50 protein-coding genes, 1 tRNA gene and 2 pseudogenes (1 of these 53 running past the window's edge) are annotated in these 57,671 nt (G+C 63.5%); 18 read left to right on the plus strand and 35 right to left on the minus strand.

The features are described from left to right. Positions 1-176 precede the first annotated feature (176 nt). Positions 177-839: a hypothetical protein gene (locus tag CCR95_RS25570; protein WP_242523383.1), complete on the plus strand. Its 663-nt coding sequence runs from the start codon at positions 177-179 to the stop codon at positions 837-839. 65 nt (positions 840-904) lie between these two features. Here the strand turns inward: CCR95_RS25570 and CCR95_RS20310 are convergent, their stop codons facing one another. Then, the gene (locus CCR95_RS20310; RefSeq protein ID WP_201097880.1) at positions 905-1,954 is read right to left on the minus strand and encodes a GGDEF domain-containing protein; all 1,050 of its coding nucleotides are present in this window, start codon (positions 1,952-1,954) and stop codon (positions 905-907) included. 21 nt (positions 1,955-1,975) lie between these two features. Continuing rightward, positions 1,976-2,536, minus strand: coding sequence for a carboxymuconolactone decarboxylase family protein (locus CCR95_RS20315; protein ID WP_201097885.1), 561 nt, complete (start codon positions 2,534-2,536; stop codon positions 1,976-1,978). Between the two features lie 228 nt (positions 2,537-2,764). Between CCR95_RS20315 and CCR95_RS20320 the strand changes: the two genes are divergently transcribed. The 5 genes from CCR95_RS20320 (at position 2,765) to CCR95_RS20340 (ending at position 4,759) form a co-directional block, all read left to right on the plus strand. Next, positions 2,765-3,091 (plus strand): type II toxin-antitoxin system RelE/ParE family toxin, encoded by a 327-nt coding sequence (locus CCR95_RS20320; protein WP_242523384.1) that lies wholly within the window; start codon positions 2,765-2,767, stop codon positions 3,089-3,091. Beyond that, on the plus strand, positions 3,078-3,473 hold the full coding sequence (locus CCR95_RS20325) for a helix-turn-helix domain-containing protein (protein WP_201097887.1): 396 nt from the start codon (positions 3,078-3,080) through the stop codon (positions 3,471-3,473). The genes CCR95_RS20320 and CCR95_RS20325 overlap by 14 nt, the downstream gene beginning before the upstream one ends. A 164-nt stretch (positions 3,474-3,637) precedes the next feature. Next, positions 3,638-4,111: a hypothetical protein gene (locus CCR95_RS20330; protein ID WP_201097889.1), complete on the plus strand. Its 474-nt coding sequence runs from the start codon at positions 3,638-3,640 to the stop codon at positions 4,109-4,111. A gap of 55 nt (positions 4,112-4,166) precedes the next feature. After that, entirely contained in the window at positions 4,167-4,394 is a 228-nt protein-coding gene (locus CCR95_RS20335) for a DUF433 domain-containing protein (RefSeq protein WP_201097891.1), read from the plus strand. Continuing rightward, a complete protein-coding gene (locus CCR95_RS20340) occupies positions 4,394-4,759 on the plus strand; it encodes a DUF5615 family PIN-like protein (protein WP_201097893.1) in 366 nt (121 codons plus the stop codon). Before CCR95_RS20335 ends, CCR95_RS20340 begins: the two co-directional genes overlap by 1 nt. 51 nt (positions 4,760-4,810) lie before the next feature. On the opposite strand, the gene CCR95_RS20345 is transcribed toward CCR95_RS20340, so the two are convergent. Next, the gene (locus CCR95_RS20345) at positions 4,811-8,206 is read right to left on the minus strand and encodes a transglutaminase family protein (protein WP_201097896.1); all 3,396 of its coding nucleotides are present in this window, start codon (positions 8,204-8,206) and stop codon (positions 4,811-4,813) included. Between the two features lie 165 nt (positions 8,207-8,371). On the opposite strand from CCR95_RS20345, the pseudogene CCR95_RS25575 reads away from it, so the two are divergent. Next, positions 8,372-8,488 (plus strand): annotated as a pseudogene (locus CCR95_RS25575) (IS5/IS1182 family transposase); the annotation flags it as partial. A 494-nt stretch (positions 8,489-8,982) separates the two neighbouring features. Here CCR95_RS25575 and uvrA read toward each other — a convergent pair. The 16 genes and pseudogenes from uvrA to CCR95_RS20420 all read right to left on the minus strand — a co-directional run bounded on the left by uvrA (position 8,983) and on the right by CCR95_RS20420 (position 29,836). Then, positions 8,983-14,526, minus strand: a complete 5,544-nt coding sequence (gene uvrA / locus CCR95_RS20350) for an excinuclease ABC subunit UvrA (RefSeq protein ID WP_201097898.1) — start codon at positions 14,524-14,526, stop codon at positions 8,983-8,985. Positions 14,527-14,752: 226 nt separating this feature from the next. Next, complete coding sequence (locus tag CCR95_RS20355; protein ID WP_201097900.1) at positions 14,753-15,316, minus strand: Spy/CpxP family protein refolding chaperone; 564 nt, start codon at positions 15,314-15,316, stop codon at positions 14,753-14,755. A 184-nt stretch (positions 15,317-15,500) separates the two neighbouring features. Further along, a complete protein-coding gene (locus tag CCR95_RS20360; RefSeq protein ID WP_201097902.1) occupies positions 15,501-17,114 on the minus strand; it encodes an RNA-binding domain-containing protein in 1,614 nt (537 codons plus the stop codon). Between the two features lie 84 nt (positions 17,115-17,198). Beyond that, positions 17,199-17,963: a ParA family protein gene (locus tag CCR95_RS20365; protein ID WP_201097904.1), complete on the minus strand. Its 765-nt coding sequence runs from the start codon at positions 17,961-17,963 to the stop codon at positions 17,199-17,201. Between the two features lie 83 nt (positions 17,964-18,046). After that, positions 18,047-19,333: a methyl-accepting chemotaxis protein gene (locus CCR95_RS25965; protein WP_201097906.1), complete on the minus strand. Its 1,287-nt coding sequence runs from the start codon at positions 19,331-19,333 to the stop codon at positions 18,047-18,049. An 11-nt stretch (positions 19,334-19,344) separates the two neighbouring features. After that, a complete protein-coding gene (locus CCR95_RS20375) occupies positions 19,345-19,719 on the minus strand; it encodes a response regulator (protein WP_201097908.1) in 375 nt (124 codons plus the stop codon). 25 nt (positions 19,720-19,744) lie between these two features. Then, complete coding sequence (locus CCR95_RS20380) at positions 19,745-19,984, minus strand: hypothetical protein (RefSeq protein WP_201097910.1); 240 nt, start codon at positions 19,982-19,984, stop codon at positions 19,745-19,747. Continuing rightward, positions 19,984-22,806 (minus strand): chemotaxis protein CheA, encoded by a 2,823-nt coding sequence (locus tag CCR95_RS20385; protein WP_201097912.1) that lies wholly within the window; start codon positions 22,804-22,806, stop codon positions 19,984-19,986. The genes CCR95_RS20380 and CCR95_RS20385 overlap by 1 nt, the downstream gene beginning before the upstream one ends. Then, entirely contained in the window at positions 22,803-23,174 is a 372-nt protein-coding gene (locus tag CCR95_RS20390; protein WP_201097914.1) for a response regulator, read from the minus strand. Before CCR95_RS20390 ends, CCR95_RS20385 begins: the two co-directional genes overlap by 4 nt. After that, complete coding sequence (locus tag CCR95_RS20395) at positions 23,171-24,028, minus strand: CheR family methyltransferase (RefSeq protein WP_201097916.1); 858 nt, start codon at positions 24,026-24,028, stop codon at positions 23,171-23,173. The genes CCR95_RS20390 and CCR95_RS20395 overlap by 4 nt, the downstream gene beginning before the upstream one ends. Next, the gene (locus CCR95_RS20400) at positions 24,021-24,644 is read right to left on the minus strand and encodes a HEAT repeat domain-containing protein (RefSeq protein ID WP_201097918.1); all 624 of its coding nucleotides are present in this window, start codon (positions 24,642-24,644) and stop codon (positions 24,021-24,023) included. The genes CCR95_RS20395 and CCR95_RS20400 overlap by 8 nt, the downstream gene beginning before the upstream one ends. Before the next feature lie 14 nt (positions 24,645-24,658). Next, positions 24,659-24,907, minus strand: coding sequence for a four helix bundle protein (locus CCR95_RS26480; RefSeq protein WP_420825680.1), 249 nt, complete (start codon positions 24,905-24,907; stop codon positions 24,659-24,661). Next, positions 24,864-25,013: pseudogene (locus tag CCR95_RS26485) on the minus strand (four helix bundle protein); the annotation flags it as partial. The gene CCR95_RS26480 and the pseudogene CCR95_RS26485, both read right to left, overlap by 44 nt. A gap of 214 nt (positions 25,014-25,227) precedes the next feature. Then, entirely contained in the window at positions 25,228-26,292 is a 1,065-nt protein-coding gene (gene cheB, locus CCR95_RS20410) for a chemotaxis-specific protein-glutamate methyltransferase CheB (RefSeq protein WP_201097920.1), read from the minus strand. 46 nt (positions 26,293-26,338) lie between these two features. Further along, on the minus strand, positions 26,339-27,904 hold the full coding sequence (locus CCR95_RS20415) for a chemotaxis protein CheW (protein ID WP_201097922.1): 1,566 nt from the start codon (positions 27,902-27,904) through the stop codon (positions 26,339-26,341). 15 nt (positions 27,905-27,919) lie between these two features. Then, positions 27,920-29,836, minus strand: a complete 1,917-nt coding sequence (locus tag CCR95_RS20420; RefSeq protein WP_201097924.1) for a methyl-accepting chemotaxis protein — start codon at positions 29,834-29,836, stop codon at positions 27,920-27,922. A gap of 380 nt (positions 29,837-30,216) precedes the next feature. Here CCR95_RS20420 and CCR95_RS20425 point away from each other — a divergent pair, with 380 nt between their 5' ends. Both CCR95_RS20425 and CCR95_RS20430 read left to right on the plus strand, forming a co-directional pair. Beyond that, entirely contained in the window at positions 30,217-30,708 is a 492-nt protein-coding gene (locus CCR95_RS20425; protein ID WP_201097926.1) for a PH domain-containing protein, read from the plus strand. Between the two features lie 2 nt (positions 30,709-30,710). Beyond that, a complete protein-coding gene (locus CCR95_RS20430; protein ID WP_201097928.1) occupies positions 30,711-31,010 on the plus strand; it encodes a hypothetical protein in 300 nt (99 codons plus the stop codon). A 29-nt stretch (positions 31,011-31,039) separates the two neighbouring features. On the opposite strand, the gene rlmB is transcribed toward CCR95_RS20430, so the two are convergent. Together rlmB and rnr are read right to left on the minus strand one after the other, a co-directional pair. Beyond that, positions 31,040-31,780: a 23S rRNA (guanosine(2251)-2'-O)-methyltransferase RlmB gene (gene rlmB / locus CCR95_RS20435; RefSeq protein ID WP_201097930.1), complete on the minus strand. Its 741-nt coding sequence runs from the start codon at positions 31,778-31,780 to the stop codon at positions 31,040-31,042. A 2-nt stretch (positions 31,781-31,782) separates the two neighbouring features. Beyond that, positions 31,783-34,230, minus strand: a complete 2,448-nt coding sequence (gene rnr / locus CCR95_RS20440) for a ribonuclease R (RefSeq protein WP_201097932.1) — start codon at positions 34,228-34,230, stop codon at positions 31,783-31,785. A 119-nt stretch (positions 34,231-34,349) separates the two neighbouring features. Here rnr and CCR95_RS20445 point away from each other — a divergent pair. Continuing rightward, positions 34,350-34,436 (plus strand) — tRNA-Leu (locus CCR95_RS20445). Between the two features lie 297 nt (positions 34,437-34,733). Beyond that, complete coding sequence (locus tag CCR95_RS20450; protein WP_201097934.1) at positions 34,734-36,095, plus strand: DegQ family serine endoprotease; 1,362 nt, start codon at positions 34,734-34,736, stop codon at positions 36,093-36,095. Positions 36,096-36,152: 57 nt separating this feature from the next. Here the strand turns inward: CCR95_RS20450 and CCR95_RS20455 are convergent, their stop codons facing one another. The 10 genes from CCR95_RS20455 to CCR95_RS20500 all read right to left on the minus strand — a co-directional run bounded on the left by CCR95_RS20455 (position 36,153) and on the right by CCR95_RS20500 (position 47,066). Beyond that, positions 36,153-37,466, minus strand: a complete 1,314-nt coding sequence (locus CCR95_RS20455; RefSeq protein WP_201097936.1) for a nucleotide sugar dehydrogenase — start codon at positions 37,464-37,466, stop codon at positions 36,153-36,155. Positions 37,467-37,561: 95 nt separating this feature from the next. Beyond that, positions 37,562-39,565: a heparinase II/III family protein gene (locus CCR95_RS20460; RefSeq protein ID WP_201097938.1), complete on the minus strand. Its 2,004-nt coding sequence runs from the start codon at positions 39,563-39,565 to the stop codon at positions 37,562-37,564. A gap of 12 nt (positions 39,566-39,577) precedes the next feature. Further along, entirely contained in the window at positions 39,578-40,627 is a 1,050-nt protein-coding gene (locus tag CCR95_RS20465; protein WP_207188699.1) for a glycosyltransferase, read from the minus strand. A gap of 83 nt (positions 40,628-40,710) precedes the next feature. Then, complete coding sequence (locus CCR95_RS20470) at positions 40,711-41,037, minus strand: hypothetical protein (RefSeq protein WP_201097942.1); 327 nt, start codon at positions 41,035-41,037, stop codon at positions 40,711-40,713. Beyond that, complete coding sequence (locus CCR95_RS20475; RefSeq protein ID WP_201097944.1) at positions 41,037-42,779, minus strand: Hsp70 family protein; 1,743 nt, start codon at positions 42,777-42,779, stop codon at positions 41,037-41,039. The genes CCR95_RS20470 and CCR95_RS20475 overlap by 1 nt, the downstream gene beginning before the upstream one ends. Before the next feature lie 76 nt (positions 42,780-42,855). Continuing rightward, positions 42,856-43,572, minus strand: a complete 717-nt coding sequence (gene grpE, locus CCR95_RS20480; RefSeq protein WP_201097946.1) for a nucleotide exchange factor GrpE — start codon at positions 43,570-43,572, stop codon at positions 42,856-42,858. Further along, positions 43,572-43,886: a J domain-containing protein gene (locus CCR95_RS20485; protein ID WP_201097948.1), complete on the minus strand. Its 315-nt coding sequence runs from the start codon at positions 43,884-43,886 to the stop codon at positions 43,572-43,574. The genes grpE and CCR95_RS20485 overlap by 1 nt, the downstream gene beginning before the upstream one ends. Next, positions 43,883-46,387 carry a hypothetical protein gene (locus CCR95_RS20490; protein WP_201097950.1) on the minus strand — a complete coding sequence of 835 codons (2,505 nt, stop codon included), beginning with the start codon at positions 46,385-46,387 and terminating at the stop codon, positions 43,883-43,885. The genes CCR95_RS20485 and CCR95_RS20490 overlap by 4 nt, the downstream gene beginning before the upstream one ends. Before the next feature lie 176 nt (positions 46,388-46,563). Further along, a complete protein-coding gene (locus tag CCR95_RS26490) occupies positions 46,564-46,773 on the minus strand; it encodes a cysteine-rich CWC family protein (RefSeq protein WP_201097952.1) in 210 nt (69 codons plus the stop codon). A gap of 104 nt (positions 46,774-46,877) precedes the next feature. Continuing rightward, positions 46,878-47,066, minus strand: coding sequence for a c-type cytochrome (locus CCR95_RS20500; protein ID WP_242523385.1), 189 nt, complete (start codon positions 47,064-47,066; stop codon positions 46,878-46,880). Positions 47,067-47,279: 213 nt separating this feature from the next. Here CCR95_RS20500 and cbiB point away from each other — a divergent pair, with 213 nt between their 5' ends. From cbiB to CCR95_RS20515, 3 genes are all read left to right on the plus strand, one after another. Further along, positions 47,280-48,236: an adenosylcobinamide-phosphate synthase CbiB gene (cbiB, locus tag CCR95_RS20505; RefSeq protein WP_201097954.1), complete on the plus strand. Its 957-nt coding sequence runs from the start codon at positions 47,280-47,282 to the stop codon at positions 48,234-48,236. A gap of 195 nt (positions 48,237-48,431) precedes the next feature. Then, a complete protein-coding gene (locus CCR95_RS20510; RefSeq protein WP_242523386.1) occupies positions 48,432-49,205 on the plus strand; it encodes a P-loop NTPase family protein in 774 nt (257 codons plus the stop codon). Between the two features lie 85 nt (positions 49,206-49,290). Then, positions 49,291-50,322: a hypothetical protein gene (locus tag CCR95_RS20515; RefSeq protein ID WP_201097955.1), complete on the plus strand. Its 1,032-nt coding sequence runs from the start codon at positions 49,291-49,293 to the stop codon at positions 50,320-50,322. Between the two features lie 102 nt (positions 50,323-50,424). Here CCR95_RS20515 and CCR95_RS20520 read toward each other — a convergent pair whose 3' ends face one another. The 3 genes from CCR95_RS20520 to CCR95_RS20530 form a co-directional block, all read right to left on the minus strand. After that, a complete protein-coding gene (locus CCR95_RS20520; RefSeq protein ID WP_201097957.1) occupies positions 50,425-52,074 on the minus strand; it encodes a ParA family protein in 1,650 nt (549 codons plus the stop codon). Beyond that, positions 52,055-52,591 carry a hypothetical protein gene (locus CCR95_RS20525; protein ID WP_201097959.1) on the minus strand — a complete coding sequence of 179 codons (537 nt, stop codon included), beginning with the start codon at positions 52,589-52,591 and terminating at the stop codon, positions 52,055-52,057. The genes CCR95_RS20520 and CCR95_RS20525 overlap by 20 nt, the downstream gene beginning before the upstream one ends. 157 nt (positions 52,592-52,748) lie before the next feature. Then, a complete protein-coding gene (locus CCR95_RS20530) occupies positions 52,749-53,714 on the minus strand; it encodes a metallophosphoesterase family protein (RefSeq protein ID WP_201097961.1) in 966 nt (321 codons plus the stop codon). A gap of 131 nt (positions 53,715-53,845) precedes the next feature. Here CCR95_RS20530 and CCR95_RS20535 point away from each other — a divergent pair, with 131 nt between their 5' ends. After that, positions 53,846-54,835 (plus strand): serine/threonine protein kinase, encoded by a 990-nt coding sequence (locus CCR95_RS20535; protein WP_201097963.1) that lies wholly within the window; start codon positions 53,846-53,848, stop codon positions 54,833-54,835. A gap of 226 nt (positions 54,836-55,061) precedes the next feature. Continuing rightward, entirely contained in the window at positions 55,062-55,403 is a 342-nt protein-coding gene (locus CCR95_RS20540; RefSeq protein WP_201097965.1) for a TusE/DsrC/DsvC family sulfur relay protein, read from the plus strand. A 104-nt stretch (positions 55,404-55,507) separates the two neighbouring features. Here CCR95_RS20540 and CCR95_RS20545 read toward each other — a convergent pair whose 3' ends face one another. Continuing rightward, positions 55,508-55,963 (minus strand): hypothetical protein, encoded by a 456-nt coding sequence (locus CCR95_RS20545; protein ID WP_201097967.1) that lies wholly within the window; start codon positions 55,961-55,963, stop codon positions 55,508-55,510. Positions 55,964-56,238: 275 nt separating this feature from the next. Here CCR95_RS20545 and CCR95_RS20550 point away from each other — a divergent pair, with 275 nt between their 5' ends. Then, positions 56,239-56,679 carry a hydrogenase expression/formation C-terminal domain-containing protein gene (locus CCR95_RS20550; protein WP_201097969.1) on the plus strand — a complete coding sequence of 147 codons (441 nt, stop codon included), beginning with the start codon at positions 56,239-56,241 and terminating at the stop codon, positions 56,677-56,679. 16 nt (positions 56,680-56,695) lie between these two features. After that, positions 56,696-57,671, plus strand: the 5' portion of a protein-coding gene (locus CCR95_RS20555; RefSeq protein WP_201097971.1) for a hydrogenase small subunit. Its footprint extends 134 nt past the window's final position; only the first 976 of its 1,110 coding nucleotides appear in the window; the start codon lies at positions 56,696-56,698; its stop codon lies off the right edge, out of view.

Raw genomic sequence — 57,671 nt, forward strand, 5'->3', positions numbered from 1 at the left:
GGAAGGGTTGGGCTAATCGGAGCATGGCGGTCCGTTGTGACGGGTGGACGCGTCGTTTTGCTTGCCGCCAAGTCTAGATTGGCCTAATTTGACCGCATTAGACCACCATACAAACAACAAGACCTAGCCCCCAACTCCCTGCCAAGAGCCCAGGCCGCAACCGGCCGCGAACCGGAATGACCATCGGTACGAACGCAATCGAATTTCAGGCCGTTGCCCACGACGGCGCTCTCGATATTCCGGCGGAACATCGCTGCCGACTGGACGGCAAGACGGTGCGCGTCGTCCTGGTAGATGCCGAATCCCAGGACGCCGGCGGCAACGAGACCCTGTTTGCGCGCCTGCGCCGGGTGCGTATCCAGGGGCCGACGGATCTCTCTACCAACCACGACGCCTACATCGTCGGCGAGCGGGATCTCCGCGACGCTTCGGAAGCGACCGTGGTGAGCCTGACGCCCGAGTTGTTCGAGTCGGCGTTCGACCTCTATCGGCGCCATGCCGATAAGCAGTGGGGACTGGTCGATTGCGTCTCCTTTGTCGTCATGCGCCGCGCCACGAAAAACGCCCCCGGTTTGGCGGGAGCGTTTTCATCAGACGTTGGAGCCGTGAACGATGGGTTTCACGGCCAATCGGCGTCCATGCCAGTCATCCGCTTAATCCCTTGGCCGCTCTCCCCATCGATCTCGCTGACCCCGGCTTTCCACAGCGGCTACCCATTCGTTGTCGTGATCGTGTTCGATTTCGACAACGGGGATAGCTCCGTCGCATCGCGTACCGTTTCGCCGAGGCACAAAAAAACCGCCGCGTGCCATGGGAGACCTGAACCCGACTTTTTTTGAAAGCGATGCGCCGTTCGGCGCGGACTCAGCCGATCGTATTGCGCCGATCATCGAAGGTTGCCCGCTCATCCAAGCGTGACCCGGTTACGTCCGGCCCCTTTTGACCGGTAGAGTGCGTCGTCGGCGCGCTTGATCAACACCTCAAGCCTGGGATGCTCATACCCCGTCGTGCTGGCCGTTCCCAGACTGACGGTCACGCTGAGCGCGTGGTGCGCATCCGGGCCAATCGGGATCGGGGTTTCGGCGACGGTTCGACGAAAGCGCTCAGCCGCCTTCTCAACGTCTTCCGTGCCGCACGGAGATAGCACGAACAGAAACTCCTCTCCGCCGTAGCGTCCCAGGCTGTCCCCGGAGAAGGCCTGCGCGCGCAGCCGGCGCGAGACCTCGCGCAGCACCTGATCACCGGCGAGGTGACCATGATTGTCGTTGATGGTCTTGAAGAAATCGATGTCGGCAATAATGATGCTCAGCGGTTCCCCGCAAGCGATCGTATGAGCGAGCTGCTGTTCGAGTTGCTCGATGATGGCGCCTCGATTCAGCAACCCGGTCAGAGCGTCGCGGGTCGCCTTGTCGACAAGGGCGTTCATGATTTGTCGGCGCAGTTCGATGCCAGACAGACGATCAGTCAAATGGTTGCCGAAGAGCCGAATGTACTTGATGTCCAAGTCGTTGAACGACGCGTGGCGCGCGGCGACGCTCAGAAGCCCGGTGCAATACCCCGAACGGACAAAGGGCAGTACCTGGATCTCGGTGATGGCCTTGCCCGTCAGATGCTCCGGGGGAACCGGCGGCTCGAACAGCTCCGCCGGCCGGATAAGACGTGGCTTCTGTTGGGAGAAGTGCCAGGCGTCCCAGGCGTCGAGCGTCAAGACGCTTGCAAGGTGCGCCTCCCCGCGATAGCCGTCGACGACCTCGAAGCCCTCCTCCTTGGGCAGCACGAGGCGCCAGCAGGTGGCATTGGCGAAATACTTCCAATGCCGTGCGACCCGTCGCGCGATCTCCTCGACATTTTCGGTCTGCTGGATATCGTCGAGCAGCTTGAATACGGCTTCGTACCGCACCAGTTGCTGCGCGGTGCGCTCCTGCCAGGATGATGACGTCAAATCCTTGTCCATGATCCGGCTTCGAAATGAACGTCAGAGAACAGCCCGATAGTTTGGATCCAGATCCAACTTCAAAGCGCTGGTGTAAACGTTGAACATGGACGCCAGATCGATGACCGCGATGATTTCGCAGATCTCCTCCCGACTGAAGCCTTCATCCATCAGCATTTCAAAATCTTCGTCCGTCACCTGGTTGGCGTCGGCGACGATTTTTTCCGCAAAGGCGACGACATGCTCATAGTAGGGTGGCAGGATGCGGTCCGCGCCCGCCGTCGCGAATGTATGGAGTTTATCGAAGGTCAACGCATGGTCGAGACCGAGAACATTTTGCGCGTGGCAGGCCGAGCAGTAGCGCGCGCCATGCTTGACCGAGACCACGAAGACGATCATCTCTTTGAGCGGCAAGGGCAGGCTGCCACTGAACAGCGTTCCCTTCGCCCGCTCCCAATAGGCTCGGGCGAGAGGCGCGCTGTGCCCGAGGCTCTGCATCCAAACGGGGACCGAGATCTCACCGGTCGTGCGCATGAAGTCATCATAGACCTGCCGTGTCTCGGGAGAAGCGTCGTTGTAGTCGGTCAGGATGTAGCGTTGCATGGCATGATGGCTCCCTGCGTGATGAAATCGGGAATACCTCGCGATCTTACCGCTCCTCGGTTCCTCTGACGACGGGTAGATAAAGTCTTGCCTTGCCACATATCAGTTTTATGTAGACAATTTGTCTATCGATATTGACAGATGAGATTGACGCCAATTGGGAGCAGTCGCTTCATCTTGCGCGTGAGATGCGCGTTTTGCTTATGTACGCGTGATGCGTATAATTTGATGATGCGCTACCAATTCATCGAATCTCCGCTCTTCTCCGCGCTCCTGCCCGATTACCTGACGGACGAGGAATACACAGGGCTTCAGGAGTATCTGTGCGAGCACCCGGAGGCAGGCGACGTGGTGCGCGGCTCAGGCGGAGTGCGCAAGGTGCGTTGGAGCCGCGCCGAGAGCGGAAAGTCCGGCGGCGTGCGGGTGTGCTACTACAAACGCACCTTCGCCGGGCAAATGCTGATGCTGGTGATCTATGCCAAGAGCGCCCGGGATTCGATTCCTGGTCATGTGCTTAAGGCGCTACGTGAGGAGATGGAAGATGCCCAAGACTGAAAATGAACTGCTTGCCCGCGACGCGGAGCGCGACATTGGTGCTGAACTTCTCCAAGCCGCGCGTGATCTGAGGGCTGGGCGCTGGGCACGTAAGACCGAGTTCGAGGTGCTGAAGAATGGTGCGGTACGGCGCCGTATCGAGCGGGCGGATGGAACGGTGGAAAAGGAGGAAGTTCTCACCGGTCCGCGCTGGGAATTGATGGCGGCTCGTGCCCAATCAGGCTTGTCGCAGATGGAGTTCGCGCGTGCCCTTGGAGTGTCGAAGCGGACGCTGGAAAACTGGGAGCAGGGCCGGGCGCAGCCGACGGGGGCCGCACGGCAGCTTCTGCGGCTTGCGGCCCAGTTTCCAGATACGGTGAGCCGGCTCGCTACAATGCGGTGAGGAAAGCCGGGGTCAGGAAAGCCGGGTAGAGTAGAGAGCAGGTATCCCGCGCCCGTCGATCCGGCCTACCTGTTTCCGCCCCTTTCGTCTGGCGGTGCCTCCTGATTCATTGGACGCTCCGGAAAACGTACTTCGACACTGTCCATCATAGCCCCGACGCGCCCATGGCGGAACACCGCATAAAAAGAGGGGAAAAGGGTCATGTCTCGCGACACTCGTCCGATATCATAACGGGCGGTACGACCTTTCCGGAGTTTGGTGGTCTTGATGCTGAGGACACCCCGGTTCATCTGTCTCGGTCGATGAATGCCGCGCGCCTTGCCGGCGAGATAAACCCGCTCGCCGTCGAACTCGAACCCCTCCTGAACCGCGTCCCAGGCGACCGCCCCGCCGTGATCGTGCATGCGTCGCGCACAGCGAGCAAAGGCCGCCAGGCGAATCTCGTGGTCTCGATCAATCACTGTGTTCCGCTCCCACGCCGCTCACAACCTCAACTCCGCGTGAGAGCCGAGCCGAACGAGTTGCAGAATCTCCCGGTCAATGTCATGCGAGGCAATCGCATTGTTTCGCATCATTCCGTGTCCGATGAAACACTGTTGGCAACGGCCAACCCGATGCGCCTGGATCGCAGTGCTTGAACAGGGCTGGTCGGGCGACTAGCCTTCCGAGCATGAACACCGCCGAGATCCCGTCATGCCTGATTTGAGCCGTATTACTCTCGACCCGGACATTTGCCATGGCAAGCCCTGCATCCGCCATCTGCGCTGGCCGGTGGAGGTAATCCTCGACCTCATTTCCGCCGGCATGGGCTGGGATGAGATTCTGGCCGATCATCCGGAACTGGAGCGTGACGACATCCTGGCCTGTCTGCACTACGCCCGCCTGCTGGTGTCTGGTGAACCTCTGCGTCGCGTGGCCTGATGCGAGTTCTGTGCGATGTTCATCTGCCCTACCGATTGGTGAACCAGCTTCGCGAGCGCGGCATTGACGCCACCCATGTGAACAGGATCCTGGACGGTTCCGCGACGAAGGATGCCGCCGTTGCCGCCTTTGCGGATGCCAACGGGATGATCCTGATCACCAAGGACAGCGACTTCCGGGACAGCCATTTCCTCTCCGGGACACCCGTTCGCCTGATCCGGGTCACCCTGGGCAACCTCTCGAATAACGCCCTGCTCGCGTTCTTCGATGAACATTGGGACACCCTGGTTCAGGTACTCGTCGACAGCCCACGCGATGTCGAGCTGGGCAGTGCGGGGATCACTGTTTTCGAGACCTCTGCTTAACCCCGCTGCACGAATCCGTTATACAGGATCGGCTACCGCCCGCTCATCAACTCAGCACCCCGGCCGATACCTTAGATCCAGCGTATAGGGATGCTCGCCAGCCGGCTCCTCGGGCGGCGGGTCGATCACCCCTGGCGTATGCCCCATCAGCCGGAAGCGGGCGATGCGTCGGCTCTCGGCTTCATAGCTGTTGACCGGGAAGTTACTTTCGCTGCGTCCGCCGGGATGGGCGACATAGTAGGTGCAGCCGCCCAGGCTGCGCCGGTTCCAGAGATCGACGATCTCGAAGACTAGCGGGCTGTGCGCCGGGATCGTTGGGTGCAGACCCGACGGCGGACTCCACGCCTTGAAGCGGATGCCGGCGACGAATTCGGCCTTGCGTCCGGTCGGGCGCAGCGGGACGCGCCGACCGTTGCAGACCAGGACATGGCGGTCGCCGACCATGCCGTTGACCTTGACCTGCATGCGTTCCACCGAGCTGTCGACGAAGCGCGAGGTGCCTTGCGCGGTGACTTCCTCGCCCAGCACATGCCAGGGTTCGATGGCGGCGCGCAGTTCCATGTTGATGCCGTTCTCGGTGACGAGATCGCCGTAGTGCGGAAAGCGGAACTCGAAAAAGGGATCGAACCAGGCGGCGTCGATCGGATAACCGGCGCGGCGCATGTCGCAGATCACGTCCTCGAAATCCTGCCGCGCGAAATGGGGCAGGAGGAAGCGATCATGCAACTCGGTGCCCCAGCGGATGGGCTTGCGGGCGTAGGGTTCCTTCCAGAAACGAGCGACCAGGGTGCGCAGCAGCAGCAACTGCGCCAAGCTCATCTGGTAGTGCGGCGGCATCTCGAAACCACGGAATTCCACCAGACCCTGGCGGCCCGCCGAGGAGTCGGGCGAGTAGAGCTTGTCGATGCAGAACTCGGTGCGGTGGGTGTTGCCGGTGACGTCGGTTAGCAGATTGCGCAGCACCCGATCGACGATCCATGGCTGGGGGATCTCGCCGGTCGGCATCTGCTGGAAGGCGATGTCCAGTTCATAGAGCCGGTCGTCGCGCGCCTCGTCGACCCGTGGGGCCTGACTGGTGGGGCCGATGAACATGCCGGAGAAGAGATAGGACAGGCTCGGGTGATGCTGCCAGTAGGCGATCAGGCTCTGCACCAGATCGGGCTTGCGCAGCAGCGGGCTGTCCGCCGGGGTTGGGCCGCCGAGCGTGACATGGTTGCCGCCGCCGGTGCCGGTGTGACGCCCGTCGAGCATGAACTTCTCGGTGCCGAGCCGGGCGAGCCGCGCCTCCTCGTAGAGGATGGCGGTGTCGCGCACCATGTCGTCCCAGCGTTCGGCCGGATGAATGTTGACCTCGATGACGCCGGGGTCCGGGGTGACCGCGAGCTTCTGCAAGCGGAAATCCTTCGGCGGCTCATAGCCCTCGATGATGATCGGCAGCTTGAGTTCGGCGGCCGTGTCCTCGATGCACATCACCAGATCCAGCCAGTGCTCCAGATGGGTCAGCGGTGGCATGAAGCAGTAGAGCCGGCCCTCGCGCGGCTCGATGCAGAGCGCGGTGCGGATCAGATCGGGATGCAGGTCATCGGGCAGCGCGATCTGCTGGCGCACGTCTTGATGCGCGTGATCGGCGGGCGCGAGCCGTCCGTAGCGCGCGGCCAGATCGCGCGGCTGCACGCCCTGTTCGCGGATGGTTTGGGGCGCCTGGGCCGGTTCGACCAGCCGGCTGTAGCGGCGGGCGACCTCGTCGAAGGGCGAGCGCAGCGGCGCGACCGGCTCGAAGGGGTTGCGTTCGGGCACCCGGTCCAGTTTGCTGTCCGGGACATAGGGCAGCGCATCCAGCGGGAGCCGGAAGCCCATCGGCGAATCGCCGGGGATCAGGAAAAGGTTGCCGTCACGGAAGGTCCAGCGCCCGCTCTTCCAGCCCCCATCGATTCCGAAGCCCCACCAGCGCAAGGGCAGAATGTAACCGGTGACTTTGTCGAGTCCCTCGCTGAACAGTCGGGCGATGCGCTTGCGTTCGTTGGGATCCTTGAGCTTGTTGTCGAGCGGATCGACGTTGACCGGCAGCCGCGCCTCCTTCCAGAGGTAGTACCAGACATCCTCGTGGGCCGGGGAGGCATGTTCGGGCTCGACGCCCAGATGGCGGGCGAGGGTGTGGATGAAGCGCTCGGCCTCGGCTGGGCCGTGACCGTAGCTGGTGCTCTCCAGCCCGAACAGATCGGGGTCGTGCCACACCGGCTCGCCATCCTTGCGCCAGTAGCAGGAGAGCGCCCAGCGCGGCAGTTGCTCGCCTGGATACCATTTGCCCTGACCGATGTGCAGCAGTCCGCCGGGCGCGAAACGCTTCTTCAGCCGGCGCATCAAATCCTCGGCCAGCGGCTTCTTGGTCGGCCCCAGCGCGTCGATATTCCACTCGGCGCCGTCCATGTCGTCGATGGAGACGAAGGTGGGTTCGCCACCCATGGTCAGGCGCACGTCGTTGGCCTTCAACTCGGCGTCGACCTGATGGCCGAGCGACTCGATCGACTCCCATTGTTCGGGCGTGTAGGGTTTGGTGACGCGCGGATCCTCGTGGATGCGCGCGATCTCGTTATGGAAATAGAACTCCACCTCGCATTCGTCGGTCGCGCCGGTGATGGGCGCTGCGCTGCGCGGGGCGGGCGAGCAGGCGAGCGGGATATGACCCTCGCTGGCGAACAGCCCGGAAGTGGGGTCGAGCCCGATCCAGCCGGCGCCCGGCACATAGACCTCGGCCCAGGCGTGCAGGTCGGTGAAATCCGCCTCGGGGCCGGACGGACCGTCGAGCGATTTCACGTCCGCCGTCAACTGCACCAGATAGCCGGAGACGAAGCGCGCCGCCAGTCCAAGATGGCGCAGGATCTGCACCAAAAGCCAGCCGGTGTCGCGACAGGAGCCCTTGCCGGTGCCCAGGGTCTGCTCGCAGGTCTGCACGCCCGGCTCCAGGCGGATGACATAGCCGATATCCTGCTGGAGCCGCTGATTGAGGTCGACCAGGAAATAGACGGTCTCGCGCTTGGTGCGGTCGACATCCTTGAGCCAATCTTTCAGCAGCGGGCCGTCCTCGGTGATCTCCAGATAGGGCGCCAGTTCCTTGCGCAGCTCGGGGTCGTACTCGAAGGGATAATAAAACGCGTAATCTTCCAGAAAGAAATCAAAGGGATTGATGGTGATCATCTCGGCGATCACATCGACCTCGACCGAGAGCTTGCGAGTTTTTTCCGGGAAGACCAAGCGGGCCAGATAGTTGCCGTAGGCGTCCTGCTGCCAGTTGATGAAGTGCTCCGCCGGTTCGACCTTGAGCGAATAGGAGCGGATCGCCGTACGGCAATGCGGCGCGGGGCGCAGACGCACGACATGGGGCGAGAGGTTGACCGAGCGATCGAAGTGATATTCGGTCTTGTGATTCAGGGCAACCAAAATCGACATCTGGGGTGAATTCCTTGGCTTGAGTTGGGGGAGATAAGCAAAAAAAGTGCCGCGGCTGTGGCGAGGGTTGGAAGCAGGCGGCGCTTGGGATCTTAAAGAAGCTGTTTGGAAATTCGCAGGAAAATTAGTACATTGATTTTATAAAGAAAACGATCTTCGTGAGCAAAAAGCCGCCGGAAACGCGATCCGAGTCATCTAAGCGACGGGGCTTGGAACGCCATCAAGCCCCTGTTGCCCGAATCGCCAGTTGGCCGACCGCAGACCCTGAGCCTCAAGGAAATCCGCTGGTTCGTCTTGCCGCACCGGCGCTGGGTGGTCGTTTTTCCTGGCTCAACCTCTTTCGGCGTCTCAGCAAGGATGACGAATGCCTGTCGCCGACCAAGCGAAACCTGGATTGATCTGGCGACGATCAAGCTGATGGTCAACCAACGGTCTTGAAACGGGGGGCCAAACAGCTTCTTAAAGATCCCACAAAAGCCCGCGCATGTCTCCTCTCCCTGTGGCCGCTATCTCAATTTAAGCCCTATTCACTATCGGTGGATAGTGCCGTCCAGTTCATTCAGCATAACGGTACCTGATGGGCAAGTTTTTTCAGCCAAACCAATGTTTGCCGAAAGATGGCGCACACGGTTCTACCGCGGCTTGCTGAAAGATCCACTGATGCCGATGAATCGCCTTCAATTCCAACCCGGATTGTTTCTGCCCAGGTTTCATGAGCAGTATGGCACCGAAGATCCGTGCGAGGTCGAACGGGTACGGTGGCCCGAGGGGTTTCGCTACCCCAGGTGCCCGCGTAAGGCACCTGCGGTCGGTGCGTCGCCGGAGGCGGCGACCTGTTCCGGCGTACCCTGCGCGACGATCCGCCCGCCCGCGTCCCCGCCTTCCGGTCCCAGATCGAGAATCCAGTCGGCCGCCGCGATCAGGTCCAGGTTATGTTCGATGACCAGGACCGAATGTCCGGCGTCGACGAGGCGTTGCAGGACGCCGATCAGGCGCTCGACATCCGCCATGTGCAGGCCGACCGTGGGCTCGTCGAGGACGTAGAGGGTCGGGCGGCTGGCGCGGCCATCGGCGCTCGGGCGCGCCTTGGCGAGTTCGGTGACCAGCTTGATGCGCTGGGCCTCGCCGCCCGAGAGCGTCGGGCTGGGTTGGCCGAGGCGCAGATACCCCAGACCCACGTCCGCGAGCAGCGTCAGCGCGTGATGGATCGCCGGATGCGCGGCGAAGATCCCGATGGCGTCGTCGACACTGAGCGCCAATACCTGCCCGATGTCGAACCCCTTGAAACGCACCTCGCGGGTTTCGCGGTCGAAACGGCTACCGCCGCAGACCTCGCAGGTCATGCGCACGTCCGGCAAAAAGCTCATCTCCAGTTTCTGGATACCCTGACCCTCGCAGGCCGGGCAGCGGCCCTCGGCCGTGTTGAAGGAGAACCGCGCCGGCCCCCAGCCGAGGATGCGCGCCTCCGGGGTGGCCGCGAATAGACGCCGGATGCCATCCCAGAAGCCGACATAGGTGGCGGGACAGGAACGCGGCGTCTTGCCGATCGGGGTCTGGTCGACTTCCAGGAGGCGCGTGAGCCCCTGCCAGCCGGCGAGGCTCCGACAGCCAACCAGATCGCCCTTGCCGGCGTGCCCCGTGGCGGGCGGTTTCGTGGTCAGCAGGTGGCCGAGACTCCCGGCCAGCACCTCGCGCACCAGGGTCGACTTGCCAGAACCGGACACGCCGGTCACGCAGACCAGCCGTCCCAGCGGCAGTCGCGCGTCCAGATCCTGGAGGTTGTGTAATCTTGCCCCCTTGATCGTTAGCCAGTCGGTTCCGCGACCGCTGGGACGCGGCGCACTGACAGCTTGATGGCGACGCCCGAGAAAGCGGCCCGTGACCGAGTTCGGGTTGGCGATCAGTTCCCCGGCGGTGCCTTGCGCGACGATCTCGCCGCCCCGCGTTCCGGCGCCCGGACCCAGGTCGATGACATGGTCGGCGCGCCGGATGGTCTCCTCGTCGTGCTCGACGACCACGACGGTGTTCCCCTTGGCCTGGAGCCGGACGAGGGTATCGAGCAACAGTCGGTTGTCGCGCGGATGCAGCCCGATGGTGGGCTCGTCCAGCACATAACAGACGCCTTGCAGATTGGAGCCGAGTTGGGCCGCGAGCCGGATGCGCTGGGCCTCGCCGCCCGAGAGCGTGGGCGCGGCGCGGTCGAGCGCCAGATAGCCGAGTCCGACCTCGGCGAGAAAGGCGAGCCGGTGGCGGACCTCGCTCAACAGATCGCGGGCGATGGCGGTCTCGCGCGGGTTCAGTTCCAGGCCGTCCAGGACGGCGGCGGTCCGGTCGACGGTCAGGGCCGAGAGTTCGGCGATGGATCGCTCCCGAAAGCGCACCGCCAGCGCCTCGGGATTGAGTCGCGCGCCGTGACAGGCGGGGCAGACGGGCGCGCGCTGGCCCACGGATTCCAGCCATGGACCTTCCTCGCCGGTCTGCTCGCCGTCGAAGCCGGTCAGCGCCAGGCCGGTGCCGAAACAGTCCGGGCACCAGCCGTGCTTGGAGTTGTAGCTAAAGAGACGCGGATCGGGTTCGGGAAAGGCGCGGCCGCAGCCGGGACAGGCACGCGCGGTGGAATAGGGGATTTCGGTGCTCCAGCGCGCCTGTTCGATCTGGACCGCGCGGATCTGTCCCTTGCCCAGATCCAACGCCTGATCGAGCAGGGCGCGAAGGGCCGGTTCGGCGGACGGCGTGACCGTCAGCTCGCCGAGCGGCAGGTCGATGGAGTGCTCGCGGAAGCGGTCGAGCCGGGGCCAATCGGCGGTTCCGACGGGTGCGCCGTCCACGCGTAGAAGCGGCCAGCCCTTGCCGGCGGCCCAGGCGGCGAGTTCGTTGTAGAGTCCCTTGCGGGCGATGACCATGGGGGCCATGAGGCTGATCCGTTGACCGGCGTGATCGCGCAGCAGTCGCGCCAGGATGACGTCGCGCGTCATCGGCTCGATGGGGATGGCACAGTCTGGGCAGTGCTGGACGCCGAGCTTGACGTACAGCAGACGCAGCGAATGGTGGATCTCGGTCAGTGTGCCGACGGTGCTCTTGGCCCCGCCCCGGCTGGTGCGCTGCTCGATGGCGATGGTGGGCGGGATGCCGTGGACGGCGTCGACATCGGCGCGGGCGGCAGGTTGCACGAACTGGCGGGCATAGGCGTTCAGCGACTCCAGATAACGCCGCTGACCCTCGGCAAAGAGGATATCGAAGGCCAGTGTACTCTTGCCGCTGCCGGAGACGCCGGTGATGACGGTGAGTTTGTCGCGGGGAATCGAGAGTGTCAGATCCTTCAGGTTGTGCTCGCGGGCGTGCAGGATGGAAATCGAGTGATGCGTGTCGCGTGGCGAGCGAGGCGCGGGTGTCGGCTGGTGAATCCGGTACGCGGTGGCGGGCGCTTCGGTGATGAGCGCGCGACGATGGCCTTGCAGTGCGCGTCCGGTATGGCTGGCCGGGTGGTCGGCAACCTGCTCCGGCGTTCCGCAACAGAGAATCTCGCCGCCTTCGTCGCCACCCTCCGGCCCCAGGTCGATCAGCCAGTCGGCGGCGGCGATCACGTCCAAATTGTGCTCGATGACCAGCAGCGAATGACCCTGTTCGATCAGATGGCGGAAGGCATCGAGCAACACGGCGATATCGGCGAAGTGCAGCCCGGTCGTGGGCTCGTCGAGCAGAAACAGCAGTCCGCCGTCGCGCGCACGGCGGCGCCCCGACTTGGCCAGATAACCGGCGAGCTTGAGCCGTTGCGCCTCGCCGCCGGAGAGCGTCGGCACCGGCTGGCAGAGTCGCAGATAGCCCAGACCGACCGCTTGCAGCGGCTCCAGCGCGCGTTGCAGATCGCGGTCAGCGGCGAAGAAGGCGAGCGCCTCGGTGGCGGTCATCTCCAGCACATCGGCGATGGAGCGGGCGGGCGCGTCGGCGTCCGATCCCATGATGGCGACCTCCAGCACCTCGGCGCGATACCGCCGTCCGTTGCAGTCCGGGCAGCGCAGATAGACATCGGCCAGAAACTGCATCTCCAGATGCTCGAAGCCGTTGCCGCCGCAGGTTGGACAGCGTCCATTGCCGCTGTTGAAGCTGAAGGTGCCGGCGGTGTAGCCGCGTTCCTTGGCCAGCGGCACGCCCGCGAAGCGTTTGCGCAGCACGTCGAGCGCGCCCACATAGCTGGCCGGATTGGAGCGCGAGGTGCGCCCGATGCTGGACTGGTCGAGCAGCAGGACATCGGCGATGGCCTCGTCGCCCTCGATGCCGTCATGCTCGCCCGGGGCGCCCTCCGGGTGTCCCTTGCGCTGGCAAAGCGCGGGGTAGAGCGCGTCCTGCACCAGGGTCGATTTGCCCGAGCCCGAGACGCCGGTCACCACCACCAGCCGGTGGAGCGGAATCCCGACATCGATTCCCTTGAGGTTGTGCGCGCGGGCATGGCGGACACGAATCCAGGCGCTGTCCGCCGTGGGAATGTCGGGCGCGCGGGGCGGGGCGACCCGACGGCGACCGGCGAGATAGTCGCCGGTGAGCGAGTCGGGCGCGGCCAGCAGTTCCGCCGGCGTTCCCTGGAAAACGATGCGTCCGCCCTGTTCGCCAGGGCCGGGACCGATGTCGATGATCCGGTCGGCGGCTAGCATCACCTGCGAATCATGCTCGACCACCAGCAGCGAGTTTCCGCGATTGCGCAGTTGGCGCAGGATGTTCGTGATTCGGTCCAGGTCGCGCGGATGCAGTCCGATGCTCGGCTCGTCGAGCACGAACAGGGTGTTGACCAGCGCGGTTCCGAGCGCCGTGGTCAGATTGAGACGCTGCACCTCGCCGCCGGAGAGGGTGCGCGACTGGCGGTCCAGGGTCAGATAGCCCAGCCCGACCTCGCGGAGATAACGTAGCCGGGCGCGGATCTCGGTCAGCAGTAGGTCCATCGCCTGATCCATGGCCCCATCGAACGTCAGTTCCTCGAAAAAGGCATGGGCGCGTGCAAGCGGCAGTCGCATCAGGTCGTGGAGGTTGAGACCGGGCAGGGTTTCCCAAACGCCGCGAGGCATGCCGACACGGTCGTGCCGGAAGCGATCCGCCGGGGCCAGTGTCCGGTCCGCCAGCGTTTGATCGCCGAGCCGCCAGTCGAGTGCCTCGTCCTTGAGTCGCGCCCCATGGCAGGCGGAGCAGGTGTCATAGGCGCGATAACGCGAGAGCAGCACCCGCACATGCATCTTGTAACTGCGCCCCTCCAGCCAGTCGAAGAAGCGGCGGATGCCGTACCAGACGCCCGCGTCCCACTCGCCTTCGCCCTCGATCACCCACTCGCGGTCGGCCTCGGTCAGATCCCGCCAGGGCACGTCGGTGGGGATGCCATGCCGATGCGCGAAGCCCATCAACTCTTCCTGGACCTCCGAGTAGTTGTCCGACTGAATCGGCTTGATGGCCCCTTCGATTAGCGACTTAAACGGATCCGGCACCACCAACGACCAGTCGATGCCGATGGTGCGCCCGAAGCCGCGGCAGGCCTCGCAGGCGCCGGCGGGCGAGTTGAAGGAAAACAGATGCGGCGCCGGGTCGCGATAGACGATGTCGCAGTCCGGACAGTGCAGGTCGCCCGAAAAACGCCAGGGCGTGCCGGGTTGCCGGTCCTCATCCAGCGGATAGACCAGGGCGCGGCCATGGCCCTTGGCGAGCGCGGTTTCCAGCGCCTCGATGGCGCGTCCTCGGGAATCCGGCGTGAGTCGCAGGCGGTCCTGGATGACCTCGATAGGGTCCGCGTCCTCGCGCAGCAGTCGCACATAGCCCTGCTGGGCGAGCATCTGTTTGATCGCCTCGGTGCCGAGCGAGGCGGGGACCGGTACTGGGAAGACGACGAGCACAGGTCGCGCATCGCTGTCGGGCATGGCGGTCAGCGCGGTCCAGATATCCTCGGCGGACTCGCGCCGGACCTCGCGTCCGCAGCCATGACAAAACAGCCGGGCGGCGCGCGCGAACAGCAGCTTGAGATGATCGTTCAGCTCCGTCATGGTGCCGACGGTGGAACGCGAGGTGCGCACCGGGTTGGTCTGGTCGATGGCGATGGCCGGCGGGATGCCCTCGATCCGATCCGCCGCCGGACGGTCCATACGGTCCAGAAACTGGCGGGCGTAGGGCGAGAAGGTCTCGACGTAACGGCGCTGGCCTTCCGCGTAAACGGTGTCGAAGGCGAGCGACGACTTACCCGAACCAGAGACGCCCGTCACCACGATCAGCTCGCCGAGCGGCAGATCCAGATTGAGGTTTTTCAGATTGTTCTGGCGCAGACCGCGCAGGCGGATGGAGTTGTTCAAGGTGTTGGCAATCGGTCCGACTGGCTGGCAGTTCTGAGGATGAGATGGGGGATCCAGGAGCAGATTCGCGAACGATCGCTTCGGGAAAATTGAGGGTATCCAGGGTTCCGCCCAACTGAACCAAGTCCGATTAGTTTAGTTGGGCCTGTTGATTTGGACAATGGAGCCTTCGGGCAGAGCGGGTACGCTGCATCCAGGCTACACAGTTCGCGCTCGGACGTCTCCGTCAGAGGCGATCACGATCGGGCTGTTCTTGGGAGTCTCGCCGATCGGCCCCGGAATTGCGCTTCGACCGATCATTGCTGGCCGCGCGCTGCTCATCGGTCAGGACGGACGAAACCCGCTCGCGCACGTCGCTTCGGTTCAAATCCGGATTGGTCCGTTGCTCATCGAAAATGGCCTTGATGCTGGCGACCTGCTCGTCGGTGAGGTCGAGCCGCTCGGTCATGCGTTCCAGACGGCGGTCCAGGCGCGTCTGCATGGCGGCGTCGCGCGTGGCTTTCTGTTCGTCGGTCAGAACCGCGTCGATCTGCTCGCGCAGTGCCTGACGTTGCAGATCGCGTTGCGCGCGCTCGGCCTCCAAGATCTTGCGGATCTCCGCCTGCTGTGCCTCGGTCAGGCCGAGTTGGCCGGTCATGCGTTCGATGCGCGTCTCGACGCCCTGCGCGGGACCGAGGCCCCAGCCATCGTGCGGTCTGGCCTGGGCGGGGCCGATGAACGATGCGCCGATGAGCAGGCCCGTGGCGGCGGCGATGCCCGTGAGTCCGGTGCGGATGCGTGAGTCTTTCATACCGTCATTCCTCTCGATTCGGTTGCGGGATCGGTTGGCGCTTGGCCCTCCCGAGTGCGGCGGAGCGATTGGGCTCCGACGAGAGAGAGAATAGAGGGCGAGGGTGCATCGCTCGTGCAGGGAATGCGCAAGGATCGTGGATATTTGGTCGCGTCCGGACCGCGCACGATACGCCGGACGCGGTTTAATAATGGCCCCGAATGTAATTGAGCGCCCGGCTGATGGAGAGTTCGATGTTGGACGGACCGTTACGGATGATGAATAGCTCGCGCTGCTTGTCGTCGCGCAGAAAGGCCGGCGCGTCGGCGCGTTCGCACTCGACGGCGCCGATGCGCAGGCCATCCAAATCGTGCAGATAGAAGCGCACGAAACGCGCGTATTCAGGCCCCAGGTGCTGGTTCAGCAGATTCTTGAAATGGAGCTGGCATTTGTCCTCGTTCTCGAACTTGTCGGCGGCCATGCCGAGCGCGGTCCCATCGTCGGCGATCCCCATCAGCAGGATGCCGCCCTCGGTATTGAGGAAGGCGGCCACGCCCTTGAGCCAGGCGAGTTCGATCTCCTTGCCCGCGGTCTGGGTGTGGAGGTTCATCCGCATGGTGGATTTGAATTCCAGATGCGTCCCCTCGCCGGCGGCGATCAATTCCCGCAGATCCTGCTCCAGCCGGCGTCGATCGAGACTGAGCTTGGGCAGGTCGCGCAGTTGACGGCTGTATTTGCGCACCACTAAAAGGGCTAGGCCGAGGCTGGCGGCGAGGATGCCGAGCGCGGTGACCGCGATGATGTGCCAGCGGCTCTGGAGGATGGTCAGGGTGGCGGAGACGGGCAGGGCCACGCCGATCCAGGCGCCATCCCGGTCGTCGGTCAAGGGATGGAAGCCGCCCCACCAGTCCTCGCCGCCGCTGTGGAAGCGGACCAGCTCGTTGATCGGCTGACCGCTGGCGTTCCAGGCGGCCACGGCGTCGAACTGGAGCGGTCCGCCGAGGCGCGCCTGAGCCGAGAAAAAGCCACTGGCATGGTGATCGCTGGCCGGTGCCTCGGAGGATTCCGGCGGCACGAAGACCCCGCCCGCGCCGCTGAAAAGAAACCCCTGACCTTCCGTGGCGATGTCGAGCCCCTGGATGGCGTCGACGATGCTCTGGAGCGTCACGTCGAGCGCCGTCACCCGAATCTGCTCGGACTGCGTCCAGGCGATCGACGCCGTGACACCGGGTACCTGGAGCGAGGCGAAGACATAGGGCGGACTCCAGACGACTTGTCCGGGCGTCTCCAGGGCATCGATGAACCAGGGCCGGGCGCGCGGGTCTTGGCTCGCCGGTTCCTCGCTCTGCTCCAGACGGCGCATTGCCGCGTCCCACTGGTGGATGGCGTAGCGCGCCGTCTCGCCCGACTCGCGCACCCGCGTCAGCCAGCCGTCTCCGTCACGGCGTAGAAAATACTCCCGGCCATCGGCCGCGGCGTCGATGACGCCCGCGATCTGGGGCATGTGGGCAAGCGTCGGAATCAGGCGTTGATTCAATGCCGGCTCATCCTCCGGCGCGATCCCGGCGCTTTGCAGTCCGTCGCGGAGGATCAACAATTGCTGGCGCACCGGAAACAACAGACCGCGGACCTCGTCGCGGACCAGTGCCGTGGCCCCGGCGATCCGGCTCCCCGCCAGATCGTGCTTGATGTCGTCGATCAGCAGAAGATTGATCGTCACCAGGACGCCGACCGTGAAGGCGACCAGGAGAATCAGGTCGCGAAGCAGGCGCGAGCGGATCGGGCCGGGCGAGAGATGTCGTAGCGAGTAAGGGATCATCGATAACCGCGTCCAGAATTATCCGCATCGTTTCCGCATGGGCGCATCCTCGCACGAACTCACGGCCGTTGCAGTGGGCACGGTTTAACGCTCATCCACGAGCGGCGCCAGAGTGGCTGCCAAGGCGGCGAAATCCTCGGCCCCACGGCATTTGGGCGCGTACCGGCGGATGGGCTTGCCGGCACCGAAGGCTTCCGCCAGGCGGATGTCGTTGCGGATCCCCGCCAGCACGCGGGGGGCGCCGAACTGGCGCGAGACTTCGCCCGTCACCAGGCGGTGTTGGCGAATGTGCTCCGCGGCCATGGTCGGCAGCAGGCCGAGGATCTTCAATTGCGGATTCGCGCCCGACATGACCTTGAACAGTACCCGCATCAATTGCCGCATGCCCTCCAGGGAAAGCTGATGCGGAACATAGGGAACCAGCACCCAATGCGCCGCCGTGAGCGCGTTGAGCAGCAGATGGTCCAGGGATGGCGGGGTATCGAGAATCACCAGATCGAAGTCCGCAGCGATGTCTTCATGCGCGAGCGCCAGGGCCAGGCGCCGCTCATCGCGGGGGCCGCTGCCGTGTTCGAAGAGCTGGTCGGCTGGGACCAGCGCGAGGTTTGGGTCGTCCGTGCGCCGCGCCGCCGCGTTCAGGTTGGCCCGTGGATCGAGAAAGATGTCGTGAGCAGTCGGCGCGCCCTTGTCCACCTGCACGCCCAGTCCAGTGGCACAATGCCCCTGCGAATCGAGGTCGACGAGCAGTACCCGGCGCCCAAGCGCCGCCAGTTCGGCGGCGAGATTGACGGCGACGGTGGTTTTGCCGGTGCCGCCCTTGCGGTTGGAGATCGCGATAATCTTGGCCATGGCTACACCGCGTCCTGAGAGAAATCCATCGTTTTGTCGCGTCTTTCTGCTTCCCGCCATCAGGCAGGTCGGCAGACGCCGGTTTAAAACAGCTCGATTTGGGGTCGCTCGTCGCTCGCTACGACCTCGCCGGTCACGGAGGCGTGGGTTTGACGCTGACTGGACATGACATAGCGTTCGAGATGTCCGTCCAGACGCTTCTTGAGGCTCGTTGGCAGGCTGCCGTCCCAGTCGGGATGGCCCCAATAATCATCCAGCCCCTGCAAGTGCTCGCCCAGTTCGCGCAGTGCAATCCCGACCTGCTCCAGGCGCTGACGCACCACGTCCTGGAACTGGATGTAACCCAGCGCCTCGGACAACCGCGTGACGATTTCCTGGTTACCCGCCTCCACCCCCTGAATGACCTCCATCAGCAGGCCGCTACCTTCGGTAAAGCGGGTTTCCATGACGCGGATCTCGTCGATGATGTGGCGCAGTCGGTCGCTGGATTGTTGTTTGTCCCTCGCGTCCCGGGCGACGGCCAGTTCCGCTTGGGTGCCCCGGGTCGCGGCGCTGATCTTGCCGGCGATATCCGCCGCGGCGTTGGCGGTCTGGGTCGAGAGTGCCCTCACTTCACCCGCGACCACGGCAAAGCCGCGTCCCGCCTCGCCCGCGCGGGCGGCCTCGATGGCGGCATTGAGTGCCAGCAGATTGATCTGATTGGCGATGCCTGAAATCATCCCCACCAGCGGGGACAGCGCCCCCACCTGGTTGGCGAGCCGCTCGATGCGCTCCAGGTTGCGGTTCAGTTCAGCCCTCTGTCCATCCAGATGCTCGGTCAGGACGGCGATCACCTGCTGATTGTTGACCGTCTGCCGTTGCATGATGTCCGCCAGCGCCATGCCGTTGCGCATGGAATGGCCGATCCGCTCCACCTGCATCCGCGAGAGTTCGTGCACCTGATCGATCTGCTCAATGACCGCCAGGACGCCACGCTCGGTTTCCTCGACGGCACCGTCCATCTGGCTGCCCATGATGTCGAGGTAGGGTGGGACATGGCGGATCTCGTCCTGAACGGCATGCTGTTGCGTGAGCATGCCCGCGAGCCGAGACCGACTGTCGCGCAGCAAAAACGTGAGTTGCCGCACATCCCGACGCAGGAAGACCCACGCCAGCCCCGCGGTGAACGCCAGCACGGAGATCGTGGAGACACCGGTGGTCAGGGCGATTTCGGTGGCATAGCCGATGTTCATGGGGACGATGAAGGTCTCGCGCAGCCAGGGCGAGAGGAACCAGGCGATCAGAACGTTGAGCGCGAGGGCGGCCAGCGCCACCATCAGGAGCCGGAACAGCGCGCCAGGCGAGGGAAATGGAATCTCGGCGGAGGTCATCGCGGATCCCGCTAGGCGCCCGGCAGCACTTGCTTGATGACCTTGATGAGATCGGGTCCGGGCACGGGTTTCACCAGCCAGCCAGTGGCGCCAAGCTTCTTGCCCTCGTCGCGCTTTTCCGCCTGGCTTTCGGTGGTGAGCGTCAGGATCGGCGTGAACCGGAAACCCAGCAGCGCGCGCACGTTCTTGATGAGTTCCAACCCACCCATGTTGGGCATATTGATATCGGTGATGATGAGGTCGGGCCTCACGCCAGCCTTGAGCTTGGCGAGCGCCTGAGCGCCGTCGCCGGCGGTTTCGACCTTGAAGCCGTTCATCTCCAGCGTGGACTTGAGGCTCAACACCATGGTGGCCGAATCGTCCACGATCATGATGGTTTTCGACATACCTTGTTCTCCTTGATCCAGATCTTCAATGCGCGACCAACGCGGATTCCAGCCAGACGCGCAGTTGCGCATCCGTTGGCCAAGTCTGAATGACGGGTTTCGCTGCCATCAGCACTTGCAGGTTCGCGGGATGCAGATGGACGCAGGCGCCCAGATCCACCTTGGCCGTCGGTTTCTTTTGCAGCCATTCCAGCAAACCTTCCGCTTCCTCGACACTCACGACCTCGCGAAACACGGCGAGGTTTCGCTTGAATTCGATCGACATCACAGTATTTCCTTGACGTTGAGCACCATCAACACCGACCCATCGCCCATCAAGGCGGAGCCGGCATAGGCCGGGATTCCCGCCAGCACGCCCGTCATCGGCTTCAGGATGATATCCAGGGTCTCGCGGAAATCGTCCACCAGCAGACCGACCGCTTCATTGCCCAGACGGACCACCAGCACCGCCAGTTCATCATCGGCGTTGGCCTTGGGCGCGACGTCGAGCCCGAGCAATCCGTTGATGGACTTCAGCGGGACGATGCGCCCGCGCAACACCGTGGCCAGGCTGTGCTTGATGGTCCGGATCGCCGCGCGGGGAACCCGCACCGTCTCCACCACGCTGTCCATGGGAATCCCGAAACGCTGGCCGTCGGAAACGACGATCATGACGTTGGTCACGGCCATGGACAAGGGCAACGAGAGTGACAGATGGGTGCCGCGCCCGCGCTCGCTCGTCAAGGCGAGGGTTCCGTTCACCTTGTCGACGGCGGTGCGGACCACGTCCATGCCGACCCCGCGACCGGAGAGGTCGGAGACTTGCTCCGCCGTCGAAAACCCGGCGGCGAAGACCAGATTGACGGCCTCCTGATCGCCGATGCGCTCCAGTGTCGCCTCGTCGATCAGCCCCTTGGCGTACGCCTTGCGTTTGATCGCGTCGGGATCGATCCCCTTGCCGTCATCCTGGATCACGATCACCACCCGGTCGGATTCCTGCGCGGCGCGCAGGGTCAGGGTGCCGGCCGCCGGCTTGCCGGCGACGCGGCGGACTTCCGGCAACTCGATCCCGTGATCCAGGCTGTTGCGCACGATGTGCATCAGCGGATCGCCCAGTGCCTCGATGATGTTCTTGTCGGCCTCGGTTTCTTCGCCTTCCAGGACCAGGTTGACCTCCTTGCCGAGCTTGCGCGAGATGTCGCGCACCAGTCGCGGGAAGCGCTGGAAAACGAAGGAGACGGGCATCATGCGCACCTGCATGATGGCGTCCTGCATCTCCTCGGCGATGCGGTTGATCACCGCGTAATGGCCTTTGATGTCGCGCGACAGCTCGCGCACCCCGAACACCGCTTCGGCCCGTCCGGCGAGATAGGGCAGCGCGTTCTTGGCCACCACCATCTCGCCGATCAGGTTCATCAGACGATCGATCTTGGCTTGATCGACCTTGAGGCTCTTGGGTCCGGCGATTGCGTCCTCGGCGCGACGACCGAATTTGATTTCGCCATCCCCCTCGGGCGGAGGCGTCGGTGCCAATGGTGCCTGCGTTGTTGACTCGCGCGCCATCGTTGCGGTCGTCTCTTCCGCGTTGACCGAGCCATCCGCCGCTGCCCCTTCAGCGTCGCTCAGATCCAGCGAGGGGGAAAATTGGCCGTCGAGCCAGGCCAACAGCGCAGCGCCGCTGTTGTCTGCCAGTGCCAGCGTGGTCGCGGCGTCCAGGCCGGTTTCCAGCCCCGGCAGGGCATCGGGAGCAACGGAGACACGCAGACAGCCGGCCAGCGCAGCGGCGGCGGCCTTGATCCGGCCCGGCAGCCAGGCGGGATCGTCTGTCAGTGCCAGGATCTCGCGTTGCGTGGCGACGATGGCAGCCAAGGCATCAGCCTCCGCCGACGCTGGCCCATTCGCCATCGCCTGGCCTTGATTGATTGGCTCCATGGGTCTCGACTCGCTAGCTGTCGCAACGAATTGGCCGTCGTCAGGTTGAGAAGGACGAGTGATTTCGCTGTGCTCTGCCGATCCAGTCGTACCGATCTGGATGGAAGCCCAATCGGGGGCGGCAAGGCGGCTCAGTGACTCGACAAGCACGGCGAGGGCGGCGCGGTTCTCGGGTTCGATCTCCAACATCAACCGCAGCCAGCGCAGGGCCGAGGCGATCCAGAGATCGGGGTTGGAGAGTTCCAGCATGGTGCCGGCGTTGCGGGCCAGACCCACGAGGTCACCTGTCGCGAGCAGATGGCGAGCGTCGGTGGCGAAATCGTCATACACCGGCCCACCGTTCGAGTCGCCTTGCGGCAGCACGAGAGCCAACCGAGGCAACGGTGCGATCTCCACCTGATCCATCACATAGCGGTAGTGTTCTTCTAGCTCGGCACGCGGCGCAGCGGTTAGCAGACAGAAATCCAGCAGGCAACAGTAGGCGTCCATCTCGGCCAAGGGTGGCCAGGGATCGCGTGCCTCGATGCAGCCCCATCGCAGCTCGGGTGTCTGTCGCGCCAGAAAGAAGGGATCCTCGCCCTGATAGAAACACTGTTCGGATGGGGTGTAGGCGATCCAATGCAAGAGATGGCCCGCGCCGGCGTGTCGGTAGGCATCCATGCGCGCGGCCTCGGGAATGACGGCGAGCGGCAGGTCTGCCCTGAACGAAGCCGACGGGTGTTCTGTCGCTCCGCTAGCGGTTTCCGCCTCGGCAGTCTCGATCGTGTCAGCGTGTCGCGGCCCGGCGGCATCCCTCTCCATCAATTGACGCAGTGACTCCACCAGGCGCACCGAGGTTCCGGCATGGGTCACGCCCATCGCCCCATTGGCCTCGATTTCATTGCAGAGCATCCCGACGAAATCCATCGCGTCCAGCAGGCAGTCGGCCAGGAGCCGCGAATAGGCTACACGGCCATTGCGCACGGCATCCATCAAATCCTCGCCGGCATGCAGCACCCGCGTCATTTCAGGGAAATCGAACAGGCCGCTGTTGCCCTTGAGGGTATGCACCAGTCGGAACAGCTCGCCCATCAGCGCGGCATCGTCCGGGGCGTTCTCCAGTTGCATGAGCTTTTCGCCGATGCCTTGCAGGAAATCCCGTGCCTCGGACAAAAACTGTTCGAGCAATGGATTCATCGGTATACATCCCCCAGCAGCAGCCGGACCTGAGTCAGGAGTCGGTCCGGTTTGACCGGCTTGATCAGATAGATGTTGGCGCCGGCAATATAGGCGCGCTGCTCATCGTTGGCCTGCGCCTCGGTGGAGATCATGATGGCGGGCGCTTGCGGCAGATCCTGGCCGCGCAGCTCACGCAGAAATCCGTAGCCGTCCAGCTTGGGCATGTTGATGTCCACCAGATAGAGATCGAATGGCGACTGGAGGGCCTTTTCCAGCGCCTCAATCCCGTTCATCGCCTCCTCCACCGCATAATTCGCCGTTTCGAGAATCTCGCGGTGATACAGCCGCACCGTCGCCGCATCATCGACAATCAGGATGCGTTTCATCGTTCCTCCAGGGGTCTTTGATAGACGATGGCCTCGGGGAACTTGCGCACCTTGTACAGCGATGAGCTGCGGCTCATGGATTCCGAATGACCGAGAAAGATGAAGCTGCCTGGTTTCAGAATGTCATAGAAGGTTTCGGTTGCGGTCTTACGCGAGACATCGTCGAAATAGATCAGCAGGTTGCGGCAGAAAATCACATCGAAATCGCGATAAGGGCGAGTATCGGTGCGTTCGGCGAGATTGACCCGGGTGAATTCCACTGACTGGCGCAGGTCGTCGCAGATCTGATAGCCATCGGCCCGACGCTCAAAATACTGTTGCAGATACCTGGCAGGCAGATGCTGTACCGAGCGGGTGGAATAGAGTCCCTGGCGTGCCTGGGCGAGAATCCGGGTATCGATGTCGGAGGCGATAATCTCGACATCCCAGTGATGGATGCCGGCCCAACGTTCCAGGAGATAGATGGCAATGGAATAGGGCTCTTCGCCGGAGGAGGATGGCATCACCCAGAGACGGACGGGGCGGCGGTCGGTCTTGCGGGCGACGATCTCCGGCAGGACCGAATTGACCAGACACTGAAACTGATATTCCTCGCGAAAAAAATAGGTTTCATTGACCGTCATCAGATTGGTCAGCGCCTGCAACTCCTCGCCGTTGACCTGAAAGCGCAGCAGGGTGAAATAGCCGCGAAAGGAGCCCGTGCCGGTGGCCTCGATGCGTTCCACCAGTCGCTTGTCGACGAAGTAGCGTTTGGACAAATCGAACTGGATGCCGGTCTTGCGGTAGAAAAATTCACGGAATTTCTGGAAATCCGCGTCGCTGATGGTCGGGTCGACCGGGACCGGGTCAGGCATCACGGAGGCGCTCCAGGGCCAGATCGGCGGCAAATCGGATGTAGGGTTCATTCGCGAAGCGCGCCTTGAGGCGCAACAGACTCTCGCGGGCCTGCATGGATCCCACCTCGCCGAGCAGATCCACCGCCGTGCCGCAGACGTTGACATGGGGGTCGCAGTCTATGACCTCGATCAGCCAGGTTTCAACGTCAGGATGACACAAGGATTCAAGGATGTTGACCGCGAAGATGCGGACATCCGGATCCTGGTCGGCGAGCAGCCCGCGCATGATGGGCGCCATCGCGTCGGGCAGTTGCCGCATGGCCTCGATGGCCTCGTTGCGCAGCGCAGCGTCCTCGCTCCTCAGACAGTCCACGAGACCGGCCACTGCCGTCTCATCGCCCAGGGCAGTCAAGGTCGTGAGGATCACTTCGCGAACCGAGACCTCCGGTTCCCGTTTCAGATGATCGAGCAGCACCGCCGCGGCGTTCGGGCAATCCGCCAGATCCCGCGCCGCCCAGCGCCGGGCGGTGGGATTGGCATCCGCCAACTGCGCAACCAGGCCCGCGCAGTCGCGCGCGGATTTGCGCGCCTCCTCGGTGACAGGTTCGGCGGTTTGTGACTTGATTAGGGGCATGGGGGGGGAAGTGGTCAGTGGTCAGTAAGATTGTTGCGCAGTCCGATCAGCATGGCGGAAATTTCTCTTGTTTGAGCGATCCAGAGGCGACCTTGTTCTTTGTCGATGTAGCCGATCTCGACTCCGATGTATATCTGTGTACGCAGCTCGCCGCAGGAACCCGAGCGCGATATCGAGATATCGCTGCCGATCCTTGTGGGATCGTCGCTCCATCCCTTCCGCGATATTGCTTGGAACCGAGAGCCCTGACCGGGTGATCTGATCCCGAAATCCGAAGTCCCTCAAATCCATCAACGCCTTGTAAAGGTCCGCGCTGAGCCGCGCAGATTTCTTCCAGACATCAAGATTCTCAAATCCCACCAAACCCATAAGATAGTCGTCAGTTTTCAGTCGTCAGTATTTTACAAGCCGCTGTTTTAGAATATTTTTGTCATCCAAAAACGAAAATCCAGGTGCGATCGGTAGAACTTCTCCGGCGACACGATAAACACACACTGCCTACTGCCTACTGCCTACTGCCTACTGCCTACTGCCTACTGCCTACTGCCTACTGCCTACTGCCTACTGCCTACTGCCTACTGCCTCAACGCCCCGCCCAAACATTGACCTGGGCGGCGATCTTGTCGGCGTGCAGCACCAGGCTGGCACCGCCGCGGGCGATGAGTTCGGCCGGCATGCCGAAGACGACGGCGGATTGCTCCGATTCGGCGATGGTGCGCCCGCCGCGCTTCTTGATCTCGGCGAAGGCATCCGCCCCGTCGTAGCCCATGCCGGTCAGCATGACCGCCACCACGCGCGCCGGGTCGCAGTGCTCCAGCACCGAGCGGCCCAGCAGTTCCACCGAGGGGTGCCAGAGAAATTCGCGACTCTCCGGCTTGGCGAGGACGGTCAATCTCCCGGCGCGCTGCCCCACCACCATATCCGCACCACCCTTGCCGATATAGACGGTGCCGGGTTCGACGGCCATGGGACGGTCCACTTCTACGACCGTGAGGGAGCATAGGCTATTCATGCGTTCGGCAAAAGGGCGGGTGAAGGAGCCCGGCATGTGCTGGGCGACCAGGATCGGCCAGGGGAAATCCGCCGGCCACAGCGGCAGGATGTCCTCCAGGGTGCGCGGGCCGCCGGTCGAGACGCCGATCACGACCAGTCCTTCGCCCGCCACGCCACGCCGGACGGCGAGCGGGCGGGGGGCTGGCTTCGCGCGCTCCTCCCGCAGCCGCTGCGCCAGTCCACGGGCGCTCTTGGCCTTGAGTCGGGCGCGGGCCGCGGCGCGCACCTTGGTCACCAGCTCGTCGCTGATCGTGTCGATGGAGAGCGAAATGGTCCCGCCGGGTTTGGCCAGATAATCGATGGCGCCGAGATTGAGCGCCTCGAACGTCGCCAGCGCCCCTTTCTCGGTGAGCGAGGAGACCATGACCACCGGCACCGGCCGCTCTGCCATCAGCAGCGATAGCGCGGTGATGCCATCCATCTCCGGCATGTTGATATCCAGCGTCACCACGTCCGGTTGGAAGGCGCGGTTTTCCTCCACTGCCTCCCGGCCGTTGCGCGCCTGGCGGATCTCGAAGTCGCCTTCCACCTGGAAGACGTTGGTCAACTGACGGCGCATCAGCGCCGAGTCGTCAACGATCAGCAGCTTGATCATGTCACCAACCCTGGTCCCGCCCGCTCACACCGACCGTCCTTACTGCTCACGCCGACAGTTCCGCCAGGTCGGCCAGCTCCCGTCCCTGCATCAGTTGGGTGGGGTCGATCAACTGCACCAGACGTCCTTGTTTCTCCAGGTTCGCCATGCGCGCCAGGAGTTTGGCCTGATCGCCGGACAGCCGGGGCGCCGGCTCGATCACGCTCTTGTGGATCCGCAGCACCTCGGCCACCGAATCGACGATGAACCCGGTGCGCGCGCCGTCGATCAGGAACACCATGACGCGCTGGCGGTCCGAGCGCTCCACGCCGGGCAGCCCCAGGCGTCGGCGCAGGTCGATCACCGGCAACACCGTGCCGCGCAGGTTGATGACGCCCTCCACGAAGGCGGGTGCATTGGGCACATGCGTCAGCTCGTCCGGGACACGCACGATCTCCTGCACACTCTCGATCGGTACCCCGAACTCCTCCTTGTCGAGGCGGAACACCACCACCTGCTCATCGTCGTCGGTGCCTTCCTCATCCCGCTCAGCGTCGTCATCGCCTCGCTCATCGTCTTGCAAGGTATCCACGGTCGTCAACGCCTCCTTGATAGCCGAATGACTGAACAGATTGTCGGTTGAGATAATCGACACCAGGCGCTTGCCGCCGTCCAGCCGGCAGATGTCGGAGATATCGGCGAGATCCCCTTCCCGCGCGAGCAGACCGGGCATGGCCTCCACGTCGGCCTTGGCGACCCGCAGCACCTCGTTGACACTGTCCATCACCACGCCGACCGAGGCCGCGCCCAGGGACACCACGACGATGCGACTATGCTCGTCGGCATCGCGGGGAGGCAGCGCGAACATCCGGCGCAGACTCACCAGTGGCAGCAGGCGGTTGCGCAGGCTCATGACACCGAGTACATGCGCCTCCGAGCGGGGCACATGCACGATCTGCTCCGGGACCTGCACGATCTCCTGGACGTTCTCGATGGCAATGGCGTATTCCTGCCCGGCCACCTCGAAGCTCACCAGTTGCAGTTCGTCGCTGTTCCCGTCCTCGTTGGTTTCGGCGCGGCTGAACAGGCCGCCGGCCATGCCGGCGGTCTTGGCGACGCTGACAATGTCCGCGAACTCCCGGCCGATCAGCTTGGCGAAATCCAGCACCATGATCATGGCGTGGCCGCCCACGTCCTTGATGAGCCCGGACAACAGCTCGGTATCCACGGTGCCGCTGATGCTTCCCACGGGTTCGATCTTGCTCGGCTCGACGCCGACCACGCTGGCGACCCGATCCACCACGAAACCCAATGGTTGGCCGATGTCGATCACCAGGGCGCGCGTGGTGTCATCGTCGTCACGCTCGGCCAGACCGAAGAGATGACGCAGCGACACGATCGGCAGGATCTTGCCACGCAGGTTGGCCAGACCGTCGAGGCTGGGCGGGGCCAAGGGCACCCGCACCACCTCGGGGACACGGATGATCTCCTGTACCGGGGCCATGTCCACGGCAAAGACCTCGTCGCCAACGATGAAGGTGACGAACTGACGGATGTCGGAGATCTGCTCGTCGAGGTCGCCGTCGGTGGGAGGCGGCGGCGCGTCTCGTCGTTCCAGTGTCGCTGAAGTCATGATGGCATCCCCCGGTCAGGCGCTTTGCAGTTCATCGGCGAGCGAGGCGATTTCCTCAATGGCGGCGGCCAGTTCCTCGGCCCCCTGCGACTGCTGTTTCGACGCGGTGGCCGCTTCGGTGGCGGCTTTGTCGGCCTCCTGGGCCGCGGCGGAAATCTGTTCCACCCCGGTCTTCACCTGCGCGATGGCCGTGGCGATCTCGTTAGCCGCCGCCAGGATCTCCTGGGTGCCGGTCTCCACGACGGCGATGTCCGACTCGATAATCACCAGATTGGCGGTGGTGGCCTTGGCCCGCTCCACCTCGCTCATCGCGCCAGCCACGATCTCCTCCAGATCGCGCCCCACCACCCCGATCTGATCCTGTACCGCCTTCACCAGATCCTTGATGTTGTCGGCATTCTCGGCGGAATCGTGGGCGAGGTTGCGGATGTCGGTCGCTACCACCACGAACCCCTTGCCGAACTCACCAGCCCGCGCCGCCTCGATCGAGCCATTGACCGCCAGCATATTGGTCTGGATTGAGACCGTGGTGATGGCGTCGACGATCTTGTCGATGCGCCGCGACACCAGCTCCAGATCCTTGATCTGCCTGATGCTGGAGCGGGAGGAATCCGCCGCCGAGGAGATGCCCGCGACCAAGCCGTCGACGGTGGTTTTGTTCACGCCCAGCAGGGCCTTGATCGCCGCCACCTTTTCGCCACCGACGGTCGCGCGGGCCTGGGCCAGTTCCAGCCCCTTCTCGATCTGGGTGATGGCGGCGGCCGATTCCTCGGTCCCCGCGGACTGCACCTCCGCGCCTTTGCGGATCTGATCGATGGCGATCATGATCTGGTCGCTGGAGCGGTTGATCTCGGAGACGGCGGAGGACAGCTCCTCGGCGGCGGAGGCGACTTCCTCGGCGCTCTTGGCGACATCGGTGGAGGTCTTGAGTTCTTCCGCCAGCTCCGAGAGTGATTGAGCCGCCTGCTCGCATTCGGCCAGTGCCTGCGCCTGTTCGGCTACTGTCTTGGCGGCCTCTTCGGCGGCGGTAGACTGCTCTTCGGCGGCGGCGGCGATATTTTCCGATCCCTTCAGCGCTTGCTGGGCGGCAGTGCTGGACTGTTGGGCACCGGCGGCGATCTCCTGTGCGCCCTTGACGATCTCGGCGGCGTCGAGACGGATTTGTTCCAACTGGGTGGTGATGGTCTTGCCCTTTTCGGCCTCCTCCTCCACGGTCTTGGCCGAACTGCCAATCCCCTCGGCGATGATCTTGACCTCACTCTGAATCTGACCGACGAGATCCTGGATCTGCTTGGCGCTCTTCTCGGAGGTCTCGGCCAGGGTACGCACCTCGTCGGCCACCACGGCGAAGCCCTTGCCGTGCTTGCCGGCACGGGCGGCCTCGATGGCGGCGTTCAGCGCCAGCAGATTGGTCTGGTCGGCGATGCGCGCCACCGCCTTGACGATATCGCCGATGCTGGCCGCCTGCTTCTCTAGATCGGCCACCCGTTCCACCGAGGCCGTCTGGCGTTGCGCGGCGACGCCGACATTCGTCACCAACCCCGCGACCTCGGCGCTGGTCCTGGCCACCAGCGTTTGCGTGGCCTCGCTCTTGGCTTGGCTGACATCCGCGCTACGCAACTGGCGACCGATGGCCGCCTCGACCTGCTTAAAGGCCGCCAACGACTCCTGCGCCGCGCCGGAGGCTTCCTCGGCACCGGTGGCGATCTGATCGGCGGCGCGCTTCAGCTCCTCTGCGGCTGATGCCGCCTCATTGATGCCGGAGGACAACTGGCCAGTCGCGGCGGCGATCCGCTCGGCCGCCTGCTGCTGCTTGGCGAGGGTACGCGCTCGCTTGCGTTGGGCTTCGGCCTCGCGCGCGGCCACGGCGGAGGTCTTGCCGTCGGCTGCGGTTGTCCCTGCGGTGGTCGAGGATTTTTTCACGAGGGCCATGCGGTGTCTCCTTGCGTCGGGTAGGACGGTGTGAACGGGCGTGACATTGAGTAGAACTACTTTAAAGCATTCATACTTGGAGTGGCAGGCCGTCAGTCTGTTTTCAACGATAGAAAAAATGATGAAGCGACTTCGTGACTCCGGTTGGAAACGCGCTCAACCGCCGCGCCTGCTCCGATGACCGTGGGTCCATGCCAGTCCGACCGCTCGTTCGAAACGGTGCATCCCATGTCCGGCGCGGTTTAGGAGGCTGGCGGCGACAACGCTCCTCGCTGTTTCACCGGGATTCTTGCTGATACTATCCGCGACGGAGCTTCGAGCCGAGAAATGGAAATGATCGATCAGCATCTGATGTATCGCGACGTAAAGGAGAGAGACCAATGTCCGAGATTCGTTATGACGCTCACCCTTCCCTAGTCCGGATGCGACCGTTCGCGACCCTGCTGACCATCCTGCTGTTGCTGGGGGGCATCCTGGTCGCCGTGCTCGGCGATCAGGTCTTGGCGTTCCTGCCCGAGGCGATCGTCGATCAGGTCGATGGCAAGGCCCTGCAAGCGATCGGCATCGGGGTCTTTGCGATCGCGACGCTGCAGCTGTTGATCTGGTGGGTCGCAACGCGCTCGGATCATTTGGTGATCACGCAGGATGAGCTGCTCTGGACCCACGGTCTGCTCAACAAGCAATACACCGAGATCAACATGGCCTCGGTGCGCACCGTGCGGGTCAGTCAGAGTCTGTTGCAGCGCATCATGAACGCGGGCGACATCAAGGTCTTCACCGCCGGCGACAATCCCGAGATGATGGTGCGCGGCCTGCCGGAGCCGGCGCGGATCCGCGAGTTGGTCAAGGCGCAGGCGTCATCCGGAGTCTGAGGATGGGCGCCGACAACCGTGGAGATTGGAAACTTCTGGCGGTCGTCCTGAGCGTCGTCGTACTCCTGCTTCTGGTGGTGGCCGCCGTCCTGCTGCCCGCGACGGTGCCGGCGGTCGCGGCATTGAACACAGGGATGGGGCTAAAGGAGGCCGTGCCCTGGGGCTTTGGCGTGACCCTCGGTCTGTTCGTGCTGTTCGCGATCGTCGCGGGCGACGGTCTGATCGGGGAACTTCAATTCATGCTGGGATCGTTCTTCTCGTTTTTCCTCATCCTCACGCTGCTGATTGCCTGGGTGTTCTGAGAGTCCGGACGACGGACTTGCCGATCGACTCATCGACGCTGCCGCAATGCCTCGTACAGACAGACCCCGGCGGCGACCGAGACATTCAGGCTCTCGACCTGGCCGCGCATGGGTAGACGAACCAGCCGGTCGCAGCGTTCGCGGGTCAGACGTCGCAGACCGCTGCCCTCGCTGCCCATGACGAGCCCCAGCGGGCCGGTCAGATCGGCCGCGTAGAGGTCGATGTCGGCCTCGCCGGCGGTTCCGGTCAGCCAGATTCCCCGCGCCTTGAGTTCTTCCATAACGCGGACCAGATTGGTGACCTGAAAATAGGGCAGGGTTTCGGCCGCGCCGCTGGCGACCTTGCAGACCACGGGCGTCAAACCAACGGCATTGTCCTTGGGCGCGATCACGGCCTGAACGCCGACCGCCTCGGCGGTGCGCAGACAGGCGCCGAGATTGTGCGGATCCTGTACCTCGTCGAGCAGGAGCAGGAAGGGCGGTTCCTGGAGAGCGTCCAGGAGCGCCGCGAGATCCTGTTCGGAGCGCGCCGCCGGCACCCGCACCCAAGCCAGAACGCCCTGATGGTTTGCCCCCTCTGCGCTGCCGTCCAGCTCGTCGTGGTCGACCTGACGGACCTTCACGCCCGCCTGACGGGCCAGTTCCGCGACATCGGCCAGCCGTCGATCGCGTCGGGTGCGTTCCAGCCAGAGTTCGGCGACGCCCTCGGTGCCAAACTTGAGCGCGGCGCGAACGCTGTGGATTCCGCTGACAGGGGAGAGGTCTTTCACCGTCAGGACTCAGGCGCGGAGCCGGAAGGCTTGCGCTTGCGACGGTTGCGCGAGCGCGGCTTCTTGACGCCAGCCGGTTCAGCCGCTTTTGGGGCACCCTCGTCGACGACTTTCCGCGCACCCTGAGCGGCTGTCTTCTTGCGAGCGACCTGGCCGGCGGACTTGCGACGGCCCTGTTCGGCGGCCGGCTTGGGGGCGGCTTGCCCGGAAGACTTGTCGCCGCCCGACTTCGCGGACTTGCGCCCGCCCGATCCCGCGACCGGGACCGCGACCGGCACGAAATCGATCTTGCGATCGTCCAGATTCACCGCGGCGACCTGAATCCGTAGCCGGTCGCCCAGACGATAGACCATCCCGGTCCGCTCGCCGTGCAGCCGGTGGCCGATGGGGTCGAAGTGATAATAATCGTTGTCCAGCGCAGTGATATGCACCAGTCCGTCCACATGCACCTCGTCGAGTTCGACGAAGATGCCGAACGAATTGACGCTGGTGATGGTGCCGTCGAACTGCTCGCCGAGCTTGTCCTGCATGAACTCGCACTTGAGCCAGTCCTCGGCGTCGCGGGTCGCCTCGTCGGCGCGCCGCTCGGTGCCCGAACACTGCTCCCCGATCTGTTGCAGGTCGATCTTGGAGTAGTCCAGATCCGCCGCCGTCCCGCCCGCGAGCAGATGCTTGATGATGCGGTGGACGATCAGATCGGGATAGCGTCGGATCGGCGAGGTGAAATGGGTATAGGCATCGAAGGCCAGGCCGAAATGGCCGACATTGTCCGCGCTGTACATGGCCTGCTGCATCGAGCGCAGCAGCACGGTTTGGATAAGGCGGCGATCCGGGCGATCCTTCACCTGCTCCAGCAGTTGCGCGTAATCGGCGGCGGTCGGTTTGGCGCCGCCCGGCAGCTTCAGGGCCAACTGGCCGAGGAACTCGCGCAGATCGGTGAGCTTTTCCTCGCTCGGGGTGTCATGGATGCGATAGAGCGCCGGAATCCGCTTGCGCTCGAACAGACGCGCGGCGGCCACGTTGGCGGCCAGCATGCATTCCTCGATCAGCTTGTGGGCATCGTTGCGGATCAGCGGCACCACCGCTTCAATGCGGCCCTGGTTGGTAAACTCGAACTTGGTTTCCGTGGTGTCGAAGTCGATGGCACCGCGCTCGACCCGCGCTGCGTGGAGCACCTGATAGAGCTGATAGAGTTCGTGCAGACGGGGCAACACATCCGCGTATTGCGCGCACAGATCGGCATCGCCATCGACCACCATGGCCGCGACCTGATCGTAGGTCAGGCGTGCCTGGGAGCGCATCACGCCCTCGAAGAAGCGGGTGCGCGTGACCTTGCCTTCCGCGTTGATATAGAGTTCGGCGGTCATGCACAGCCGATCCACCTGGGGATTCAGCGAGCAGAGTCCGTTCGAGAGGATCTCCGGCAGCATGGGGATGACCCGATCCGGGAAGTAAACCGAATTGCCGCGCGATTTGGCCTCGGTGTCCAGCGCGGTGCCGGGGACCACGTAGCTGGAGACGTCGGCGATGCAGACCAGCAGCTTCCAGCCCTTGGGCTTGCGTTCGCAGTAGACGGCATCGTCGAAATCACGCGCATCGGCCCCATCGATCGTCACCAGCGCCAGTTTGCGCAGATCCGTGCGGCCCTCCTTCGCCGTCTCCGGCACCTCGGCGGCGAGTTCGGCGACTTCCGCCTTGACCTCCTCGGGCCAGTCCACCGGCAGATCATGGGTGCGGATCGCGATATCCGTCTCCATGCCCGGCCCCATGTGATCGCCGAGCACTTCCACGATGCGCCCGATGGGCTGGGTGCGCGAGGTTGGCTGATCGGTGATCTCGGCCACCACGATCTGACCCTGCTGCGCGCCTTCCATGCGGTCGCTCGGGATGACGATGTCGTGGGTCAGACGCTTTTTGTCCGGCATCACGAAACCGACGCCGCTCTCTTGATAGAGACGACCGACCACGGTGCGGGTATTGCGCTCCAGGATCTCCACCACCGCGGCTTCCAGACGCCCGCGCCGGTCGCGTCCGCTCACCCGCACCACGACCCGATCGCCATGGAAGAGCGCGCGCATCTCCTTCGCGTAGAGATAGAGATCGTCGCCCCCTTCGTCAGGACGCACGAAGCCGAACCCGTCCGGATGACCGATCACCCGTCCCGCGATCAGATCGCGCTTGTTCACCAGACAGAACGCCTGGTTGCGATTGCGGACCAACTGACCGTCGCGCACCATGGCGCCGAGTCGGCGTTCCAGCGCGATCCGATCTTCTTCGTCGGTCAGGGTGAGGGTGGTGGCCAGCTCCTCGAAGGATTGAGGCACCCCGTTGCTGGTGAGCGTATCGAGGATAAACTCGCGGCTCGGGATGGGGTTGGCGTATTTCTTCGCCTCGCGCTGGCGATGCGGATCCGCGTCTCTGGCGGTACTGGAGGGTTGACGTTTTGCCACGTGATCTCGTGAATTCTCAAAAAGGCTAAGTGTACCGTTGACAAGCCCGGCGCGTCTCACTAATATTCGCGCCTCGCTCGGTGTCGTCATCGCTCGCTTGATGACACTCCAAGCCTCATGCCGAGGTGGCGGAATTGGTAGACGCGCATGGTTCAGGTCCATGTAAGCGAAAGCTTGTGGAGGTTCGAGTCCTCTTCTCGGCACCATTCTCTCAATGGCTTGGAAAAATAAGCGCTTTCTCAATCCCAGGGTTTACCTTCTCAATTCCAGGGTCTACCCCCGTACGCAAGTTCGGTCCCTCTGTTCGGCCCCGTCTTTTCACTGTCTGTCTCCAGCCCTTCACGCTTGCCTTGACAGCGATCACGCGCCTCTCGCCTACCGATGTTCATCGAAGGTCGGGATTGCCTCTCTTGACGGTTGCGCGCAAAACGTCGTCATCCATTGCGCAATCAGGCTTGCTCCCTTATTTTTGATGTCATGCGATCTCAATCAGACGGCCAGCCATGACCTTTATCCGACATCTTGTCCTCGCTTTCGTTCTCATTCCGCTTCTGCTGTCGGCGCCGCCATTGCGCGCGGGGCTGCCGACGTCGATCGACGATCAGCCGCTCCCCAGTCTGGCGCCGATGCTGGAGCGGGCGGTTCCGGCCGTCGTCAATATCTCCACGGTCAGCCAGATCGAGGCGGCGGATCATCCGCTGCTGCGAGATCCCTTTTTCCGCCATTTCTTCGACATTCCGCAGGAACGTCAGCAACGGAAAAACAATAGCCTGGGCTCCGGGATCATTGTGGACGCCAAACGCGGGCTGGTCCTGACGAACCATCACGTCATTGCCAAGGCGTCGGAGATCGGGATCGGCATGCACGACGGCCGCACCCTCGCCGCTGAGTTAATCGGTACCGATCCGGCCACCGACATCGCCGTTCTGCGCATCCCGGCCAAGGATCTGGCCGCTCTGTCGTTCGCGGATTCGGACTCGCTCAGAGTCGGCGATTTCGTCGTGGCGATCGGCAATCCCTTCGGTCTCAGCCAAACGGTGACCTCAGGAATCGTGAGCGGGCTGGGACGCACCGGGCTCGGCATCGAGGGCTACGAGAGCTTCATTCAGACCGATGCCTCGATCAATCCGGGTAACTCGGGCGGTCCCCTGGTTAATCTGCGCGGCGAACTGGTCGGCATGAACACCGCGATCCTCGCCCCGGGCGGCGGCAATATCGGCATCGGCTTCGCGATCCCGGCCAATATGGCTCGGGCGATCATGGAGCAGCTTGTGGAGCATGGCGCGGTGCGGCGTGGTTTGTTCGGTGTCGGGGTGCAGGATCTGACCGGAGAACTGGTTGCGGCCTTTAACCTTGAGGATCGCGAGGGCGCGCTGGTCACGAGCGTGGAAAAGGGCTCGGCAGCCGACGACGCGGGACTGCGCGAAGGCGACATCATCCTCACGGTCAACGACAAACCCGTCCGGGGATCGGCGGATCTGCGCAATCGCTTCGGACTGCTGCGGGTTGGGGAGCGGGTGGAACTGGAAATCGTGCGTGGCGGCAAGCAGCGCCGTCTGAGCGGAATCATCGCCGATCCCTACCGTGACTTCGTCCGCGGCGACCGCCTCTCGCCCATCCTGGCGGGCGCGCTCTTGGGTGAGTTGGACCGCCGGGGCGGCGTGCCCGCCGTGCCCGTAGGGACGGTGGAAACCGATACCCCTGCCTGGAACGCGGGTCTGCGCGAGGGCGACCGCATCCTGCAGGTCAACGGTCAAGGGATCGACAGTCTGCGCGAGATCGCCATTCTCTTGAGCAAGGCCGGCGGGCTCTACAGCCTGCGGGTCCAGCGTGGCGATGATTTGGTCCTGCTGGCGCGTCGTTGATTCGGGCGGTCGCGTCCGACCGCGCTGAGGGCGGACGCGGTTTACCGGGGGCTGAGATTACCAGCAAATGCCGCGATACTGGCTTTCGCTGCTTTTTTGGTCGGTGACGCCCCACAGATCAACCATGATTTGTTGGGAGGATAAACGCTCCAGCATGCCCTTGAATTCCTTGGACGGATTTCCGATCACAACCGTCTCGGCATGAGCCAATGCCTCCTCGATACTGTCAACCATCAGTTTCGAGATGTGCGGTATGTGATTCAAAATATAGTCCCGGTTGGCGCCAAACAGGCTGGCGATGTTGACGTTTCGATCATAAACCTTCAACTCGAAACCTTTGCCCAATAGCCGCTCGATCAACTCGACGACCGGGCTTTCGCGCAGATCGTCAGTCCCTGCCTTGAAGGCAAAGCCCAGAATACTGATTTTTTTGTGGCCGGCGGCGATCACCATGTCCAGCGCGCGTCGCACCTGAAGCTCGTTGCTTGGCATGATGGCATCGAGGATAGGCACGGCAACATCGCACTCTCGCGCCTTATAGGTCAATGCGCGAACATCCTTGGGCAGGCATGAGCCGCCGAAGGCAAAGCCGGGCTTCATGTAGTAGGGGGAAAGGTTCAGCTTCGTATCCTGGCAAAAAATGTCCATGACCTGCCGCCCATCAAGCCCTGAAGCCTTGCAGATACTTCCAATCTCGTTGGCGAATCCGACCTTCAGCGCGTGCCAGACGTTGTCCGTGTATTTGACCATTTCGGCCGTTTCGACTTCGGTGCGGATCAAGGGCGCGTCGAGTCCCGCGTAGAGGCTGGCCAGAATCTCCCCGCTACGATCGTCCGTTTCGCCGATCACGGTCTTGGGCGGATTATAAAAATCCCAAACCGCCGAGCCTTCGCGCAGGAACTCGGGATTGTTACAGACGCCAAAGTCAATCCCGGCCCGCTTCCCGGAGCATTCCTCCAGCACCGGGATGACGACATTCCGCATCGATCCCGGCAGCATCGTGCTGCGCGCGACCACGACATGAAAGCGCTTTTGATCGCGCAGTGCCTCGCCAATCTGCTCGCAGACGTAGCGCACATAGCGCAGATCCAGGCTGCCGTTGATTTGACTGGGCGTGCCGACACAGATCAGGGAAAGATCGGAGATGGCGATGGCATCCTGAACGCTTTCCGTGGCGGTCAGCGTTCCCTTGGCGATGGCATCGGCGATCATGTCGCCCACGCCTTCCTCGATGATCGGCGAGACGCCCTGTTGAATCAGACGAACCTTGGTCCGATTCGGATCGACACCAACGACCTCATGACCCTCCTTGGCGAGACAGGCCGCGGAGACCGTGCCAACATAACCCAGACCGAAAATACTGACTTTCATGACCCTACCCCCTCTGTAAACGAAAACCCGAGATCCGGTACTGGAACCGCCAAGAACTCTAAGAATTGCTTACCATCCGGTCATCCATGGCGGATTCAACGCGAGCGGCCGACCTTGATCGTCGCGTCCAGTTGTGTCTGACCGCGAATGTCGAAGCGTTCCACCAGGGAATAAGCGGGATGTTTGCGGTCGAAACTGCGCGAGATCCAGCCGGTCATCGGATCGTCCGAGCCGATGGACAGAACGCGATGACCTTGCGACCTGGGATCCAGCGCGAGTTCGATGCGCTGTCCGGCATTGGACACCGCAACGCCCGGAGCGGTGAAATCGACCTGGCAACCTTCCGAGAAATGCCACCATCGCTCCACCCGATGATCCGCGGCGCACTCCAGAGTGTCGCGAAGGCGAAGCACTCGGGCGGACTTCTCGAATCGCCAATGCCGGCGATGAATCGCCGGATCCGGCAGACTGGAATAACCATCATGCTCTCCAACCAGTTCCGCTACGTCGGGATCGTCGCGCCATGCCAGAGAACGGGCGCGCGCATGACGTACCCACATGAAGTTTCCGCCAATCAGCGACTGATCCAGGCCGTCGACACGCAACGTATTATGCGCGGCGGTGCCTCGGAAATAATCGCGCCAAGCCTTTTGAGTATGATAACTATAGGTACCGGGGTCGACGAGAAACTCGACGCCGCCAACCGACAGGGTGAAGGCAAGCGCATCCGCATGACCATGCGCGGCGATCGAAAGATAGCCCAGCGGCCCCGTGTCCGCGACGATGCGAATTTCCTGATCGGTCTCCCAGTCCGTGCCGAGGATGTAATAACCCCCGTGCGGGAAACTCGTGCGTACCGGCCGAGCGAAGTCAGGCCGGTCCATCGGGAGCGCGCGAGCGTCGTCCATCTCCGCGCCCATCAGCCAGCGGGTCTTCGCGTCGATTCCGCCGGCCTTGGCCAACAGCTCCGGGCGTTCGAACAGGAGCCCCCCAGAGGCCAGCAGAGACCGATAGGGACAGAAATTCTCTCCCTGAGCAAGTCGGACCGCATAACCGTCGTCGGCATCCCCGATCATCGGCAGATTTCCGCCGACATCCATGATCGACGCCAGGAAATCGAGCATGCGTTCGAGACTTTTCCAATAGCGTGGCTCGAAATCGCAACCGTTTTCACGCCCGGCAAGCCCGGCGATCAGGAGAAAATCCCCGACGAATTGCATGTAAGAGACGGTCTGTTCCTTGAGAACCCCGTCCGCGTGAACCTGCAGGACCGCTTCCCTCGTCAGGATCGCGTGCGATTCGGCCCGCCAGGCGGCCGACCGTGGCCAGGCGGGCCAGGTCGCGGAGGCGACAAAGAGTCCGGCGGCCTCGCCGATCAGATGATTGTTCGCCGATGAATAGCGCGACCAGTTTTCCGCAATGAAACACGAGTGCTCCCAAATCGAACCGAGCCAGGCCGAATGAACCTGCTTGCCGTCTTCGCCCGCGAACAACCGGCTCTCCGCGCCGCCGATCAGTTGCCAGCAGATCGACCAGTTGATCAAGCGAATCCCGGCCTCCAGCGAGCTTGACCAGTTCGGACCCTGAGGATAGGGGCATTGGTCGATCCAGGAGCGCAAAAGTCGCTTGAAACCTTCCAGATAACGCCCATCCCGGGTGATCCAGTAGGCTTGGCAGAGCGTGACGAACTCCAGATGCCGATTTGGCTCCCAGAGATATTTGATATCTCCGACGAGCGACTCTTGACGGTAATCGAGTGTCATCCCAAAGGTCGACGGGGCCAGGGTGCCCGTTTTCGGATCCCGGTTCCAGTCCGGAGTCGTTCCTAAATCGACATCGGAGAGCGCGAAAACAGCATAGTGACCCGCGAGGATTCGATCCGCCGCAGTGGCATAGGCCGTGGCGTCAAAGCGCTCGCCGGGATGCAGCCATGAGGTGTTTGCCACCGGCAGTGTTGGCGCCGGCGGTCGGCGATTCGACCCTCGAAGCGGCCGCAGCGTCACGCGTACCTTCTTGCGAAGACGATAGAGCGTTTCTCCGATCGACATGCACCGGAGCCGGTTCAGATACCAGTTGAATTTTTCGGATTGCCGCGCCATGCGATGTCCTCATCAGCGATCGATCTCGGCATACAAGGCGCTCAGCGAACGCTCGACGCAATCCATGCTAAAGGATTCGTCTGCGTGCTTGCGCGAGAGGCGGCTCGCTTGCAGCCAGGCAGCCTCATCGGTTGAATATCTTGAGATCCGATCGGCTAACGCCTCGCTGTCACCCGGCTCGATGAGATAGCCATTCGCGCCATCGATGACCGCATCGGGGATCCCACCGACCGGGGTCGCGATAATCGGCAAACCGGCTGCCATCGCCTCCAGAATTCCCATGGGCAATCCCTCATCATAGGACGGCAAGGCATACAGATCCGAACGCCAGAGTAATTCGACCACCTGCCGGTTATCGACCCAACCCAGCACTTCGACCTTGTTCATCAGATCGGCCGCGCGAATCGCCGCCTTCGCTCCCTCGACATCCCCATCTCCGGCAATGAAGAAGCGTACGTCCGTGTCTCGCAGGCGATCCGCTGCGCGAATCAAATCGAATACGCCTTTCCGCTCTCCGATCCGTCCCAGAAAGAGAACGGTCATGGGGGCGTGCAAGCCGGTTCGCTCGATATGGTACTTCTCGACATTGACGCCATTATGAATCATCGACACCCGACATCCCGGCGAGATTTCCTGGAGTTTCACCAACCAGGATTGCGACAAGGCGATGACCGCGTTGGCCCGCGACAGACCGAATCGGATAGCGGCCTTCTCGACGCGACTGGATTTTCGATAATAAGTATCGAAGGAACTGCCATGGACATGCCAGATCGTGCGTTTGCCAAACGCCCACGCGATCAGGAAAAACAAGAAAAGACGTCGATAGCTCCAGCCTTGGGAGGTATGAAAATGGACAAGGGCGGAAGCCAGAATGAAAACGACGATACGTGGCGATTGAACGAGATAGAACAACGCTTTTGTCAATTTATTGCCGTCGCAATGGGTCGGTAAGTAGCGGACTCCGAGGCGTCCGAGCATATCCCGCTCCACGTAGTTACGGATGACCGACCCGATGCCGCCTTTCGTCGACATCTGTGTCCCAAGCATCAATAGACGTGTCACGATTCCAATCCCCCTTTCTGCAACCGTTTTGTCGAACATGATGCCGGCCATGCTTTCATGGCGACCATCGCATTCCTTGAATCTCAATCCCTCTCGACGACGTACATCACGTCCGTTCCGACTTGATTTTGGCATTGCGCAATGACCTTGCTGTCATCGCGCTCTTCTCTCGCGGTCCACTGGGCGAAGTTGAGCAGGCGTTCCGCAAAAGGCGTGCGGTGAAGGGCCAGCGCCTGGATCAGGTCCGCGCTCGCCGCCTCGGGATCGGCGGCCTCCAGATGCGCCATGGCGCGGGCGATCAGCGACTCGGCCGCCTGTTCGACCCGGATCAGGCCGGCCAGCTCCATGCCGCACCGCCGACAGGTGACGCGGCCATCCCAGCGGGCCGCGCAGTTCGGACACCGCTCCATCAGGATTCCAGGTAATAGAGCAGATCCGTCAGCGCGGCGACCGCCGGTTCCAACGCGCCGACATCGCCTTCTACGAGCGCATCGCGCACCCTTTCGATTAGATCCACCAGGTCTTCCCGGTCCTCCGGGTTGGCGGTCTCCAGCAACCGTTCGGCTTTCTCGATCAGTGCGTTGGCCTGGACCGTCTCGCGCTGATGATGGGTCGCATCATGGGACACATTGCGGGCCTCGCCGTCGATCAGGGCGCCGATGCGTTCGCGGGCGGCATCGAGTTCCTGCTGCTCGAAGCGGGTGGTGGCGTTGTCGATGGAGATGCGCGTTTCCAGACCGGTGCGTTTCTCGCGCGAGCTGACCTGCAGGATGCCGTTCAGGTCCAGCGAAAAGGTGGTCACGATCAGGTTGCCCGCCGGGACATCGCTCAGGCCCTCGATTCGAAAGGAACCGATCTCGGTGTTGTTGAGTGCGTCCGGATCGTCGCCCTGATAGACCTGCACCTCGATGATGGTCTGACCGTCGTAGTGGGTCTGAAAGACCTCGCTCTTGGTCACCGGAATCGGGGTGTTCTTGCGGATCAGCGGAATGTAGGTGTAGGGGTAAAGCTCGCCGTTGAGATCGCTGAGCGCGCTGGTCCCGAAGGTATAGGGGGTGATGTCCACCAGCACGCTGCTCACCTTCTCGCCCGCGATCACCGCCGCCTGGATCGCTGCGCCCGCCGCCACGCAGAGTTCCGGGTCGACCTCGGCGCGGGGCTGCATGCCGAGCATCTGCTCCAGCCGTGTCTGCACCAGCGGGGTCCGCGTGGCGCCGCCGACCAGGAGCACCTCGTCGAGTTCCGCGACGGTCAGCGAGGCGCCTTTGAGGGCGATATGCACCGCCTCCAGGGTCTCCTCGATGTAGGGCGCGATCATCTCCTCGTAATCGGTGCGCGCCACCTCCAGCGACAGGTTGATCGGCTTGCCGTCCTGCTCCAGCAGATATTCTTCCTCGATACGCGCGAAGGGGGCGTCGCTGAGCGCGATCTTGACCGTTTCGCAGGCGCGGACGATACGGGCCATGGCGGCCTTCTGTTCGCCGGGGTCGACGCCCTGGGTCTCTTTCAGATGGGTCACGACATGTTCGACCAGCCGGGCGTCGAAATCGTCTCCGCCGAGATGATTGTTGCCGTGACTCGCCAGTACCTCGGTCACGTCCCGGTTCAGGCGCACCACCGAGACATCGAAGGTGCCGCCGCCCAGGTCATAGACCAGGATGGTTTTGGCCGTCTCATGGTCGGCCTCGTAGGCCAGCGCGGCGGCGGTCGGCTCGTTGATGATGCGCATGACTTCCAGGCCCGCCAGTCCGCCGGCGTCGCGGGTTGCCTGGCGCTGCGCGTCGGAGAAATAGGCGGGCACCGTGATGATGGCCTTCGACACCGGCTGGCCCAGCGCGTCCTCGGCGGCCTGCTTGAGCCGGCGCAGAATGAGTGCCGAGATCTCCTGCGGCGTGTAGGACTGCTCGCCCATCGGCAGACGCACGTCCTCGCCCATGCGCCGCTTCACCGAGCGGATGGTGCGTTCCGGATAGATGACGTACTGATTGCGCGCGGACTGACCCACGAGCAGCGTGCCGTCGTCGGCGAGTCCGACCATGGAGGGCAGGATTTTGGAACCGTCGACCTCAATGATGCGGGTGCGACCGTCCTGGACCACGGCCACCTCGGAGTTGGTGGTTCCCAGGTCAATACCGATGATGATGTCGTTCACAAGTGTGGTTCCGTGGAATAAATGTAAAAACTACGTACAGCGTGACGCGCGTTGGCAGAGGGTTTCGGGAAATCGCCTAGCCCAACGGCCAAACCCCCGGCGGTGGCGCGCCGCTAGCGTCGCCAATCGTCCGACCTCGCGGCCGGTTGACCACCACTTCGGCAGGTCGCAACAGCCGGTCTTGATAGAAAAAACCCTTGCGCAGCTCGCCAACCACGACACCTTCCGGACGGAGAGGATTTCGCGCCAGCTCGGCGGCGTGCATGGTGTGCGGATCGAAGCTCTGGCCCAGCGCCGGCAGTTCGCGCACGCCCCGGCGCGCCAGCGTCTCGTCGAACCGGCGCAGATTCATCCTCATGCCTTCCGCCATGGACGCGACGAAACCGCTGGCGCGGCCATCGAACCAGCCAGGTTGAAAGCGCCGCGCCTGATCGAGGCCCGCCTGCAGGCGGTCGCGGAGTTCCAGCAGTTCGAGCAACAGGTTTTTCTGGCCCTGTTGGTCCGCCTTGCGGTCCTGCTCGCGGTGTCGTTCCTGTTCGTCGCTCAGACGGGCATTGGTCTCGCGCAGCGTATCGAAGAGCGAGCGGAATTCGTCGAGCGCGGATTTGACCTGACGCGATTCCAGCTTGACCTCGTTCTTGAGCGCGACCAGCTCCGCAAGCAGCGTGAAGAGATCCGGAGCGACACTGCCACTCGTTTCCTGAGCGGAGTCGAAGGGAACCGACGCATGGGAACGCGCGTCCAGATAAGCCCGGAAGCGTGCGGTAAGCTGATCCTTCTCCGCCTCGTCCATCAGTCGCCCCCGCGCAGCAGGGCCGCAAACAGCGCCGGTTCCGGTCGCCCCCAAGCGGTATCGAAGGCTCCGGATCGACCCAGCGGAAACGCCCGGTCGAGCAGATCCGCCGGCTCGGGTGGCGCGGTCTCGAACAGCGCATACGCCAGGCGGTCGCGCTGGGTGCGCAGGGCCTCGTAAGCCGTGCGCAGGGCCTGGAAGCCGTCAGCGTCGCGCTCCGGCGGGCAACGTTTGATGCCTTCCAGATAGGCCGCCTCGATAGCGGTGTCGTCCGCGTCATCGGGTACGCCAAGGATTAGATAGGGGTCTCTCATCGGAAAAAATCCGAAAGGTCGGAAAAATCCGGCAGCGTGCCGTCGCGGGCGTGGCTGAACAGTTCGATCAATTTCTCGATCACCGCCGGCTCGCCGATCTGGCGCGCCATGCGTTTGAGCTGGCGTTTGATGTCGGGCGGAAAACCGAGAATGTTCATCGTCTTCTCCAACCCGGCCATGCGCAGCATCATCACCAGCGCATCCGTCGCCATCTCGTCGGAGACGTCTCCCGCGTCACCGTCATCATCGTCGTCAAAAGGAAAGCCGAACGGGCTTGCACCCAGGGGACCGCCAAAGCCGAACGGGTTCAGAGCGTCAAAGATCTCCTTGATCCGCAGCGCGGTCCGCATATCCCCTTCCTCGCGGGCCTGTGCCAGCGCATCCTCCAGACGGTCGAGATCCCGGTTCGGGCGGCCGCTGAATCCCTTGGGGTATTTGGCCTCGAAGGCGTGAAGCTCGAACACCGGAGCGCCTCGCCACTGTTTCAGCGCAATGTCCGCGACACTTTGGCGAAGTTTGTGGAAGCCGCAACGGCGCAGGGTTTCGCAGGCCGACTCCAGATCGCTCCGCGACAGTTGCGTCCAGGGCGCACTGCCGAGCGACTTAGTGAAATAGGCATCGAGTTCGCGCGAGAGCTTGCCGCCGCCATCCAGATGAGTGCGCAGCCGGGCGAGCGCGGCGAGCAGATCGTCGCGTCCCTGATGGACGAATTTTGGGAGCATGACCTGCTTGAACAGCTTGAGCGGCGGCAGCCTGACCGCGTCCCCGGCAAGCACCAGCGCCGCCTGAGTCGCCAGTCCTCCGCCCAGCCGCGCGACGGTCTCGCGCAGGATCGCGGCATCGGCATGTTCGATCACGGCGATGAGCCCCGAGGTTAGATCGAGCTGTTCGCGCGCATGACCGCCACGCGCCCAGGTGTCGGCCTCGTCCAGCGTCTTGCGCGCCAGATCCGCGCGCCCCTTGAGGAGCTGTTTACGGGCGTGCGCGAGATGGGCTGCCACCAGATGCTCGCGCACCTCGGTGTTGATCGAATCCACGGCGAGAATCCGACTGGCCAGGCCGGCGGCCTTCTTGAACGCCCCGGCATCGAGCGCCGCGTCCATGGCCGCGCTCAAGACCCGAGGATCCTGGGGCCAGCGTTCGGAGGCCTGATCCAGCAATCGGCGAACATCCTTGGTGCGTTTGCCGCGTCGGTAGTAGTGCAGCAGACGCAGGGTGAGGTCGCGGTCGTCGGGATCCCAGCGCAGACTTTCCTCTACCAGCTCAGCGACCCGCGCATCGAGATCGTCCGGATCGTCGGAGGGCTCGGGCCGGTCCAGTACCCGGCCGAACCGGTCGGCGCGCCGCAGGGCCAATGCGATGCGCAGTCGCTCGTCCGGGGTCAGGTCCGCGGGTGCGCGGGCGCCGCTCAGGTCGCGCGCGTAATTCTCCCAACCGTCCAGAACGTCCCAGGGATCTTTCGACTGCTCGGCATACCAGGCGGCCACTAGGCGCGCTTCCAGCGGATTCGCTTTGACGGCACCCACCGCGAGGAGCGACTTGAGACTCGCCGGATAATCGCGGATCAAGAGACGCAGATTCCGCTGACGAACCCAGTTCGCACCCAGTCGGTCGCGATGGCGGTGCAGAAGACGCAGCAGAGCGATGGGTTGCGCATCGCGACCCAGCCGATCGATCTCCTCCCACAGTGCGATTCTCTCGGGCGACCAGCCGCGCAATGCGCAGGCGAAGCGGACCGCGCTTTTGCTCGTCCGTTGCGGCTTTCCGGCATCGTGGATCGCCTCCAGAAACCGGGGCTCCGGCAGCAGAGCCAGCTCCGCGGCCCGTTTGATCGCGGCGAAGGCGGAGTCCTCGCCGACCCGTCCGAGCAACTCGGTGGCTTCCCTGTGACTCTCTGGCAGACACTGCAACGCCTTCAAGATCTGCACCCAATCACGGTAGGGCGAACGGAAGGGAAGCGCGGTCAATGCCGCGCGCAGACCGGTCTCGTCGCCCGCGCAATAGGCGACCAGAGCCGCAAGCGCCGGCGCGGCATGGCGTCGCACCGGATCCTCGGGCGCCAGCCGTTCGGCGATGACGGCATCTCCAGCCAGGAGTCGCGCGGCCAGCAGGGTCCGCAGACGCTCGGCCTCGGCCGGTGGCAAGGCAGCGCCCGCCGTCAGTAGGGCGCACACCGGCTCGGGACGCCCCAGACGTAGCAGGAGCGTCGCCTGCTCCGGCTCGAACGCAATGTCCTTGCCCAGACTGGCGCGGTTCTCCCACATCACCAGCGCCTCCCTGAGCATGCCTTTCGCGTTCAGCTCGCGCGCGCGTCCGGCATAGGCGTCGGCCAGCGCGAACCGCCAGTCCGGGCGGGGCTCTCGCTTCAGAAGCTGTTTGAAGCCGTCAATGGCGTCGCGAAAACGCCCGCCGGCCAGATGCTCGCGCGACTTGCGCTCGATCTCCTCGGGGGAGAGTTTGGCGCCGCCGGGGGGGATACGCTTCTTTGGTTTCGTAGACATCAGGCGTTTATGATGATCTGGACTCAAGTGTAAGGGCTGCCGATTGCGGCCTGCTGCCGGTGAATCGGCTGGCGATTATAGCGTCGCGAGACGCCTGCTGGCGTGTTCCGCGCGCGGCGCGGATTGAACCGAGGCCAAAGGAGCGCGCGTTCCCGAGCGCTCGCTGCGTCGCCCCTTTATTGCGCCATTCCGCACGCACCATCGACCATGGCGTTCAACTCCCGCAAGCACTTCGGACACAGACAGCCCGCGTACTGTTCGCGGATGACGTCAAGCGCGTCCGGGTTCAGCGGGACGCTCATACAATCGCATAACTTGACGCGGTGCGCCTTGCATGCGAAGGAGCGTCCACAACGTGGGCAGACTCTGATCTGATCGTTTTCCATGGTGTTCTCACGTCCGATTCTAAGCCGCGTCAGTCGCAACGCTGGTTGGCGTGAACGAGTCTAGGACAAATTTGCGAAACCATGCGTGCCGTGCCGGATGCGATTTAACGCAGTCGCAGGAAAGCGGTCAAATCGGCGATTTCCTGGTCGGTCAGGTCGACCTTGGGCATCTTTGCCTCGGGGAGGGCCGCCATGGGATCCTTGAGATAGAGACGGATCCAGGCGGCGTCGCGCTTTGCCGGTAGAATGATGAGCGAGGTAAAAGCGAAAAACAGCCATTTGCGAGTTTTCATCGGCATCGGTCCGTCTGCTGCTTCACACTCAATACTAGTCCAACCCAGGCGATCGCCAAGCGACTCGCCAATCCCGATGGCGACTGACCGTCCCCTGAAACCCGGCATTGGCGATTGCAATCCGCCTTTCCGATCGAGGCCCCGCATGCTGCTCGAAGAGTCCGACCTGTATCGCCCGCACCGACGGGGACGCCCTCTGTTTTTTGCACGCAAATGGATCTGACCGGACACCTCACGTTGATCCTGGCCGCCTGTCTGCTCGATGCGGTCGTTGGCGATCCGGTGTATCGACTGCATCCGATCCGGGTCGTCGGCGCCTGGAGCCTGCTATGGGAACGCGCGCTGTTCACCGTCGGGTGGAACGGACGCGGCGGCGGGATACTGCACTGGCTGCTGGTCGTCGGCGGCGCGCTCGCGGCCTGGTGGGGGGCGCGGATTGGGCTCGGATGGCTGCATCCCTGGCTGGCGCCGGCCTGGGATCTCTTCATCGCCTACAGCCTGCTGTGCATGCGCGATCTGCTGCGGCACGGCCAGCGGGTGCTCGACACGCTCGATGACCTGCCGACCGCGCGCCAGCGTCTGAGCATGCTGGTCGGGCGCGATACCGCGCACCTGCCACGCGACGGCATCGTGCGCGCCACCATCGAGAGCCTGTCGGAGAACCTGACCGATGGGGTCCTGACACCGCTCTGGGCCTTGTGTCTGTTCGGCCTGCCGGGGCTGATTCTGGTCAAGGCGGTGTCGAGTCTGGATTCCATGGTCGGCTATCGGAACGAACGCTATGGCCGTTTCGGCTGGGCCGGGGCGCGTTCCGACGATCTGATCCATTGGCTGCCGGCGCGGCTCTCGGTCCCCCTGATCGCCATGGCGGCGGCCATCCTCGATCTGCATCCCCGGCTAGCGTTCCGGGCCGCCCGGACTTACCATGCCCTGCTTCCGAGCCCCAATTCAGGCTGGAGCGAGGCCGCCTGCGCCGGTGCGCTGCGGGTGCGTCTGATCGGTCCCATCCGCTATGGCGGGCGGTTGGTCACCGAGCAATACATGGGCGATCCCGACTGGCCGGCGGCTCTCGATGGCGCACATCTGCGCCAGGCACTGCGCCTGATGCTGGTCTGCTGTCTGCTTGCGGTGGGGGTCGGCGTGAGCCTGGGCGCGCTGGTGTGGCGATAGCCGCCCGGATCGCACGGGCGTCCCGGGATGTTGACCGGAGATGTCGCTCTCATAGAGAATCGAGCCAACATTGCTGGGTAAGCGGTTCCAGTCGTTTCTGGCCGGTGTCTTCCGGTGCGGCAAGCCGTGGCCATCCGCGTCGCTCAAGCCACCACTTCAAACTCCTGATCGTTGAATGAGTGATTCCCGCCAATTATGTCGATACACACCGTTTGGATCATGAATGGCAAGGGGGGCGTCGGCAAATCGGTGCTCATGATGGTCTTGTCCTGCCTCTACGATGCCATGAGCCGCCCGCTGCGTCTCATCGATATCGACGACAAGGCCAAGCTGGCCGAATTCGCGGGCCACGATCACGTCCTCTCGCTGCGCATTGGCGCGGACATCAAGGCACTGCGCGCCGACCCTTCGCTCGCCTACAGCTACTGGGATCAACTGGCGGCCGAGATCCTGGAGCGGGATACGGGCGTCGATCTCGGGGCCAACATGGATCGTCATATCCTCGAGTGGGCCGTCAAGTCCGAGCTGGGCGAGCTCCTGAGCGAGAGCGGGGTGAGCATGGATATCTATGTCCCCATCACCGCCGACCCGTTGGCGGTCACCGCGGGCATCGAGGTGCTGGAGTCCGCCGCCAGGGCGTTTCCCGACAGCCGACGGATTCTGGTGCTCAACCGGATCGCCGGTCATTTCAATGCCTATGAGGCCACCCCGGAATTTCATCGCATCGCGGCGATGCGGGCCGACGGACTGATCGTCGTCGGCATGGAGCCCTGCCTGAGCGAGGCCTGGACCGACTTCGAGCGTCTGAAACTGCCGCCTTGGCGTATCCTGCAGATGAATGCCGCCACGGTGGCGCAACAGACCGGACTGGGCATCCTTGCCGCCAAGCGCGCGGTCGGCGACTATGCCTCCTGGATCAAGCAGTTGCACCAAAGCTTCGCATCGCTGGTTCCGCTTCCTCCGGAATGAACGCGGATTGCCGCGGCCTGAAATCCGCATCGCCCATCTGGCGAGCGCCGCTCGCCCGACATCATGAACGCGGCTGTTGCTGTCGATGAATGCACGCTGGCTTGCTCACCTCGATGCCCATATTGCAACCGGCCAGGTCGCCGTGGAGGCCGAAAGCGCGCAACTCCTGAGCGAGTTGCTCAAACTCGAGCCGGAACAACGCTGGTGCCTGCTGTTGAGGCGGGATCCGCGTCTTGCGCGTCTGGTTGCTGTGGATTATCGGCGCCTCTTGACCTTGATGGTCGATCTGGAAGCCAGCGCACTCGCAGCCGCTCCGGCCCCGCCGCAACCCTGCATCACGGATGCGTCGGCCCCACTGGCCTTGCCATACCTCGCGCCGCCCTCGCCCAGGGGGTCGCGGCGCATCGCCTGGCCTCTCGGTTTGTCCTTATTGGCGTTGACGGGTGCGGCAAGCGGGTTGTGGCTGTCGAGCCAGGATGGGCAGCATCGCCTGTCGCGCCTGGGACAGGAGACCCGGACCTGGTGGCGGACGCTGGACGGCGGCACAGGCGCCCATCGGGAGACGGAGGGAACGCGGCCAATCCTCGACAGCGAACGTCAGCGTCGCGCCATGGCGGCCTTCGTGGTGCTTGAGACACTGTCGAGAAAATTCGCCGAGGGTCAGCCCTTCGCGACCGAGCTGGCCGCGCTCAACCGAATCTGGCCGGACCCGGCGCAACTGGCCTTCCTGGAACCGCTCGCCGCGCGGGACACTGCCGAACCGGTCGCCCTTCGCGCGGAGCTGACCCGTCTGAACGCGGAGTTGATCAGGCAGCGCGGCGAATGGACACAGTTGGCGCAATTTGGGCGGGTGAGTCCCGCGGACTATGCCGCGCACATGCAGACCCTGGAGACCTTGCGCGACCAGGCGGACGCGGCGCTGACGCAGGCCAGTCAGGGAGCCTGGCGGGCGGCGCTGGACGCCGTGGCGGAGGTGGAGGATCCCGCGTATCGGAATTGGCGCGAGCGCGTCGCCCGCTGGCTGGAAGCGCGGGATGCCGTCGCGGAACTCGTGCGACAGGCATGGGCGCAATGGACATCCGATCTGCCGGACGTGCCCAGAGCGCCACCGTCATGAGCGGTCTGTCTTGGGGCGTGTCATCCATTCTCGTTGCGTGGGATGTGCATGGAGATCAAGGGCATCTCCATCCCTTGAGCGGAATGCCGCGCAACATCCGCGTCAGCCGGCGTCCTCATCCACGCGGATCACCAGACACCCTTGACCGCGGTTGCGCAGACGCTTGCACCAGTCCGCGGCCGCGCGCTGGCTGTCCCAGCCGATGACGCGCAACCGATAGAATGCGTCGCGCGCGTCGCCAAAACGCGATTGACTGATCACGAGCCTCAGGCGATCGAGCATAACGGCGTGCTTGCGCATGAAGACTTGGCTGTCTTCCCGAACGCGATCCAGCGAACGCCCGGCCAGTACCTGCGCATACCAGCGGTAATCGGGGAGGGGCGGGATCTGAATCTCCACTGGTCCCGCCGCTTGTTCAGGCGCATCGGGCGCCAGGGTCTCCACGATGTTTGTCATCGCAGCGTCTTCGGTGTCATCCCCCATGAACAGCGATTCCCAGGCATCTGGTGTGTATGCCAGCTCCGGTTTGTCCGATGTGTCCACCGTCTCCGGTTTGTCCGGTGCGTCGACCGGCTCCGGTCTGGCCGGTATGCTCGTTTCCATGCTGGATAGCACATGAGTCGGCAACAGGTGTTCGGCACCGGGCAGGAGTCCGTTTAACCCCATCCGCCAGGGCGCCTCCGGCAACCGGAAGTGCAGCAAGAGCGCGACCGACAGGGCCAGAAGCAGCAGGAGCGGCGTTAGAACGCGCGCCCGTCGCTTCGGCGGTTGGGTACGGAAGAGTTCGTCGAACGCAGGTGCCGTTTGCTGGCGCCTGGCCTCCCAGGTCTCATCATAGAGCAGCGACGAAGGATCCATGAGCCAGGCCTGGATGCGTTTGCTCATCTTGTCGCGATCGCGGCTCATGCGCGCCCGGCGCGTCCGGAAAGACCAGCGATGCTCCGGTTGTTGGCGTTCTTCGTGTCTCCATCGCCATTCCGCGGCCAGCTCCAGATAGGCTTGGCTGGCATCGCACGGCAGACAGTGCGCCAATAATGGCAGGCCGCGCTCGCCGGCATCCCTGACCGCATCGTCAAGCGGAATCTCGGTCAGCAGCATGAGAGGCTCATACTCCTGACGCAAGGTTTTGGCCAGCGCCTGAGCGGATGCGCTTGGGGTGCGCCGGACGAGCAGCAGATGCACGCCGAGCAGCGGCTGCTGGAGACCGGCGCGCAAGCGGCCGATGGTCTTGAGGAGGGTTGGGAGACCTTCGATGACACCGGGTTCGCAGGGCACGGGCAACAGGATCCGGTGTGCGGCGGCCAGGGCATTCAGGGTGAGCAGTCCCACGGACGGTGGGCAGTCGATCACGATGAAATCGAAATGGAACGGCAGCGCGGGCAAGGTCGCGAGCGCCTGATGCAGCCGGGTCCGACTGTCGCCGAGCAGGCCCAGCTCGCTTTCGAGACCGCTCAGACCGGGGCCGGCCGGCACCAGAAAGAGATCCGGAATCTCGGTGGCAGTCATCATCTCGCGGGTCAGACTCGCCTCGCGAAGCATGCGTTCCGTGCCGCCGGGCTGGACGCCGGACATCAGGGTCAAGCCGGTCTGTCCATGCGGGTCCAGATCCATCAGCAAAACGGTACGGCCCGCGGCAACCAGTGCGATGGCGAGATTGAGCGCCGTTGTGCTCTTGCCGACGCCCCCTTGCTGGCTGGCGATGGCGACGACCTCCGGCGAGGGGGGCCGCGAATCAGTGCGCGTTCGGTTCATGGCGGTGTCCCTCGCTGGTGGAGGGAATTTCGGTAATGAGACTTTCCAGACCCTGGCGCTTGCGCCCGAGACGCGGCAAGTTCGCTCCGTCAATGGGTCGCGGGAGTTCTTGATCGATGGCCGAGGGTTCAGTCGGCGCCAGATGGCTGTCCTCGACGATCCGCGCCGCGATGTCTGCCTGGAGGCGCTGCCGTGGATCGCCCGCGATCCGCCGCGCGCTCGAAGCCGTCAAGCGTTCGGTCGGTTGTTCGGCGACCGCGTGCAGCAGGGCGGCCTGACGGCGCATCAGTTGCTGACGCGGGGGTGGTCGCCAGACGTCCGGTTCCACCGTGAGCGGGTCGTGAAAACCTTGGGTGGACGCGGCTGACCGCATGGCCCGAGATGGCGGATGTGCTGACAAGCGCTGCCTCGACGCCCGTGCGCGGATGCACTGCGCACGCCAGTGGCGCCATCCCAGGAACAACGCTATGAGCGCTCCTCCCAGCAGGGCGTACAGGATGACGGATGGAATGCTCATCGCGATGGGCGCGCGATCCGAGCGGTGATGGCAGCCAGATGACTATCGCAGTCAGCCTCGAAAGCAGGGCGCCAACGTGAATTCATGTGATGACCCATAGCAAAAAATCGCGTTTTCCGAATCCGCCAGGGTGGCAACTCGGCCGAGTACAATCAAATTATGACTCCCCCAGAGCATCCAGCGACATCGGATACACCTCCTCGATATCAAAGGGCTCGTCCGCGTCCGGGTCGACGCTCACCCAGATGCCGCCGACGACGGGCGAACCCGGTACCTCGGCCCGGACGAAACGCGCAAAGGGCTGGCCGGTGCCGGGATCGATCAGGGGTCGGTCATGCTTGTAACTGTGCGTGTCGCCATGAATCAGCAGGACCGGCCCCGCATACTCCGCCATCAGTTGCACCAGCGCGCGTCTTGTCGCGTCAAAGCCGTGCGGCGAACGGGTCTTGTGAAAGTGCGGATTCGCGTGGAACAGCAGCACCATCGCTCGCGCGCCCCGCGCGTTGGCCAGACGGGTCGCGTGGCGCAGAGCGTCGAGGTTGGCCTTGTCGCGTCGCTCGAACTCGGCTATCGCGGCCGGGTCGTCCTCGCGATAGCCATTGTCGCTGCCGACCACATGCAACGCGACGAACAGCACCTGCTCGCGCAGGAAGGAGTAAATCTCCGGGTAGGTCGAGACGCCATCCCACCGGTCTAGTGGGCTTACACCGAGCGCCGCGAGACGCAGCACCTCGGGATCCTCGAAAAAAACGTCGCGCAACCGCGCGAGCCGCTCGCGCGGATCGAACCCACCGGCCTTTTCGCGATGACAATCGGTCCATTCATTATCGCCAGGCGTGTAGACCACCGGCACGGGCTGGGCGCGGAACAGCTCGGCGATGTCCTTGAGACTGGCGTCGGTGCAGGGCGTGCTGCCGTCCTTGATGTCGCCGATATGGACCAGAAACGGCGTCCGCTGGGTGATCGCGGCCGCGAACAGCCGTTGTAACGGCGGTATTTCGGCCGGTGCATAGGGCGCATCGCCAGTGGCGAAGAAACGCAGGGGCGCGGCGGATACGGGCGTTGTTGCACACCCCAGCAGCACGAGGAATAAGATGTGGAATGGGCGTGAAAAGCCATGCATGTGAGTCGTTACCTCGCGAATGTGGACGCAGGAAAAGCCGATGCATCATGCCCGCCCGCCGGTCGCGGCGCAATTCGCAACGGCTCCGCGCGGGACGGACAAACCACGGGGGCGAGGTATAGAATCCTGTCATGACCACACCCAATCCAACCCCCTATGCCAATCTCACCCCGGATCTCGTGCTCGATGCGGTGGAGAGTCTCGGACTCCTGACCGATGGGCGTCTGCTGGCGCTGAACAGCTATGAAAACCGGGTCTATCAGGTCGGTCTCGATGAATCCACGCCGGTCATCGCCAAATTCTACCGACCGGGACGCTGGAGCGACGAGGCCATCCTGGAAGAACATGCCTTCACCCTGACGTTGGCCGAACACGAGATTCCGGCCGTCCCGCCGTCGCTCATCGATGGTCGCACCTTGCATGCATTCGGCGGCCATCGCTTCTCGCTGACCCCGCGCCGGGGCGGACGCACCCCGGAACTGGAGGACGCGACGGTGCTGGAATGGATCGGGCGTTTCATCGGACGCATTCATGCCATCGGGGCCGTCGCGCCCTTCGCGCATCGCCCGACCCTCGACATCGACAGCTTCGGCACCGAACCGCGCGCGTTCCTGCTGGCCAACGACTGGATTCCGAGCGACTTGCTACCCGCCTATACCAGCGTGGTCGATCAGGCGCTTCAGGGCGTGCGGGCCTGCTATGAACGCGCCGGTTCGGTGCAATACCTCCGGCTTCACGGCGACTGTCATCTCGGCAATCTGCTCTGGACCGATGCCGGACCGCACTTCGTTGACTTCGACGACGCCCGCATGGGTCCGGCGGTGCAGGATCTGTGGATGCTGCTTTCGGGCGAGCGCGGCGAAATGAGCCGCCAGCTTGCCGACGTTCTGGCCGGTTACGAGGATTTTCAGGAATTCGACCCGCGCGAACTGCATCTGATCGAGGCGCTGCGCACCCTGCGCATCATTCACCATGCCGCCTGGCTCGCCCGCCGCTGGGAGGATCCAGCCTTTCCGGCCGCCTTCACCTGGTTCGGCAACCAACATTATTGGCAGAACCATATTCTGCAGCTGCGCGAACAGATCGCGGCCATGGAAGAAGGGCCGCTCTGGTCCGCCTGAGGTTTCCTCGTGTCCTGTGCGCCGTGACCGCGTAGACAAGGGGCGGGTTCGAGAGGCGAGTTGCATCCTGGAAATTTTCGTGCATGCTTTGGGTCGCGGGCGATTGATAATCATCAATTGCCCGCCGATCCAATCGAAACCGATTTTTTAACAGGGAAAAAACCGCCACCGGAAGGCGATAAAACCACCAGCAAGCGTAGACCACCCTCGGGTGGAGGAGCGAAATATGTCCACCATGCAAATCGCGGGACGGGATTTGGCGTTTAACAAGCAACGTCTTCTCGCCAACTTCGATGATTGGAGCATGAGCGTCGCCGAGGCATTGGCGGAAGACGAAGGTCTCGTCCTTTCCGAATGCCATTGGAAAATCATTTACTTCCTACGAGAATACTACGACGCCCATGAGATGCCGCCATCGCCGCGAGTCATCATCAAGGCGATCGGCACGGAACTGTCCGCACACGTCCCCTGCACCCGCAAGCACCTGGAAGGTCTGTTTCCGAATGGAGGCTGCAAGCAGGCTTGCCGGATCTCCGGACTGCCGAGATATTACTGTCATTCCTGCTGACCCTGACGGTTGATCACGCTGCCGGGCGGAGGAGGCAGCCCGCCCGACAGACGGATCCGGGATTGATCCAATCCAAAAACATCGCAGACCGCACTGGACGCGGTTTAATCCAGAAAGGCGTTGGCGAGGGCGTACTGCTGATGCGCCTCGGCGGACTCGGAGGCCGTGTCATCTTCCATCATGGCGCAGTTGACCGCCATCCGTGCCTGGACGGCCGCCTTCCAGGCGCGGTTCTGTCGCTCCGTCATAAGCTCATCCGGAGTCAGCGCGGCGGCGGCGGCGGCGGCAACGAAGTGATCGGCCTGAGCCAGCCAATCGGTATCCTTGCCGCAATCGGTGTAGGTTTTGACGGTATAGGCGCGCGCGGCCTTGAAGGCGTCTTCCAGTTCGCCCGGCGTGACATCGTCCCGTAGACCCGTTGCGATGGCGCGGTGGATGCGCTCATCCCGGCTAAGGCGCAGGATATTCTCGGCAAACCGGGAACCGAGCAGGCGCTGTTGCTCTCCCGTCAGCCGATTGAGTGCGGCACGGAGTTCCTGGTCATTGGTGATTTTAGCCATTCAGGTGGGATCCTCGAAGTAGAAACCACGCGACGACATGATTTAGATGTCCCGCGTCGGATGATCTGTCGATCTCGCTCGATACTCGATAACGCTCACGGTAGTCACGATCTCAACCATTAGGGTAACTCAAACTCGACAGGTGGCAAGCCGAGAGACATTGGAGCTTGCTAATTCTTTAAATTGCTAAAAAAGCCTGCGCCACGTCAACTTCACGATGGTACAAAGAGGCTAAAGTTCTTTGACTTATTCCTGTGATTCAGCATAGGTCAGGCGTGGAACAGCTTTCAGTCACCCTTGGATCGAAGGCGCCTTGCGCTGGCAAGCCTCAAGATCACGGTCATACCCTGCCGATCCTGCATGAAATCCGCCACGCCCTCGAACGCCTGATCGCGACCGGCGAGGAAACCCGCATCGACCTCAATGCCATGCCGTTCGGCCCCGGCGATCTGGACCGTCTGCGGGCCTGGCTGGGAACAGGCGAGGTTCAGGCCAGCGTCTCGGCGATGGGGCTGACGCTGATCCAGGAAACCGCGATCCCCGGCGTCTGGCTGGTGGACTACCAGAATGCCGACTCACAGCGCCTGACGCTGCATATCGAGATCGCTCCCGTGCCGGAGATCCTGCGCCCGCAGCCGCAAGACCTCGCGGAGGCGATCGCCACGCTCGATGCCCGCATGGACGAAGGCCAGAGCAACCCGCCTCGACCGTCCTGACCCTGAAGGAGGGACCATGCCCGTCCGCAAGACCCCCGATAAAACCCTGGGCGAAAGCCTGCGCGACCATGGCCTTTCGCGCCGTGGCTTTCTCAAATTCTGCGCGGCGACCGCTTCCATGATGGCCCTGCCGCCGAGCATGGTGCCGGTGATCGCCGCCGCGCTCGACGCCGCCCGACGCCCCTCGGTGATCTGGCTGTCGTTCCAGGAATGCACCGGCTGTACCGAATCGCTGACCCGCAGTCATGCGCCGACGCTGGAGGATCTGATCCTCAACATCATCTCGCTGGACTATCACCATACGCTCCAGGCCGCCGCCGGGGAGGCCGCCGAGGAGGCCCGTCTCCAGGCGATGGAGGACAACAAGGGCGAATATCTGGTGATCGTGGACGGCTCCATTCCGGGGCCGGATTCGAATCCGGGCTTCTCGACCGTCGCCGGACAGAGCAACTACGACATTCTGATGGAGACGGTGGAGCATGCCGCCGCCGTGATCGCGGTCGGCACCTGCGCCGCGTTCGGCGGATTGCCCCAGGCCAATCCCAACCCGACCGGCGCCAGGTCGGTGATGGATCTGGTCAAGGATAAGCCGGTCATCAATGTCTCCGGCTGTCCGCCGATCCCCATGGTGATCACCGGCGTGCTGACCCATTATCTGACCTTCGGGCGTCTGCCCGAACTGGACGCCTATCACCGACCGCTGGCCTTCTTCGGCCAGTCGATCCACGACCGCTGCTATCGCCGCCCCTTCTATGACCGGGGCCTGTTTGCCGAGAGTTTCGACGACGAAGGCGCCAAGCTGGGCTGGTGTCTCTACCGGCTGGGCTGCAAGGGACCGAGCACCTACAACGCCTGCGCCACGATGAAGTGGAATGACGGCACCAGTTGGCCGATCGAGTCCGGTCATCCCTGTCTGGGCTGCTCCGAGCCGAGTTTCTGGGATGCCGGCGGCTTCTATGAACCTTTGTCCGTCCCGATCACCGCCACGTCCG

Source organism: Thiocystis minor (assembly GCF_016653465.1).
Taxonomy (GTDB): Bacteria; Pseudomonadota; Gammaproteobacteria; order Chromatiales; family Chromatiaceae; genus Chromatium; species Chromatium minus.

Excerpts from the sequence above, each read along its gene's own strand:
- CCR95_RS25570 (WP_242523383.1), top strand. The coding sequence starts at position 177 with ATGACCATCGGTACGAACGCAATCGAATTTCAGGCCGTTGCCCACGAC.
- CCR95_RS20310 (WP_201097880.1), bottom strand. The coding sequence starts at position 1,954 with ATGGACAAGGATTTGACGTCATCATCCTGGCAGGAGCGCACCGCGCAG.
- CCR95_RS20315 (WP_201097885.1), bottom strand. The coding sequence starts at position 2,536 with ATGCAACGCTACATCCTGACCGACTACAACGACGCTTCTCCCGAGACA.
- CCR95_RS20320 (WP_242523384.1), top strand. The coding sequence starts at position 2,765 with ATGATGCGCTACCAATTCATCGAATCTCCGCTCTTCTCCGCGCTCCTG.
- CCR95_RS20325 (WP_201097887.1), top strand. The coding sequence starts at position 3,078 with ATGCCCAAGACTGAAAATGAACTGCTTGCCCGCGACGCGGAGCGCGAC.
- CCR95_RS20330 (WP_201097889.1), top strand. The coding sequence starts at position 3,638 with ATGGCGGAACACCGCATAAAAAGAGGGGAAAAGGGTCATGTCTCGCGA.
- CCR95_RS20335 (WP_201097891.1), top strand. The coding sequence starts at position 4,167 with ATGCCTGATTTGAGCCGTATTACTCTCGACCCGGACATTTGCCATGGC.
- CCR95_RS20340 (WP_201097893.1), top strand. The coding sequence starts at position 4,394 with ATGCGAGTTCTGTGCGATGTTCATCTGCCCTACCGATTGGTGAACCAG.
- CCR95_RS20345 (WP_201097896.1), bottom strand. The coding sequence starts at position 8,206 with ATGTCGATTTTGGTTGCCCTGAATCACAAGACCGAATATCACTTCGAT.
- CCR95_RS20355 (WP_201097900.1), bottom strand. The coding sequence starts at position 15,316 with ATGAAAGACTCACGCATCCGCACCGGACTCACGGGCATCGCCGCCGCC.
- CCR95_RS20360 (WP_201097902.1), bottom strand. The coding sequence starts at position 17,114 with ATGATCCCTTACTCGCTACGACATCTCTCGCCCGGCCCGATCCGCTCG.
- CCR95_RS20365 (WP_201097904.1), bottom strand. The coding sequence starts at position 17,963 with ATGGCCAAGATTATCGCGATCTCCAACCGCAAGGGCGGCACCGGCAAA.
- CCR95_RS25965 (WP_201097906.1), bottom strand. The coding sequence starts at position 19,333 with ATGACCTCCGCCGAGATTCCATTTCCCTCGCCTGGCGCGCTGTTCCGG.
- CCR95_RS20375 (WP_201097908.1), bottom strand. The coding sequence starts at position 19,719 with ATGTCGAAAACCATCATGATCGTGGACGATTCGGCCACCATGGTGTTG.
- CCR95_RS20380 (WP_201097910.1), bottom strand. The coding sequence starts at position 19,984 with ATGTCGATCGAATTCAAGCGAAACCTCGCCGTGTTTCGCGAGGTCGTG.
- CCR95_RS20385 (WP_201097912.1), bottom strand. The coding sequence starts at position 22,806 with ATGAATCCATTGCTCGAACAGTTTTTGTCCGAGGCACGGGATTTCCTG.
- CCR95_RS20390 (WP_201097914.1), bottom strand. The coding sequence starts at position 23,174 with ATGAAACGCATCCTGATTGTCGATGATGCGGCGACGGTGCGGCTGTAT.
- CCR95_RS20395 (WP_201097916.1), bottom strand. The coding sequence starts at position 24,028 with ATGCCTGACCCGGTCCCGGTCGACCCGACCATCAGCGACGCGGATTTC.
- CCR95_RS20400 (WP_201097918.1), bottom strand. The coding sequence starts at position 24,644 with ATGCCCCTAATCAAGTCACAAACCGCCGAACCTGTCACCGAGGAGGCG.
- cheB (WP_201097920.1), bottom strand. The coding sequence starts at position 26,292 with ATGATCAAGCTGCTGATCGTTGACGACTCGGCGCTGATGCGCCGTCAG.
- CCR95_RS20415 (WP_201097922.1), bottom strand. The coding sequence starts at position 27,904 with ATGACTTCAGCGACACTGGAACGACGAGACGCGCCGCCGCCTCCCACC.
- CCR95_RS20420 (WP_201097924.1), bottom strand. The coding sequence starts at position 29,836 with ATGGCCCTCGTGAAAAAATCCTCGACCACCGCAGGGACAACCGCAGCC.
- CCR95_RS20425 (WP_201097926.1), top strand. The coding sequence starts at position 30,217 with ATGTCCGAGATTCGTTATGACGCTCACCCTTCCCTAGTCCGGATGCGA.
- CCR95_RS20430 (WP_201097928.1), top strand. The coding sequence starts at position 30,711 with ATGGGCGCCGACAACCGTGGAGATTGGAAACTTCTGGCGGTCGTCCTG.
- CCR95_RS20450 (WP_201097934.1), top strand. The coding sequence starts at position 34,734 with ATGACCTTTATCCGACATCTTGTCCTCGCTTTCGTTCTCATTCCGCTT.
- CCR95_RS20455 (WP_201097936.1), bottom strand. The coding sequence starts at position 37,466 with ATGAAAGTCAGTATTTTCGGTCTGGGTTATGTTGGCACGGTCTCCGCG.
- CCR95_RS20460 (WP_201097938.1), bottom strand. The coding sequence starts at position 39,565 with ATGGCGCGGCAATCCGAAAAATTCAACTGGTATCTGAACCGGCTCCGG.
- CCR95_RS20470 (WP_201097942.1), bottom strand. The coding sequence starts at position 41,037 with ATGGAGCGGTGTCCGAACTGCGCGGCCCGCTGGGATGGCCGCGTCACC.
- grpE (WP_201097946.1), bottom strand. The coding sequence starts at position 43,572 with ATGGACGAGGCGGAGAAGGATCAGCTTACCGCACGCTTCCGGGCTTAT.
- CCR95_RS20485 (WP_201097948.1), bottom strand. The coding sequence starts at position 43,886 with ATGAGAGACCCCTATCTAATCCTTGGCGTACCCGATGACGCGGACGAC.
- CCR95_RS20490 (WP_201097950.1), bottom strand. The coding sequence starts at position 46,387 with ATGTCTACGAAACCAAAGAAGCGTATCCCCCCCGGCGGCGCCAAACTC.
- CCR95_RS26490 (WP_201097952.1), bottom strand. The coding sequence starts at position 46,773 with ATGGAAAACGATCAGATCAGAGTCTGCCCACGTTGTGGACGCTCCTTC.
- CCR95_RS20500 (WP_242523385.1), bottom strand. The coding sequence starts at position 47,066 with ATGAAAACTCGCAAATGGCTGTTTTTCGCTTTTACCTCGCTCATCATT.
- cbiB (WP_201097954.1), top strand. The coding sequence starts at position 47,280 with ATGGATCTGACCGGACACCTCACGTTGATCCTGGCCGCCTGTCTGCTC.
- CCR95_RS20510 (WP_242523386.1), top strand. The coding sequence starts at position 48,432 with ATGTCGATACACACCGTTTGGATCATGAATGGCAAGGGGGGCGTCGGC.
- CCR95_RS20515 (WP_201097955.1), top strand. The coding sequence starts at position 49,291 with ATGAATGCACGCTGGCTTGCTCACCTCGATGCCCATATTGCAACCGGC.
- CCR95_RS20520 (WP_201097957.1), bottom strand. The coding sequence starts at position 52,074 with ATGAACCGAACGCGCACTGATTCGCGGCCCCCCTCGCCGGAGGTCGTC.
- CCR95_RS20525 (WP_201097959.1), bottom strand. The coding sequence starts at position 52,591 with ATGAGCATTCCATCCGTCATCCTGTACGCCCTGCTGGGAGGAGCGCTC.
- CCR95_RS20530 (WP_201097961.1), bottom strand. The coding sequence starts at position 53,714 with ATGCATGGCTTTTCACGCCCATTCCACATCTTATTCCTCGTGCTGCTG.
- CCR95_RS20535 (WP_201097963.1), top strand. The coding sequence starts at position 53,846 with ATGACCACACCCAATCCAACCCCCTATGCCAATCTCACCCCGGATCTC.
- CCR95_RS20540 (WP_201097965.1), top strand. The coding sequence starts at position 55,062 with ATGTCCACCATGCAAATCGCGGGACGGGATTTGGCGTTTAACAAGCAA.
- CCR95_RS20545 (WP_201097967.1), bottom strand. The coding sequence starts at position 55,963 with ATGGCTAAAATCACCAATGACCAGGAACTCCGTGCCGCACTCAATCGG.